The sequence below is a fragment of the Streptomyces sp. NPDC059373 genome (assembly GCF_042751495.1).
GTDB lineage: Bacteria > Actinomycetota > Actinomycetes > Streptomycetales > Streptomycetaceae > Actinacidiphila.
Genome location: NZ_JBHYXC010000004.1, coordinates 197751 through 255421 on the forward strand (window position 1 = coordinate 197751; position 57671 = coordinate 255421).

The window sequence follows — 57671 nt, forward strand, 5'->3', positions numbered from 1 at the left end:
CGCCCAGCTCCTCCGTCAGATCGGCGGCCTGGATCTGGGCCCGCTTGTCGTTCCACAGCAGCGCCGGCCGCACCAGCACCCCGCCCGCGTCCATCGGCAGCATCCCGTGCTGCTGGCCCGACACACCGATGGCCTGGACGCCTTCCAGCATCCCGTCCTTGGCCGCTTCGCCGAGCGACAGCAGCCACACCTGCGGGTCGATCTCCGTCTGTGGTCCCTGCCGGCCGTCCCCCTCGACCGGGTGCGGCGCATAGCCCTGCCGCAGCACCTGCCCGCTGTCGGTGTCACACACGACGACGGTGGTTCCCGCGCCCGAGCTGTCTATACCCGCCACTATCCCCATGCGGGGAATGATGCCGTACGCCGCGTGTGCGGCGAAAAGCGCGACCTGAGCCCCGACCCTCAGCTTGAGCGCGCTACGTGTTACTGGTGCCCCAGTCGTCCTCGACCGGCGCCCCGTTCCCGGTCAGCCGCCGCACCCGCTCCGCCACCTTCGGCGGCAGCCTGTCCCCGACCTTCGCCGTGACCGCCGCAGCCGCCTTCACCGCCACATCCCGGCCGGTCTGCCCCGCGCTCTGCGCCGCGTTCCGCACCGCGGGATTCTGCGCGACCTGCTGCGCGCTCTTGCGCAACTGCTCGTACCGCTCCCGCCCGGCCCGCGCACCGAGCACATAGCCGACCACCACTCCGCCCATGAACGTCAGCCGGTAGCGCATGGCTCCATCCTTCCCTCGGACCCTGGGACCGTAAGGCTCGCCTACCCGCCGTAGCCGCAGGACAACCACGGCCATACCGGTTGGCGGAGCACCCCCCACCTTGCGCTAATGTATGTGTCGCAGCGATCGCACGCCGCCCGGGAGGCCGGGAGTGGGTGCATTCGGTGCACGCCAAGCAATCCCCTGTAGCTCAATTGGCAGAGCAGCCGGCTGTTAACCGGCAGGTTACTGGTTCGAGTCCAGTCGGGGGAGCTCGGTCCCCTGTAGCTCAATTGGCAGAGCATTCGGCTGTTAACCGGAGGGTTGCTGGTTCGAGTCCAGCCGGGGGAGCAGCCGAAGAAGGACCCCCTCGGGGGTCCTTTTTCATGCGGCTTCCGCCCCGGCGGAACCGTTCACCGGGTGATCGATGTCCACCAGATGATGCGTCTGAGACCCCCGAGGGCGACAGATCGTATGAGCAGCTATGCTGCGGCAGACGGTGTGGACGACGCGCCGTACGGGGCGGTAGCTCAGCCGGTTAGAGCAGCGGACTCATAATCCGTCGGTCGTGGGTTCGAGTCCCACCCGCCCCACCTAGCGGGGCTCTGACCTGCGGAAACGTCCCTCGTGAGGTGTCGGACCGTCAACTCCGCCTGAACGGACCGAATCCGCTGCTCGCGAGTTCGGGTCCGGAGCGGTCTGTGGCGGTTGGTGCTCCGCTGACCTGCGCGGATGTGTTGACCCGCTGTTGGCGCGAGCCACCGCCGGTGGCCGGTCTGACGGCCGGAACGGTGAATTCAGGACGCCGGCAGGACGTGGGGGCCGCGAGGGGTCCGACGGCACCGGTCTGCCGGCCCGTCCACCGCGGGGTGCGCGAGGGACGGCGTGCGGGCATCGGCGCTTGGGCCTCGGGGATCATCGCGCGGGTCCCCTGACACCGTCCCGGTGAGGATCGTACGGCCGGACTCCGTCAGCTCGGCGACAGTGCGTCTCTCGCGGCCGCTCTCCGGAATGTGCGAGGTGATGGTCGCCACCGGCTCGCCATGGTTGAGCTTCAGGCCCCCGGGCCCGGCGGGCCCGGCCACGTCCGCGGCGACATGGACGAGCAGGCGCTCCTGCTCGCGGGGGGTCTCATCGGCGTGCACCTTGGCGGTCGCCGTACTTCTCGGCCAGTCCGCGATAGCGCCAGATGGCGGCTGCGGCGAACCAGGAGGTGGCGAAGATCGCGACGACGATGTAGCCGAGCATCTCGAAGTGGTCCGCCAGAGAGGCGTACGCGGCCAGGGGGCCGCCCGCTCCGGTGGCGTCGGCGATGAGGCCGGCGATGTAGACGCTGGCGATGAACGCGGCGACTGCCACGGTCATGCCGGTGGTGGCGATGTTGTAGTAGAGCCTTCGGGCGGGGCTGCGGTAGGCCCAGGAGTAGGCGCGTGTCATCAGCATGCTGTCGGCGGTGTCGAAGGCGCTCATGCCGGCGGCGAAGAGCAGGGGAAGGGAGAGGACGGCCAGGGTGGGAAGGCCGGAGCGGTGGGAGGCGGTGCTCGCGGAGAGGGCGAGCAGGGTGACTTCGCTGGCGGTTTCCAGGCCCAGGCCGAAGAGGATGCCGATCGGGTACATGTGCCAGGACGAGCGGATGAGTCCGCGGGTGCGGTGGCCGAGGATGCGGTTCATCAGGCCTCGGTTGACGAGTTGCCGTTCGAGTTCTTGTTGGTCCAGCCGACCTTCGGTCATGCGTCGCCACAGAGTGACGATGCCGGTCAGCACCATGACGTTGAGTACGGCGACGAGCAGGAGGAACAGCATGGCGACGATCTGGGAGACCAGGCCGCCGATGTGACGGAAGCCGTTGATGCCCGTTCCGGCGCCTGCGGCGAGCGCGACGATGAAGGCGATGACGAGGACCACGGTGGAGTGGCCCATGGCAAAGAAGAAGCCGACGCCGAGCGGTCTGCGTCCGCGTTGCATCATCAGCCGGGTGGTGTCGTCGATGGCTGCGATGTGGTCGGCGTCGAAGGCATGCCGCATTCCGAGGGTGTAGGCGAGAGTCCCGGCTCCAGCGAAGGCTCCGGCGCCGGCCGGGCCGTTGGCGTAGAAGAGGTACAGGCTCCATCCGATGACGTGCAGTGCGGCGATGACGCCGACGATGCCCGTGAGGCGCAGCCGTTCGGCGCTGGTCCATCGGCCGACGGTCATGGTCGTAGTGGTCACACACACATCCTTGGCAGGGCAGCATCGCGCGGTGCTGGCGTCGGCAGCATGAGGGTGGGGGCCGCATCCGCAGGGTTGGGGGAAGCGCCCTGCGGATGCGGCCGGTGGACGGGTGGGTGGGAACGCTCGTTACGCCCCGAGAAGGGCGCGCAGTTCGTCCTCGGCTACCAGGCCGTGGTCGACGAGTACGCGTTCGAGCGCGGCGAGCCAGTGGTCGTAGTACTGCCAGTTGCCCTGCTCAGGTGCCGGGGTGGTCTCCCAGTCGCCGATGGCGGCGATGAGCTGCTGCTGGAAGGCGTCCCAGGGGTAGTGCCCGAACTCCGACAGGGCGACGGCGACGCCGAACGCGCGGCGTTGCCAGTCGGCGTCGAAGGTGGGCGCGTCCATGTCCGTGATGCAGGATTCATGCAGGGGTGTGGTGGTGGCGGTTGCCTCCATAGCGGACCTTTCTGCGTGTGCGTGTGCGCGTGAGCGGGGGTGCGGATCGGGGTCAGGCGGCGGGTGCGGGCACCTCGGCAATGCCGATCATCGATTCGGTTGTGACCAGGGCGGCGAGTTCCTCCTCGCTCATGCCCTCGGTTCCGGCAGGCCTGCTCGGTACGACGAACCAGCGTGAGTGACCGCTGCTGTCCCACACCCGCAGTTCGACGGAGGGGTCCAGGTCCAGGCCGATCTCCTTCAGCACGACGCGGGGCTCGCGAGCTGCGCGGGCGCGGAAGGTCGGGTCCTTGTACCAGTACGGGGGGAGGCCGAGCACGGGCCAGGGGAAGCAGGAACACAGGGTGCAGATGACCAGGTTGTGCACTCCGGGGGCGTTGGCGACGGCCATCAGGTGCTCGCCTTCGGCGCCGTCCATGCCGACGGGGAGGTCGAGTTCGGCGACGGCTGCCGGTGTGTCCATGACGAGCCGCTCGGCGAACTCGGGGTCGGTCCACGCCCGGGCCACGATCTTGGCTCCGTTGAGGGGGGTCATGTCGGTCTCGAAGTATCCGAGTACCTTGTCGACGGTGGCGCCGGTGATGACGCCCTTCTCGATGAGCAGGGCTTCAAGTGCGCGGACGCGGGCGGCACTGCCGGCTTCGCGGTTCTGGGGGTAGCCGAACTGTACGGTCACTGCTGTTCCTCCGTCGCGGGTGCGAGGTAGGCCTGGTAGATCTCGCCGTAGAGGACGGCGCCGGGTTCGGCGAGTTCGCCCCAGATCTCGGTGGGCTCGAAGCGCACGATGTAGACGGGCATGGGCTCCCCGATGCCGTCGGGGCCGGTGGAGCAGAAGTAGGCGTAGTTGCCCTCGAAGACCCGCTCGACCGTGCCGGTGCGGCCGCGCAGGTTGCCCGGAAGCCGCGTGTGGTCGGTCGGAGGCACGTCCTTGACGGTCACCCGGTCACCGACGGCGAAGGCCGGCGACTCGGCCGGCCCCTGGCGCGGAGAGTCTCCCTCGCGCAGGTAGCGGATGACCTGATCGTCGATGCGCTTGTCCCCACCGTCGGGCAGCGCGAGCGCCGGGTCATGGAGGAACTCGGCGGCCTTCGCCTCGAGTTCCTCCTCGGAGACGTAGCCCTGGGAGACGAAGTAGCCACTGATACCGCCGAGCCACTTCTCGTAGTAGCGGAACTGGAAGTAGGCGAAGGGGTTCATCGCCTCGGCGCCCTTGCGCAGGTCCGCCCAGGTCCAGGTGGAGGAGAAGGCGGTGGGCACCTCGTCGATCGGGTACTGGGGCCCCGCGTCACCGAGGTGGGTGCTCAGGCCCATCATCGCGACGTGGATGCCGAAGATCCGCTGCTCCCAGTTCTCGACGAAGACGCGGGGCTCGTAGTCGACCGGGCCGAGGTTCTCCAGGCCGCCCAGGTGGTGCTGAAGTTTCATGACTGCCCTTCCGATATCGGCCCTGCGGCCGGCTCGGCGTCGGTGCCTTTGGCCATCGCGGCCCCCCAGTACTCCGAGGCGATGCCGAACACCGCGCCCAGGACCATGGCCAGCGCGGCGACGAGCGCCGGGTTGTTGATCGATGTGGTCGTGATGTCGTGGCGGGTAGCGCCCACGGTGCCGACGGTGGCGGCGAATCCCCACACGATGGCGGGGATCTTCGACAGCAGACCGACCTTCGATGCCTGCACCATGGCGGCGCTGCCGACGCCCACGGAAATGGCGGCGACGGCGGTGCCACCGCCCAGTGCATGGACGACCAGCAGGGTCAGGGAGGCGATCACGACGCCGGTCAGGTTCGAGGCGATCGACTTCACCATGCCGTCGGTGCCGGCTCCGAGAATGAAGAAGGAGGCCCAGGCGATGAAGATGACCCAGACCGGAACGGTCAGGATGGTTGCGGTCATCAGTGTGGCGACTCCCCCGAGTACACCGATACTGATCGACAAAGCATCTAGCTGGCGCATGGCCATACATGCTCCTCAGTGCCGCCGACGTGAAAATGTCTCGGCGGAATTCGTGCCCGAGTAAAGACAGGCAGCCATTTATCATTGATCCGCTGTGGCGCGGAAGGGGTCGGGCACCTCGATGCAGAAAGTTCGCATCAGGACCCGACGGACGGTGCCGATGTCGGCACGACCACCGATGACCTGGTGACGGATGGTGTCGGCCATGGCGCGGTGGACACCACCAGATTCAGACCAGTTTATTTCGCCGCAGTTAAGGATGGCTGAATAGATTGTGTCCTGAATTAGTGTCGGCCAGCACTGCGACCCGAACGCAAAAAGCCACCCAGACGGCCTGTCGGTGAGGCCGTGGGGCGACTGAAAAGGCAACACAAGAAATTTGCCGAGGTGAACCTCAAGCGTTTAATGGTCCGCCTTTCGGGTCGTCGGCAATAAAGCACTGTGAGTCACGGCCTACCCGCTTGCCTGCGGCGCACGATCACCGACAGCTCAGCGAGGTTCGACACCAGGTTGTTCGGGGTGCTTCTTTACGGCCATGAAATCATCCTGTCGTGTAATGGTCCGACAGGCTCCGGTGGGCTCCTGAGGCTTGCGGGATCCGCGGGCTCGGGGTCCCGGATGTTCCGGGGCGACCTGCTCGGCTTCTACGTTCGCCCCTTGCGGGATGGGGGCCAAGGGCCGCAACGGACACGCGAGCCACGATTTCGGACAAGGAACAAGGAGGTCGGCCGGCATGAGTGGGAGCAGCGCCGCCGCGGAGAGAGCCATCGAACGGACGATGGTCTTCGTGCTCTACGACAAGGTGACGCTGCAGGACGTGGCGGCGCCGCTGGAGATCTTCGCCCGGGCCAACGACTTCGGGGCCCGGTACCGGGTGCTGCTTGCCTCGCCCACGGGGCAGCCCGTCGGGACGACCGCGTTCACCCGGCTGTGTGCGGACACATCGATGGCCGATGTCCCCGACTCCATCGACACCCTCCTGGTGCCGGGCGGTGTGCCGGCCGACTTCACCTTCACCCCGGGTACGCACGACATACCCGAGGAGCTGACCCCGGACACCGTCCCGGAGGCACTTGCTTTGGTCCGTGAACTGGCGCCCCGGGCCTCCCGCATCGCCTCGGTCTGCACGGGGGCGTTCCTGCTGGCCGCTCTCGGGATGCTGGACGGGCGTCATGCGACCACCCACTGGGCACACTGCACGCAACTCGCCCGGGAGTACCCCCGCGTCATGGTGGAGCCGGATGCCCTGTTCGTGCAGGACGGCTCCTTCATTACCGGAGCGGGAATCAGCGCCGGTACCGACATGGCCCTGGCCATCGTCGAGAACGACTACGGCACGGACGTCGCCCGCCGGGTCGCCCGGTGGATGGTCGTCTTCCTGCAACGTCCCGGCGGTCAGGCGCAGTTCAGCGTCTGGTCCGAGGCGGGCATCCCCACCACGCGAGGCCTGCGCCAGGTCCTGGACGCGGTGGTCCTCGACCCGGCCGCAGATCACTCGACCGCGGCGATGGCAACCCGCGCCGCGGTGAGCGAACGCCACCTGGCGCGGATGTTCCGGGACGAGGTGGGCAGGACGCCGGCCCGTTACGTGGAGGGGATCCGACTGGAGGCGGCCAAGCGACTGCTGGTGACCAGCGACGAAAGCCAGGAGTCCATCGCGCGGCGGGTCGGCTTCGGCTCTCCGGAGACAATGCGGCGGATCTTCCGCCGCAACCTCGGAGTCTCGCCGGGCGCCTACCGCAGTCGCTTCGGCACCACCGGCATCGACCATCGGGCTCCGGAGTCCGACCTCGTGGATCATGGTCGGACGGGTCAATCCGGCACCAGAGCCTGGGTCGACGGGCAGGACGCCGCCACGAGCCAAGCCAATGCGTTGTCAGGTCCTTCATGAAAAGGATGAGCGCAGATACGCAAGGGCCGTCGACGCTTGCGGGTTGCTTGGACGTCGGATTCGGGACGCTGGCAGGACGCAAGGAATCGGAAGCGACCGGTGTGCGGTCTCTCAGGCACAGGTCTGCCACCGCAGCCGGCGACGGCGAGGGCGAAACTGCCCGTAGCTCGCTGTTGGAGCACTGAGGCGTAGCACAGCACGGTGTGTACAGGGCGGACGCGCGGATGCGGCCGCTGTCGTCAGTGGCGGATCAGGCCCGTACGCCTGACGGCCGCCAGCAGGGGGTGTGCGTATGACGAAGCCCCCCACCCTGCACACCATCAACGCCACCCGCCTGACCGGCGAGGAGAACCTGTGCGGCACCCTTACCCCGGCCGCCTCGCCGACCTCACCGTCTGGGAGCGGGACCCCGCCCACTGACCCGACGAGACCCTGCGCGATCTCAACCCCACCCACACCTGCGTCGGCGGTCTCCTGGTCACACCCACCGGCACGCGGTAGGAGGGAGGGTTCAATCAGTCCACTTTGTCGTGACTGGCCCTGTCCTGGCCGTGCGGGCACCCGTTGGGATGGACGTGCTTCCACCGACGGGTGGGACGCGCAGAATCAGCTGCAGCCGCTACTGAAAGGTTCTCGATGACGATGCCGCGCGCACGCTCGTTCGTGCAGGTCGATGTGTTTTTCACGAGCCCCTATTCCGGCAATCCGGTCGCGGTCGTTCTGGACGGGACGGACCTGAGCGATGAGGAGATGCAGAGCCTGGCGCGTTGGACGAATCTGTCCGAGACCACGTTCGTGCTGCCCGCCACTGTCCCGGAGGCGGACTACCGGCTGCGGATCTTCACTCCGCAGGGTGAGTTGCCGTTCGCCGGGCACCCCACCCTCGGTTCCGCGCGCGCCTGGCTGGACGGTGGCGGCAGGCCGCAGCACGCCGACCGCATCGTGCAGGAGTGCGCCGCCGGCCTGGTCACCGTGCGCCGTGGCGAGGACACTCTGTCCTTTGCCGCCCCGCCTCGTGTGCGTGAGGGCGCGCTCGACGACGATTATCTGCATCGGATCGTGGCCGCATTCGGCATCACGCGTGACCGAGTCGTGGCCCACCAGTGGGTCGACAACGGTCCCGGCTGGGCCGTGGTCCAACTGCCCACCGCCGAGGAGGTCCTCGCCCTCGAACCCGACCTCTCCCTCATCCCGGACGCGATGGTCGGCGCGATCGGGGCCTACCCCCACGGGTCCCCGCACCGCTTCGAGATGCGCACCTTCGCCCCTGGCGTCGGCGTGCCCGAGGACCCCGCGTGCGGCAGCATGAACGCCGCTGTCGGTCAGTGGCTCACCTCCACCGGCGCCGCGCCCTCCTCCTACCGGGTCTCCCAGGGCACGAGAGTGGGACGGGCCGCAAGCATCGAGATCACCGCCGATACGGACGGCACCGTCTGGGTCAGCGGCGCCGCCACCGTCTGCATCCGCGGCACCATCATTCTCTGACCGCCCCACCGGGGTCCGGACGGGACCGTCATGTGGTGTCAGCGGAGAGCGTCTTCATGGTGACGTAGCTGGTCACCGTCGCCACGCCGGGCAGGGTGGCCAACTGGTTGGCGTGGAAGTCCTCATAGGCGGGCAGGTCGGCCACCTCGACCTGGAGCAGATAGTCGAAGTTGCCGGTGATGTGGTGGCAGGCGACCACCTCGGGCAGCCGGGTGACCCCACGCTCGAACGCGACCACGTCCGCGCGGGTGTGCCGCATCAGCCGGACACCCGCGAACACCCGCAGACTGCGGCCGACCGCGGCGGGATCGATCAGCGCCCGGTAACCGCGGATGACCCCGGCTTCCTCCAGCTGACGCACGCGCCGCAGGCAGGGTGACGGCGACAGCCCGACCCGGGCGGCGAGCTCGCTGTTGCTGATGCGACCGTGCTGTTCGAGCACGGCCAGAATCGACCGATCTACCTCATCCATGGCGGCAGATTATTGCTCCCAGGGCTTGTCTACCACAATCGTGCGCCTGCTCTGAGCGCAATTTGCTGCCAACGTTGCTGAGATCCGGTCACATCGGAGCGCCGGTCGGCCACGCTTCATGGAGTCACACCGACGGTCCACGGAAGGGCAGCCATGCCGGGCAAGAGCACCATCACCGTTCACGCCGATCGCGAAGTCCATCCCAGCCGTGCCGTGGCACCGCCCATCTACCAGACGGCGGCGTTCTGGGCCGAGGACGGGGAGACGTTCGCGCAGGGCGCCGTCGCCCCGCGGGGCAAGGACTTCTACACCCGCTTCGGCAACCCGAACCATGCACAGGTCGCGGCCGTCGTCGCCGAACTGGAGGGCACCGAGGCGGCCATGGTCACCGCGTCCGGGATGGCCGTGCTCACCACGGCCGTGCTGGCCCTGGTGTCCGCCGGTGACCACGTCATCGGGCAGAAGTCCACCTACGGGGGCACGGCGTCGGTGCTGCTGAACCTGCTGCCGCGCCTCGGAGTGTCGACCACCCTGGTGGACCAGACCGACCCGGAGGCGTTCGCGAAGGCACTGACCCCGCAGACCCGCCTGATCCTGGTGGAATCCCCGAGCAATCCGCTGCTGCAGATCACCGACCTGCGCGCCGTCGCGGACCTGGCCCGCGCGCACAACGTGCTGACCATGGCGGACAACACCTTCGCCACTCCACTGAACCAGCGACCGGCGGACTTCGGCATCGATCTGGTCTGGCACAGCGCGACCAAGTACCTCAACGGCCATTCGGACGTCTCCGCCGGAGTGCTCGCCGGGCCGGCGAAGATCCTGGACCGAATCTGGGACGTCGGCCTGCTCACCGGTGCCACGCTCGGCCCGATCGACGCGTGGCTGCTGCTGCGCGGCATGCGCACCCTGCCGTTGCGTGTGCCCCGGCACAACGCCAACGGCCAGGCGCTCGCGGAGGCGCTGAACGACCATCCAGCCGTGAGTCGGGTGCACTATCCCGGCCTGGCGACCCACCCGCAGCACAAGCTGGCGGCTAGCCAGATGAGCGGTTTCGGCGGGGTGCTCGGCATCGAGTTCGCCGGTGGTTTCGAGATGGCCGACGCCTTCCTCGGCCGGCTGCGCTACCCCCGCCGGTCGGCCAGCCTCGGCGGCGTGGAATCGCTGGCGGTGCATCCGGCGTCCATGTGGCGCGGGATGCTCAGCGAGGAACAGATCGCGGAATCGGTTCCGCTGAGCCTGGTCCGGCTGGCCGCGGGCACGGAGGACACGGCCGACCTGGTCGCCGACGCGCTCGCCGCGGCCGACGCGGTGCTCGCCGAAGCGGCGACCGCCTGAGCGACCGTTTGCGCTGCAGCGGCGACGCCGTTGCACGCCTGCCGAGACTTCAGGCGCCCCGCCCTCATCGTGGCCGAGGCCACGACTGCGTCAGGACGGCGTGAGCACCCTCGACAGCGTGCACCGCACCGTGGGCGACGGCCACACGTCGGCGCGCACGGTGCACCACAACGCTCCGACACAACCGGCCCCCAAAGGTCCAGGCGCGGCCGCGAGCAGAGCCGCGGTGGCCGCCACAACATGATCTTGAACAATCCGAAAGCGTCTGTGAAGGAGTTCATCCGATGAAGATCCTGCTCACTGGCGGCACCGTGGTCAGCATGGACCCGGCTGTCGGCGATCTCGACCGCGGCGACGTGCTGATCGAGGACGGCGTGATCGTCGAGGTGGCCGAGCGCGTCGACGCGCCGGACGCCGAGGTGATCGACGCGACCGACCGGATCGTCATGCCCGGCTTCGTCGACAACCACCGCCACACCTGGCAGACCGCGTTCCGAGGCGTCGGCGCGGACTGGACGTTCCCCGAGTGGGCGGTGGCCATGCACGGCACGGTCAAACCCCACTACCAGCCCGAGGACGTCTATGCGGGCACCCTGCTCGGCCGCCTGGAGGCCCTGCACTCCGGCGTGACCACGATGCTGGACTGGTACCACGTCGCGCAGAGCCACGAGCACGAGGACGCCGCCGTCGCCGCGCTGCGGGACGCGCCGGGACGGTCGATCTTCTGCCTCGGCGCCGGATGGGGCACCCCCGACCCCGTCGACGCCGAGATCCGCCGCGTCCGCTCCGACATGGCCGGGGACGGCCTGGTCACCATGGCGCTGGGGCTGCGCGGGCCCGAGGGCACCAGCATGGACACCGTCGCCCGGGAGCTGAAGCTGGCGGCCGAACTCGGCCTGCGCACCAGCCTGCATGTCGACGCCGGCGGGACGCGACGCCCGGTCGCCGATTTGCGCGAGCACGGTCTGCTGCGGGACACCACCACGTTCGTGCACGCCAACGGGATCAGCGACGAAGAGCTGCGGATGCTCGCCGACGCGGGCAGCTCGGTGTCGATCAGCCCGGACGTCGAGCTGAAGATGGGGTTCGGATCGCCGGTGACCGGCCGGGCGTTGGCCGCCGGCCTGCGCCCGACGCTGTCCATCGACGACGTCCCGTCGGTCGGCGGCGACATGTTCTCCACGATGCGTACCGCCTTCGCCGTGCAGCGCGGCCTGGACGGCGGCCTGCGCTCCCGGGACCTACTGGAGTTCGCCACCGTCGATGCCGCCCAGTCGTGCGGGCTCGACGCCCGAACGGGCAGCATCACGCCCGGCAAGGACGCCGACGTCATCCTTCTGCGCGCCGACGACCTGACCGTGTTCCCGGTCACCGACCCGGTCGCCACCATCGTGAGCGCCGGCCATCCCGGCCTGGTGGACACCGTCCTCGTCGCCGGCCGCGTGGTCAAACGCGACGGCGTGCTGGTGGGCGTGGACTTGGCGGCGCTGAGGACCCGACTGGTCGAATCACGCAACCGGATCGCGGCGGCCGCCGGCATTCCGCTCGACGGCACATGGCGCCCACAGCCGAAATCGGAGTGACCGCGCTCGAGGGCTGCACACCGCACGTCGCGTGCATCACCGCAGACGTCGCACGTCGGGTACTCGGACGGGCCGCGCCGTGCCAGGTGACCGCGCCTCACCCCCACGAAAGCCGCACAGCCCGGTTTACGCAGGCGTGCCGGCAGCCAAGCTCGGCGGGTGATGCGCGGCCGGTAGCGCCGGGCATCACCCGCCGGGGAACGACTCAGTGCTTGTTGACCGCCGAGGCCCAGTCGAAGTTCACGCCCATGTCGGAGTACATCTTCGAGTACCCGACGTAGCAGTTGAACTTCTCGACCTTGCCATTGTGCAGGTACCAGAAGTCGGCAGTCGGCGCGTCGACCTTCGCGCCGGTCGGCTTGACGGTGCCCGCCGGTGACTGCAGCGGCCCCTCGAACGTGCCCTGGATGGACAGCTCGATGCTGATCACGTCGCCGTTCACGGTGATGCGCTTGAGGTCACGGTGAACATCGGGGAAGAGGTTGGCCATGTAGGGCAGAACGTCACCAAGCGCCTTTCCCCGATAGGCCTGGCCGGCGACCTCGTCGTTGAAGACGCCGTCCTTGGCGAAGCTGTTGACGAACGTGTTGACGTCCAGGCTCTTGCCCTCCGCCACGTGGTAGTCGCGCAGGACGACTGCGAGATTCTCCCTCTCATGCTTGGTCAGGTGGCGGTTCGTGAGCGGCAGCTTCGACAGGTCGCCAGGAGTCAGGTCCGGGTGGACCGCCGCACTGCTGACGACGGGGCTTGCGGCCTGTGTCGGCGCAGCGGCGATGGAAAGACCACCCAGGACCGCTATCGCGGCCGCGGCGGTGATCGTCTTCCGGCTAAGCACCTTCATGTCGTGTTCCTCCAGGTTCGTTCTCAGGATCTGAGATCCGTCGCAACGGTCTCTCGCACGCACTAAGTAAATCAAATGCTCGCTTGAGTTTATGAAGGGCTGTGCAAGCTGTCAATCGGCTGTTTGAATTGTGTGGTCGCGCAGCCTCGGAGGCATGTGCCCGCGCGGCCGTGTCGCGGCCGAGCGTGGTGCTGATTCGCGCGTACTCGGCGCGCACGTGGGCGGCCTCCGCCTCCTCGCGGGCCTTGGCGCCGGTGCCGCGCTTGGCGTCGAGCTCGCGTTGGGATCGGATCCGATCGAGTTCAGCCTCGATCCGAGAGGCGATTGTTTGACAATGAACTCAAGCAGCTGCTTGAGTTCATGTTGTGATACAGGCGAAAAAGACGGACCTGCGCCGAGAGGCTGGTCAGCGCACTCGGGACGGCCTGCAGACGGCCGCCCTGGAGTTGCTCGCGCAACGAGGCCAGGAGGGCGTGACACTCCGCGAGATCACAGATCGCGCCGGAGCCAACGTCGCCGCCGTGAGTTACCACTTCGGGTCGCTGAAGGCGCTGTGCGACTCGGCGATCGAGCACGCGTTGGAACGGTATCTGGACGCGCAGATCCTGGCACTCGATTCCCTTGGCTCCACTTCGACACTCCAGGAGGTGGCAGCAGCCTTCGCCCGGCCGATGGTGCGCGCACTGGCGGCCGGTGGACAAGACCTGGCCGTGATGCGGACTGTGGCGCGCGTCGGCATCGATCCGCCCCAGGGGTGGGAGCGGCTGGCCGGCAAGTTCGACCAGAGTCGCCGGGAGGCCCTCCGGGTGCTGACACCGAACCTCCCCGGAGTCGACGAGCAGGAACTGATCTTCCGTACGCGATGCGCAGCCGGCCTGCTGAACTGGCTCGCACTGGCACCCATCGGCGCCGAGCTGGCCGCCATGTCCGCCGAGCAGATCGAGCGGCAGCTGGTCCCCGTGGTGGCTGGGGCGTTCCGCGGGGACGCCGCCGTCGGCCGCTGACCAGACCTGGCTGTCGAGTGGCACCTTGAAGAAACGCCGGTGGCCCGGCTCGTGGTTGCCTTCCTCGACGTATGCCGAGGCGCCCTCACGCTGCCGCCGACCTGAGCGGGGACGGACTGTCGTTGAACCATCCGTGGCCCCACACGGAAGAAGGCCCTCGCCTTGTGGCGGGGGCCTTCGACCTCTTGGGAACACCTGGCTTACCAAGCCGTGATGAACCGGCAGGGGCCCGTGGCGGCGGTGCGGGTCAGTGCAGGGCGCCGACCTCGGTCGCCGACAGCGTCCGCGGGTAGACGTGGACGTCGGCGACGGAGCCGGGGAAGGCCAGGTACGGGGTTGTGGCGGAGGCGCTGTTGACGCAGCCGCCGATGGTCAGGGGCAGGGAGGAGTCGTACTGGGGGCTGAGGTTGGTGGCCGTCCCCATCAGGGTGCCGTTCTGGTAGAGGGCCATGTTGCCGGTATTGGAGCTTCCGGCGACCGGTGCGCGGAAGGCGGCGACGAGATGGGTCCAGGTGCCGACCGTCCCGGTGTTGTTGTCTCCCTCCGCGGTGGGGAAGTCGGCGTTGTCGTCGTTGGTGGTCGTCGTCTGGAACATCCAGGCGCTACTGGCCTTGTCGTACGAGAGGTAGAAGGCCTGGTGCTGGGTGGTGCCCTGACAGACGGCGGTGGTGCCGAGTGCTGAGTTGATCTTCACCCAGGCCGAGACCGTGTAGTCGCCGAGCGTGTTCACCGCGCTCTGCTTGCTCTTGAGGAAGCCTGTGCTGCCGTCGAAGGAGACGCTGCCGGGCATCCCGTTCGGTGCGTCCGTGCCGAAGGTGGCGCTGCCGGAGGGGGTGAGCGGGTTGAGGGAGGCGGTGTCGGTGCCGTTGGCGGCGAGTTTCCAGTCGTCCTCGGGCATGCCGTTCTGCCAGCCGCTGGGCACGATCACGCTGGCCGCGCCGGCGTCGCCGGCCGGCATGGCGTAGGGGTAGACCTGGACGTCCGAGACGGAGCCGGGGAAGGCGTTGTACGGCGAGGTCGCGTCGGGGCTGTTGACGCAGCCGCCGACGGTCAGCGGCATGGACGAGTCGTACTGCGGGGTGAGGTTGGTCGCGGTCCCCATCAGGGTGCCGTTCTGGTAGATCGACATCACGCCCGTGTTGGAGTCACCGTCCACGGGAGCCGTGTAGGTGACCAGGAGGTGTGTCCAGGTGCCCAGGGCCCCGGTGTTGGTGTCGCCTTCCGCGGTGGGGAAGTCGGCGTTGTCGTCGTTGGTGGTCGTGGTCTGGAACATCCAGCCCTTGTTGCCCCGGTCGTAGCCGAGGTAGAACGCCTGGTGCTGGCTGGTTCCCTCGCAGATGGCGGTGGCCGGGTTGTCCGCGGAGTCGAGCTTCACCCAGGCGGAGACGGTGTAGTCGGCGAGGGTGTTGACGGCGGTGTGGTCGCTCTCCAGGAATCCGGTGCTGCCGTCGAAGGAGGTGGCGGCGGCAGGGGCGTTGACCGCGTCGGGTCCCGCCGCGTTGAAGGTCGCCCCGCCGACCGCGGTGAACGGGTTGTCCCCGCGTGCGTCGGTGCCGTCGGCGGCCAGCTCCCACTCGTCGTCGGGGGTGTCGCTGCCGGTGGCCTCCGGGACGATCAGGTTCGGCGCGATGCCGACGACCTGTGTGTTGGTGTCGTTGAGGTAGCGGGCGGCGAGGTCGGAGTAGTACGTGTTCGACGGGTTGCCGCTCGAGAGGTCTGCCGCCTTAACGGCCGACGAGGTGGCCGTGCCGTCGGTGGAGACCGCCGCGGCGAAGTCGATGACCTGGGTGGGGAAGTTGTCGAGCAGGTACTGGTTCACCAGCTCACGTGCGGACTCCTGGGTCGCCGTGCCCGGGTGGGCGGCGGTGAACGGCGTGATGGTGGTGAGGTAGACGGTGATGTTGGAGTTCTGCGTGACGGGCTGCCCGTTGACGTAGGCCTGTCCGTCGTCGGTGTAGTACGAGTTCAGCTCGCTGGTGATCGCGGTGAGTCCCTGCTCGACACCGGTGGCGCAGGTGTCGGCGGTGCCGGTGCAGTTGAGCAGGTCGGCGGCACCGGTGGAGACCAGCACGGTACGCACGTTGCCCTGCGCCAGTACGTTGCGGTCCACCGGGTTGAGCGCGTTGGTCGGGTTGTCGCTGTACGTGCCCTGTGGCAGCAGGTTGTTGCTCAGGCTGGTGCTGTTGGTGCCGGCGTTGAGCACGCCGTAGTCGACCGAGGAGTCCCCGTTGGGGTCGCCCACGATGGCGCCGGTGATGGCGTCGCTCAGGTGGTGCTGACCGTCGCCGCTCGCGGTGTCGCCGTTGATGCTCTGGTCGCCGTAGAGGACCAGCGAGCCGGTGGGGGCGGAGACGGGCGTGGTGACGTCGATGCCGGCCAGGTACGGCAGACCGGTGTACGTGGTCTGCGTGAACTTGCCGGCCGCGGTGTCCCCGGTGCGGTTGGCCGCGTCGCTGACCCAGACCGGGGTCTGGGCCGTGGCGTGGCCCGGCTGCGCGGACACCGAGCCGTGCACCTGCAGGCTGACCAGGACCGTCGCCTGCTGGTCGACATGCAGGGTCACCGGGTCGCTGGTGACGTCGCCGCCCGCCGGGATCGTGACCGTGGCGGCGCCGCCGAAGGCCAGCGGTACCGGTGCCGCGGCCGCCGTGGCGCCGCCCGCCGTGCCGTCCTGAAGGGCGACGGAGGCCGCGTCGAAGGTCACCGGGCTGCTGCCCATGGCGTTGGACAGGTGGACGCGGACGCCGTTGCCGTCGTCGGTGCCGATGCTGACGTGGGCCGGGATGCGCAGCGTCTGTCCGTTGACGGTGGCGGCGCTGCCGCCGGACTGCGTCACCTTGGCGGTGTCCTGGACGGAGGACCAGGTGCCGACCCAGTGCTGGGTGCCGTTGCCGGTGACGGTCAGCGGCCGCACGCCCATGCCCAGGATGTGCAAGGTTGGCTGGCCGGCCTGGACGCCGTTGGTGAACAGCGGCAGGGAGATGCTGCTGATGACCGAGCCGGGGCAGGTCAGCGGGACGCTGACGGCGTAGATCTTCGGGCCGGGGCTGGGACTGGTCTGGGTGTTGTTGCTGTGGTTCTGGTGGACGAGGGTCAGCGTGGCCGAGGAGGCGGGGCCGCTCAGCCAGTCGGGCACCGTGTCCAGCGTGTACGACTGGTCGGCGGGGGCGCCGTTCGGGTCCAGGCAGTTGTTCTTGGCGTAGGTGATGGTGCCGGTGGCTCCCTTGGCGGCACCGCCGGTGGCGAAGGCCAGGAAGACCACGGCGTCACCGGTGTTGACCGAGCCGCTGTCCGGCACGGTGACTGCCTGGCCGGAGGCCAGCATGTTGTCGTAGGTGCCGGTGCCGAACTTCGGCAGCGCGATGCTCGTACCGTCGACGGTCACCGTCTTGCCGCTCTGCCAGCCCGAAGTGCCGGTCAGGTCGGCGGAGTTGATGCTGTTGCCGGAGCCGTCGGCGTCGGCCGTGCTGGTCGTGGTGGTGAAGGTGCTGGTCGCGGTGTTGTTCAGGCAGCTGCCGGTGCTGTTGATCGCGCAGGTCAGCGCGGGCGCGAGGCGCAGCACGTCGAGGCCGGCCTGGTAGCCGCTGGAGCTGGGGTTCTTGCCGGTCAGGGTGAGGGTGAGGGTGTGCACGCCCTGCTTGAGGGTGAGCAGTTGACCGTTCGAGTCCTTGGGGATGCCGAGGTTGACGAACCGGGTGGTGGTGTAGGAGTTGTAGGCGTCGAAGCCGCTGAGCAGGGTGGCCTGGGTGGGCTTGCCCGCGTCCAGGACCAAGTTGTAGATGCCGTAGTCCTTGGCCTTGGTCAGGTTGGCTCCGAAGCTCCAGGGGCCGTCCTTGGGGATGTCGAAGCTGAAAGTGGCGCTGTCACCGCTGACCACCTTCGATGTGGTGCTCTTGTTGGCCAGCATGGCCTGGTAGCCGTCGGCGAACTCGTAGCCGCTGCCCGCGGCCTGGCTGATCAGCTGGCCGCCCTTGGACGTGGTGGTCGCCTTGGGCACGGCGGTGGACGTGCCGTCGGTGTTGGTCGCCGTCCAGCCGGCGATCATCTTGTCGCCGTAGGCGTACGTCGGGGTGCTGGTACCGGCGTAGAAGGCGTAGCTCGTCTGGGAGATGGATGTCGAGCCCGCCTGGTCCACAGCCTTGGCGTACAGCGTGTGCGGTCCCGCCTTGGCGGGGGCGAAAGCGGGGGAGGCGCTGCCGTTGAGGACCGCGGTGCCGGTGCCGGGGCCGTTGTCCGAGGTGGCGTAGTAGACGTGGCCCGGCACGATCGTCGTGCTGGTGGTCCAGTGGGTGACGCTGCTGCTGTAGACCGTGTTGCCGAGCGTGGCGTCCAGGGCGAACAGATAGCCGGTGATGTTGTTGGTGTGGTTGTTGCTGAGTGTGAAGGTGCCCTTGTCGCCGAAGGCGGCACCGATCTGCTTGGCCGGGAACTGACTTGAGGTCACCGTGGGCGCGGGAGGCGCGCTGGTGTCCACCGTGAACGTCTGCGTCTTGGTCCAGATGCCCGAGCCGGGGCCCACCCAGTAGCCGGCCGCGTTCTGTGCGGTGGCCTTCCAGGTGTAGGTGCCGTCCGGCAGGCTCGACGTGGTCCAGTCACTGCCGTTGGTGTTGTAGCGGGCACGCTTCTTCGAGTCCGTACTGGGCCCGAAGCCCTGGTGGATCAGGGTGCCGGAGGAGTTGTAGACGTTGTACTCGATGCGCACCAGTTCACTGCCGCCCGCCAGGTCGGGGTCGACCGCGCGCGCGGACAGCGTCGGCGTGTGGGTGGTGGTCATCGTCTTGCCCATGCTCACACTGGACGGCTTGATGGCCGGGGTGCCGGTGCCGTTCTTCAGCTTGGGCCGGTAGCTGTAGGTCACCGACATGGTGGCGCCGCCGCCGTAGGCGAGTTGCTTCCACTGCGTCGCATCGTTCATGTCCGGCGACTGGACCATCAGCGTCATGCTCTTCCAGCCGCCGGCCGCCGCGCTCTGTGCCCGGGAGGTCACGTCGAACTCCAGCGACGGCGGGCTGACCCAGGAGTTGGCACCGTCGGTGACCGGGCAGGTACCGGCCTCGTGGCTCTTGGGGTTGGTGCCCAGCGAGCCGGAGCGCCCGCCGGGCTCATGGCCCCAGTACAGCGACGACGAACTCCACCCGGCGGGGCGGTCGGTGCCGTAGACGGCGGCCGGGGTGTCCGAGCAGGAGGCGGCGGAGAGCTGCTTCACGTACAGCGAGGCATGCGTGACCACCGCGCCTTTGATGCCGCTCGTGTTCATCTGGTAGTAGGTGCGGGCCCGTTCACCGTTGCCGGGGGAGGAGTTGTCCCACCCCTCACGGGCGTTGGTCGCCCCAGAGGTGGACGTCGAGTTGTAGACGTTCCACCCGTTGTCGGAGATCCGCGCCCAGTCCAGCTGGGAGGGCCTGCCGCTCCACTCGGGGTCGACGTAGACCGGGTAGGTGGTGCTCTTGGCGGTGAGCAACTTCTGGTCCAGGCCCAGTAGTTGCTTGCCGTCTCGCAGACTCACCCGGACCTGCGCGCGGTGGCGGCCGACCTTGGCGGCTGCCTTCTGCTCGGCACGGGCCAAGGAGACGGTCGCCGTGCCGGCCGAGGACACGCCGGAGGCCTTCGTGCCGGCGCTGTCCCACATCAGCGCGGTGTCACTGTGGAACACCGTCTCGCCGGTGAGCTTGTCGGTGGCCCGGGCCCCACCGTCGCGCGTGGGAGTCACCTCGACATGGGACGAGGTGGTGTTCAGCGCGAGGCTGCGCAGGCGCGGATCAGCCGCTGCCTTACGGGACTTGACCACGAGGATCGAGGAGTAGCCGGAGGCGTCCGCGGTCAGCTGCAGGTCCACCTGCGGCAGTACGTCGGGGTAGGTGGCGGTGTCCCCGGAGATCACCGGCTCGGGCAGCTTGCCCGGCCAGGAGAAGCCCAGCCTGTCACTGCCGCTGCGCATCGTGACCAGCGCGCCCGAACCGCCGTCGGAGAACGCCACGTCGGTGACCGCGGCCCTGGGTGCCCAGGTTCCGTTCGCCTGCTGCACCAGCTTTGTGTCGATCGGCACCCACTTCCCGTGCTGTAGTGCGCGCTGCGGCATCGAGGAGTCGGTGCGGGTGAACGTGCCGTTCGGGTTGGCCACCACCAGCGTTCCGGTGTCGGTGAGTTGGTCGATCGTCACCGGCTTGCCGGTGGCCTTCGCCCGCGCGGACGCCGCCTCCGTGGGGTTGAGACGCCGGGCGGCGGACGGAGAGCCGCCGCTCTTCGACGTGGCCCGGTGCGAGGCGGCGTGCGCGGCGTGCGCGGGTGCCGCTGCGGCCAGCGAAGCCGCGGTCAGGGCCGTGACGACGGCGGTGGCGATCGGTCTCGACAGCCGGCGTCTGGACATGCGAAAGGGGCTGTGATGGACGGACATGAAGGTTGGGGTCCTCCGCTTTCAGGCGGTTCCCCCGTGGGCCCCGCGCCGGAGTGCATTCTGTGGGGCCGATGTGAGCCGGGTCCATCGTCAATTGATCACTTGGTGACCCAACGAGGTCCGTTTTTGACGTATGACGGTCAAATTGAGTTCAAGACTAGGGGATTCCTTTGCATTCCATGTGCATGATCTTTGCAAGTTGTGTCGATCTCAGGCCCTAGCGTGAAGCTTCCGTGAGGGGCTTGATCAACTGTGCCTCTCCTTTGGTGTGCGCTCAACTGCCTTGGACCGAAGGCCACTTGGGCGCGCACAGCAACACCCGGGGGCGGCTTCCGCGTGCCCTGGGACGGGAACGGGGGAGGGTTCACGATGACGCGAACGGCCGGGCTGGGGAGACGGATGCGACGGGGCGCCAGATGGCTCCGTGGCCTCAGCCTCCCGACAACAGGTGTCCTCGTGGTGAGCATGCTCATCCCCGGCGCGGACGCGATGGCTGCGCCGGGTTCGCACCGGCACGTCCCCGCCCCCGCGGTGGTCAAGGACAAGCGGGTTCCCTTCACCCAGGCGAAGCCGAAGGCGGCTGCGGCGTCGAAGGGGTTCACACGGTTCGATCCCGCGAAGCACGCGTCGTTGCCGGGTGCGGGGAGCTCGACGGTGTCGCTGACCGCTCCGCCCACCGGTGGGCGTTCCGCGCACGCGGCGGCGGGCTCGGCGTCCTCGCGGCGGACGGTGTCGCGAGTGCGGGCTGGGTCGTCGCCGGTGCTGCTGTCGGCGGTGCGTTCGGGTACCACGGCGCGCCAGGTCCAGGTGACCACGGTCGACCAGAAGACCGCACAGGCCGCCGGTGTGCACGGCGTGCTGTTCACCCTGCGGAGCGTGGGCGGCGCCGGCGCCGGCTCCGGCAGCGTCGGGGTCGACGTGGACGACTCGACCTTCCGCAACGCCTTCGGCGGCGACTACGCCTCACGGTTGCACCTGGTGCGGCTGCCTGCCTGCGTACTGACGACCCCTCAACTGCCACGGTGCCAGTCGCAGACCCCGCTGCGCACCACGGCCGGCGCGCCGTTGTCGGCCCAGGTCTCGCTGCCGGCGACGACAACGTCCAAGACCCTGTCCGCGCACACCGCCGCGGCCTCCGGTGGCATGGTGGCGCTGGCCGCGACCTCGGGCACGAGCGGCTCGTCCGGCGACTACACGGCGACCAGTCTCTCGTCCGGTGGCACGTGGTCCGTCTCGGGCAACACCGGGGCCTACACCTACAAGTATCCGATCTCGGTGCCCGGTGCCATCGGCGGATCGGCGCCCAAGCTGTCCCTGGACTACAACTCGGCCACCCAGGACGCGCGCACCGAGAGCACCAACAACCAGTCCTCGTGGCTGGGCGACGGATGGTCCACCTCGGACAACTACATCGAGCGGACCTACAAGTCCTGCAAGGACGACTCGTCGACGGATGCGCCCAAGAACGACGGCGACGAGTGCTGGGCCGGCCAGGTCCTGACGCTCTCGCTGAACGGGGAGTCCACGGCGATCGTCTACGACGCCGACACCAAGACCTTCCGCCCCGCCCAGGACGACTCCACGACGAAGATCGAGGACCTGACCGGCACCACCAACGGCACCGCCAACGGCGAGTACTTCAAGGTGACCGAGAACGGTGTCCGGTACTACTTCGGCTGGAACCGCCTGCCGGGCTGGAGTTCGGGCAAGGAGGAGACGCAGTCGGCGTGGACCATGCCGGTCTACAAGGCGCACGACGGGGTGTCGGACTGCCCGGCGGGCACCGACTTCGCGTCCAGCTCCTGCACTCTGGGCTACCGGTTCAACCTGGACTACGTCGTGGACCGCCACGGCAACGCGATGGCGTACTACTACGCGCCGGAGACGGGTTACTACGGCCCGAACATGAAGAACACCGCGGTGGCCTACACCCGCGGTGGGACGCTGAAGCGCATCGACTACGGCATGACCTCGTCCACGGTCTACTCGGGTACCGCGCCGGAGCAGATCCTGTTCGACGCGACGGCGGAGCGTTGCATCTCGGGCTCGCCCGCGGGCAACACGTGCTCGGACTCCCAGTTCACCAAGTCCAACCCGGAGTACTGGCCGGATGTGCCGATCGACCTGAACTGCGCCAAGGACGCGACGGACTGCACCAATCACGGTCCCAGTTTCTGGTCGCGCAAGCGTCTGACCTCGATCACCACGCAGGTGCAGGTCGGCGGGGCGACCAAGCAGGTGGACCGCTACGACTTCACCCAGTCCTTCCCCGACGGCGGGGACCACGCCCCGACCTTGTGGCTGGACAGCATCAAGCACACCGGCCTGGACCTGCTCGGCGGGGCCTTCGCCACCGCCTCCACCCCGTCGGTCAGCTTCGATCCGCCGTTGCAGCTGCCGAACCGGGTCGGGACGATCCCGCAGATGCCGTTGATGTACCACGACCGGATCCAGACGGTCACCACGGAGACCGGTGCGGAAACCACGGTGGTCTACGACACCCCGGACTGCTCCAGCGCCCCGGCAAGTGATCCGTCCGACCCGGCGGACGCGGCGGCGAAGGGATTCGCCTCGACGAACAAGCTGCGGTGCTTCCCGGTGTACTGGACGCCGGACGGACAGCCCGCGCCGATGCTGGACTGGTTCTATCTGCACCCGGTCAAATCGGTGACCACCATCGACCCGCACAACAACTACCAGGACGGCACCGAGCCGGAGTTGCTGACGGAGTACTCCTACAAGGGGAACCCGGGCTGGCACTACGACGACAACGAGACGGTCAAGAGCAAGAACCGCACCTGGGGCCAGTTCCGCGGATTCCCGGAAGTGGACATCACCACCGGTGACCCGAACGTCTTCCACTACACCGACGGGGCCAAGGTCTACGACCAGAAGACCCTCACCAAGACCTACTACTTCCTGGGCATGAACGGCGACACCATGCCGTCGGGGACACGCAGCGTGCCCGCGCTCACCAGCCAGGACGGCAGTGTCAGTGTCGCCGACGACAACCCGCTGGCCGGGCAGGTCTTCGAGACCGACACCTACACCGGTGTGAACGGCGGCATCGACAAGACCGTCGTCAATGTTCCCAAAATCATCGGCCCCACCGCCTCGCGGTCCCGGACCGGACTCCCGGACCTGACGGCGAACATGGTCCGCCCCGCCAGAACGCTGACCCGTCAGGCCGTCTCGTACGGTTGGCGAAAGACCGAGACCGACACCTTCTACAACACGACCCTGGGCCAGACCACCACCGGCATGGCCGTCCAGAGCGACGACCGCGGTGAGGTGGGTGCCACCGGCAACACCGCCAAGTGCACCTTCACCCGCTACCTCGACGGCACCCCGGCAACCCTGGTGGTCACTGCCGAGAGCATCGTCACCGACCAGGACTGCAACAGTTCCGGGGCCACCCCCTCCGGAAACCTGATCTCCGACACCCGCACGTCGTACGACGGGCACGCCTTCGCCTATAACGGCGACGGTCAGACCAACCCGGACCTGCCCAGCGCGGGCGACGCCACTCTCGTCCAGAAGGCGTCGGCGTCCAGCGGGGCAACCGCCACCAAGTTCGTCGACCAGACCCAGAGCACGTACGACTCCTACGGCCGAGTGGTACTGGCCACCCGGACGCCCCATGCCACTGCCCCGGACGGCAGCAGCCTGGCCCAGACAGTGGCGACCTCGTACACGCCGGCCAGCGGCGCGCTGCCGACCAGCACCACCACCGCCACGCAGATCACCCTGGGCGCGGCCTGCACACCGGCCACCACCTCGTCCAAGGACTGCCAGGTGGCGACCTCCGGGCTGGATGCCGCCCGTGGTGTGCCCCTCACCAAGACCGATGTCGCCGGTCTGGTCACGTCGCTGTCCTACGACGCGCTCGGTCGGCTGACCGGTGTCTGGCTGCCCAACGAGAACAAGGGGGCCGGCGCCCCCGCCAGCATGACCTACAGCTACGCGCTGTCCGCCACCGCTCCTTCGGTGGTGTCCACGGGCACCTTGCTGGACAACGGCAGCTACAGCATCAACGAGACGCTGTACGACGCCATGCTGCGCACCCTGCAGACCCAGGTGACGGCGGAGAACGGCAGCACCACGGTCTCGGACACCCAGTACGACTCGCACGGCTGGACCGTGGTCACCAACAACAGCTATGCGATCTCCGGGAACCCGGGCTCCAGTCTGGTGTCGGTCTCCCAGGTGAGCATCCCCGCCACCACCGTCACCGACCACGACGCGATGGGACGTACCACCCGGAGCACCGACGAGCACGACGGGGTTCAGACCTGGAACACCCGCACCGCCTACACGGGGGACAAGACCACCGTCATCCCGCCCACCGGTGCGGTCGCCACCACCACGGTGACCGACGCTCGCGGTCAGAACACCGAGCTCGACCAGTTCACCGCGGCACCGACCGTGAGCGGCAACGCGACCGACGGCTTCACCGTCACCGGTGGGACGTCCCACGCCACTCGTTACGGCTACAACGCGGCCGGCCAGCAGAACAAGGTGACCGGCCCCGACAACGCGGTGTGGGCCTTCGGCTACGACCTGCTGGGCCGCAAGACCTCGCAGGCGGACCCGGACGCCGGCACCAGCCACTACGGATTCGACGACGCCGGGAACCTCGTCTCCACCACCGACTCGCGAGGCAACGAGCTGGACTTCACCTTCGACCTGCTCGGCCGCAAGCTGGCCGAGACGGACAAGGCGAAGAACTTCAAGGTCGCCTCCTGGCTGTACGACACCTTGCGGATCGGTCAGCTGACCTCGTCCACCAGCTATGTGCAGGGCGTGACGGGCGGATACACGGTCGCGACGACCGGCTACACCACACTGGGCAAATCGACGGGCACGAAGATCACGCTGCCCGCGAGTGAGGCCCCGCTGCCGACCAGTTACCAGACCACCTACGCCTACAGCGCCAAAGCGCAGCTGCTGACCTCGCAGGTCGACCCGCGCACCCAGGGCCTGATCGGCGAGACCATCACCTACGGGCACGACGTGCTCGGCAACCCGACCACGACCGCGAGCAGCGCCCAGACCTACGTCGGCGGCACCGTCTACACCAACTACGGCGAGCCCTCGCAGCTCACTCTGGGGGCGTCCAGCAACCCCGCCTGGATCACCTACTCCTACGATGACCAGACCCGCAGACCCACCGAGCGGCTCATCTCGCGTACGCAGGCGCCGGGGCCGCAGGTGGACGACACCACGTACTCCTACGACGCCGCCGGCAACCCGCTGTCCGCCGCCGACCAGCAGTCCGAGACCGGCAACACGGCCACGGACACCCAGTGCTACCAGTACGACGCACTGGCCCGGCTGTCCCAGGCCTGGACCGCGAAGGCCGCCTGCCCGGCGCAGGGCACCGACCCCACCGCCGCGACCGTCGCCGGCACGGCCGGGTCGTACTGGCAGTCCTACAGCTACGACGCCATCGGTGACCGCACCCAGGTGGTCGATCACTCCACCACCGGTGGGGCGGACGTCACCACCGGCTACGTCGATGGCTGCACCACCGGTTGCAATGCCACCGGTGCCCAGCCGCACACCCTCACCAAGACCACCGGCGGAAGCAACCCGGCCGACTTCGTCTACGACGCCGCAGGCAACCTGCTCACTCGCACTCCCACCAGCGGCGGCGCGGGCCAGAACCTGACCTGGGACGACGAAGGCCATCTGGCCCAGGTCGACACCACCGGAAGCAGCCCCACCACCACCAAATACGTCTACGACGCCGACGGCAACCAGCTGATACGCCGCGACCCCGGGAAGACCACGCTGTTCGCGGGCGACACCGAGATCGTCGTCAACACCGGGGTCACTCCGAACGTCCTGCTCGGCGCCGTACGCACCTACTCGCACGGTGGCGCCGGCAGCGCGGTGGCGGTCCGCTCCAGCCTGCCCGGCGGCGGCACCGACTACCTCTTCGACGACGCGCACGGCACCGGCACCATGGCCATGGACACCACCACACAGAAGGTGTCCCGTCAGCAGTACACGCCTTACGGGCAGCAGCGGGCCAACGCCAACGACACCGCGTGGCCCGACCCCACCCACTCGTACCTCGGCAAGTCCCAGGAAGCCGCCACCGGTTACACCGACGTCGGCGTCCGCAAGTACGACCCGGCGCTGGGACGTTTCATCAGCGTCGACCCCAAGTTCGAGGCCACCAACCCACAAGAGCTCGGCGGCTACGCCTACTCCGGTGACAACCCTGTCACCAACGCCGACCCGAGCGGCCAGATGTACCCGGCGGGTGACGGCCCCGGGCCCTCCTACCGCCCGCCGACAGATGCGACGGACTGGCTCTTCCGCGGCTCCACCGTGGGTTTCGGCGGTTCGGAGCGCATCCAGTCCACCGGGTTCACGCCCACCTCTTCGGACCCTGGTGTCTCCACTCACTTCGCCACCCAGGCCGCGAACGACTTTCACGGGCAGGGCGTGCTCCACATCCTGAACCGGCAGGACCTCACCGATCTGGAGGTGATGGACAACTACTACCAATCGCTCCCGCATGAGAGCGAGGTGTGGGTCGAGGGGCCCGCCACCGATCTCGCCAAGCGGGCCCGGGTGACGATTCCGGTTGAGCAGGCGCGGAGCATGCTGTCCAAGATGGGTGTCGACGTCGATCCGGCCACCAGGCTCGGCGACCTGAACGGCAGCCTCAAAACGACCCCCAAATTGACCCCCGATCAGATCGAGGAGTTCGCCAAGAGCGCCGGGGCTACCGGCGGTTCGGGCAGCGGTGCCGCCTCGACCGCGAGCAAGCTGGCGGACTCGGCGGGCGGCGACGCGGGCTTCATCACGGTCGGCGGCGCGCTGAAAGGCAGCCTCTTCGTCGGCGCGGTGGCGCTCTCCGCCTACGACGTCGCCAAGGCGCCGCCGGCCCAGAGGCTCCACACCGCCACGCGGGACGCCGCGGGCCTCGCGGGCGGCCTCGCGGGCGCCGCCTACGGCGCGGAGGTGGGTGCGTCGATCGGCTCGGCCATTCCCGGAGCGGGTACCGTCGTCGGCGGTGTCGTCGGGGGTGTCGTCGGAGGCATCATCGGCAGCGGTGTGGCGTCCGACGTGGCCGACAAGGTCATGAATTGGTTTTGACCCTGGATGGAGGCATCCTCAGCATGAGTAGTACAGAGCCTGTGGGACTACTGCAGGTGGCGATCGTGTACGAGCGGCCCTCGGCGAACAGGGTGAGCTGTCACGCCCGCTGCGTCAGTGTGGGGCGGAGCATCTTCCCCGGCGATTCGGTGCTCCCGGTGGACAGCCCACCGGATGACGGGGCTCCCCCGGCCCGGGTGCTCCGGATACACCGACAGCCCGTCGGGGAGTTCACCGAACTGACCCCCGGCTGGAGCGCCGTCGTCGAACTCGAGGGCATGGACCTGTCCTGGGTGCAGCCCGAGGCGAACCTCCGAGTGGTCCCGCCGACGACCGGCACGGAGCAGGGACAGGCGGGCTGAGCACCGCCTTCGGCGGCAGCCGACCGGAATCTGTGCCGCGGTGATCGGCTCGAGGCGCTGAGGATCTCCCTTCCGAGATCCTCAGCGCCTCGGCCCGCAGGGACTGGACGCGCTGGGGGGCGCCGCAGAGCACGGGCAGTCATGCGGTGCTCGATGCCCTGGGCCGCGTGGTCCAGCAGCTGTCAGGTCAGATCACCATCACCACGAATGACTCCCGGGGGCGGCTCCGCCCTGGCGTGGTCAGCCACCGGTCGGTGACCTGTACCCAGACGTCCTGGCCCGCGAAAACGGCCGCAGAGGCTCTGCCCATCCCGGGCGGAGCCTCTGCACCCAGTCCGACCAACAAAAACGTCAGGGATAAACGTGGATCAGCAAGGCCCGCCAAGATCCCCCAAGGGACCTTGGCGGTTTATGCCAAGGTGCTCGGCGGCAGGCTGAAAATCATCGCTGACTTCCGTGACGAAACGTCCTTGGGTAAGGAACCGCCGTCCTCGGCCCTGGCCTCTCTGCTGTCATGGTGCGGGCTCCGTTCAAGCACCGGCTTTCAGTGCTCCTCGCCAGGGCGAAGCCCTCCATCCGCCGGAAGGCGAATCCGCTGCGGGCGAGCTCGCGATCGGCTTTCGGCCGGTACGGTCCCGTCGATCGTCCATGCGCTGGAACGGCGGTTGCAAACCGGCAGCCTCGTCCGGATCCTCGTGATCAAGCCCGCCTCACCGGCCGAGGAGCTGGCCGAGAACAGGCTGGGCATTCAGGCCGACCACGGCGGCCGCACCGCGCCGACTCAGCGGACGCTCACCCACCTTGAACGGCTCCACACAAGAATCGGCGGCCGTCTTGAGGTGCGAGTCACGTCGGAGGAACTGAGTTTCGGGTGGACGCTCATCGCACCGGGAACATCCCGTGCAACGCTCTACCTCGAGTACTACGCCTGCAAGATCCAGCGGCTGGGGAACACCTCGGCGGCGCTGTCATTTCAGCCGGCGCGGGTGTCACTCCTGGGAGAATTCGTGGGTGGCGCGGCGGTAGGGCTGGGAGACCGCTGCCAGCCGGCGCGCAGGCCACAGGTCGTCCCGCTCGTTGAGGCTCAGCTCGGGACCGCGACGCAGGAGCCAGATCGTCTCGAACTGGAAGTGCAGTACAGCGTCGCCGGGGACCGTGTCCAGCAGGCCGGACACCAGCCGGATCATGTCGTCCTGCTGGTAGTAGTGCTCGCTGGAACTGGCGAGCTGGAACCGGACCCAGACGGTGGGAGTGAACCCGAGATCGGTGATCACGGGGTGCCACGGCTGCGGCTTCTCTTCACCCACGCGAATCCACATGCCCCTCCAGGTCACCGCGCCCTCGCCGGTCACGAGCTCGGGGGTGACCGATGCGTCGAACAGGCCGGCGGACTGGGCGAGGTCGCGCAGGTGCCGGGCGACCTGTGCCACGGGCGTCGCTGTCCCCATGTCGAGGTTGTAGGAAATAGACATGCAGATCGTCCTTCGGAGGTGCTAGGGGTAGAGGTGCAGCAGGTTGCCGTCCTTGTCGATGGCGATGACCTCCTTGAGCCCCGGGTTCGGCCAGTCGTGCAACTGGGCGTTCATCTTGGCCACGTCGACGGAGCTGTCGCTCAGATTCAGCACGATGCGGTCGGCTTGATCCTTGTCGATCTTCCCCTGGATCTCGGAGGCGATGTTACGGGCGTTGCCTCCGCTGGGTGAGTAGCAGTCGAATATCTCCCCGTTGATCCTGTAGTCGGGGTTCCTGCTGCCGGGTACGTCAGGCGCATGCTCGACGTCGTATCCGTTCTGGGCCAGCTTGTCCGCCGCCTCGTTCTGACGCGTTATCGCCCGCACGGTCTCGGGGTCGGCCTTCCTGGGGATGGTCTCCGGATTGCCCTGTGCCGTGGCGGTCGGGTCGGGGTCACGCTCGGGAAGCGTATGGCCTGGACCGTTGGGGGCCTCGTCACCCCCGCCTCCGCCTCCACCCCCGTCGGAGTTCATGTTCACCCGATCCGGGCCGGCCGCGTCCTGGATGATGTTGTTCAGCCCCAGACCGGCCATGGCGAGGCCGCCGGTGATCGCAGTGGCCGATACGGCGGCGGCCGGCACGCCCACCAGGGCGCCGATCCCAGTGGCGTCCAGAACCACGCCGCCCACTTCCCCGCCGGCGCCAACCGTTGCCAGGCCCAGGCCCCCGGCCACCTCCAGAACCGAACCTGGGTCCTGCACCATGGCATTGCCCACCGAGGCGAGGTCGGTCAGTACCGTTTCTCCGACCTCCTTGGCGACGTGTCCCGCGCCGGAGAAGAAAGAGCCGAGGTCGTCACCGAGATCGGACCAGAATCCCGGCTTCGCAGGCGCGAGGTCGCGCGCCTCTCCCACTGCGGCGGCGGCCGCCTTGCCGGCGCTGTCCAGTTGACCCCGGGCGCTGTCCAACGTGTCCTGTGCGGCCTCGTGCTGTGCCTTCCCAGAGTTCCACTGGTTGATGGCGTCGCCTGCCTGGCCCTGCGCCCAACTCAACGTGGTCATGTAGGAGTCCAGGGCCCTGGCTGCCTGATGGAACGCGTCGCCGGCCCGCAGCCACTTGCTCGGCTGGCCGTGAAAGACCTTGCGGAAGGCCTCGGCGGCATCGCCGCTCCAGCCGTCGCTGGTGTCGATGCGCTGGAGCCCCTCACCGGCGAGGTGGAGGAGGTCGCCGTAGGCCTGAAGTGCCGCCTGGGTGTGGCTGATCGACGCGACGTCGCCGGGTATGAGCGCTGTCGCATCGTTGGTCTGGCCGAGCGCCGTCACCGTCACTTCACCCCCGGATCGGTGCCGGTTCCGTGCAGCATGCCGTGGAACTGCTTGTGGGTGTGCTCCTCGACGGCGCTGTAGGCGTTCACGTTCGCCGTCAGCCGGGTGGCGATCTCCTGGCCGTCCTTGGAGAGGTTGTCGACGCCGCGTTGCCAGCGGCTGAGGAAGTCGGACAACGTGCTCGCCAACTCCCCGTGGCCGATCGCCGACCTGTCGTGGGGTATGTCGCTCACCTTCTGCACGCTGATCTCGTCGAGCGTGCCGTTCACCCCGGAGGCGGCCTTCTCCAACGCGTCTAGATCGACGCTGTACTGCTCACCCATCATTGACCTCCCCGTTCAGGTCGCCGCTGGTCAGCCGTCAACCGAAGGGAGTCTGCCAAATGAGGGGATCCGATTTAATCGCTTTATGCCGTTATGCTGGTCTGTGCGCCAGGTCGTTGGCATGGCCATGAATCACAAATGGACAGCCCTTTACTCAGGTTGAACGGGCCGCGGTCAGTGCGCCGTTGAGTGCTTGCGGAACATAACCACCCTGCAGCGCCAGGGGAGACGCCGGAGTAAGTGGAGTAAGCCACACTCCGGCGAGACGTCCGAATCCACGCGGGCGACCGCCGATTTCTGCTTCCGGGACAGCGGTAGCTCCACCCGGCACCTCGATCACGAACGGTGCAGTCGGGGTGGAGTGGCTTGCCGGAAGTGGTGTACCGATGTTCCGGTGGGCACGGAGTGCCGTCGTCGTGGTAGCTGATCAATGTGCCCTTCGAAGCCAGTGTGAGACTGACTGAGCTGCTCTCGAAGGTCCATCGCCGACAGCAGCGAATGCGTCCCCGAAACCGATGTACGGATTCGACCCGACGCGGAAGACTCCAGCTCCCGGCTGGTGCCCGCGCGAAAGAACGGTCGCTGGCTGATCTTCGAGATGTCGACGTCACGAGGGACAGGCGAGTCAGGACCCGCGTGACGTCGTGCATTCCCTACGCCGAGAGGTCCCGGGCCGGGTAGAACTGTCAGAAATGGGGAAACCCGCACGTGCTGCCTGAAGGGGGGCGGGCAAGTGTCCTGGCGATTCAACCCAGCGCCCGGGTGGCCCTCGTCGCCGCCGGACTTCTCGCCGCCACCGGAGTGGCGTCCCGATCCGGCTTGGCCGCCGGCCCCGGAGAACTGGCTGTTCTGGATATGGGTGGATGACCCGTCGAGTTCGCCGCCTGGTACCGAGCCTGCTGTCGCTCCCTCACCGGAGATGCCTCTGGCGACCTCTGTCGTGGTCTCAAGCCCGGGGGCCGAGAGCCTGTCGTCCGGCACCGGACAGCTCTGCGGTGATGACGGCATCCTCACGCTCGCAGAGGATTCCCTGGAGCTGAGTTTTTCTGTAGGGCGGTTCGGCGATGCGTTCAAGGGTGCGCTTCGCGTCCGCCGCTATCCCATTACGACGGTGGCGGACGTGCGCTACGAACCGCCGTCGTCATGGCACCGAGGATCGCTACGACTGCTCCTCGTACCCGGCGCGGACCCCCTCCGCCCGCTCCTGAAGGACCCCGAGCCGGGACCGGGCAGCGACCCGGACACCCTGGTCATCTCAAGTGCCCAGGCGGCACAAGCTGACGCCTTCGCTCAGTTGTTGCGCGCCCGCCTGACGGAACCGAGACCGACTGCCGTCGCTGATTCTCCGTGTGTCGAGAGTGGAGTCCTGCCTCTGGAGGTGTCGGGATCTGACGGACGTGTCTCCTTCGACGGTCAGGCTGTTGCCTTGAAGTTCGGACGCCTGGCAGCGTCAGAAAAGAAACGGCCAGGACGGCGAGACCTGCCGGTGGACGCGATTGCCGACGTGCAGGTGCACCATCCAGGCCTCACAGGATGGCTGCACTTCGTTCCCGCGGGCACACCCGAAGCCGCTCCGAGCGATCCGAAAACCGACATCAACACCCTGGTACTCAACGCCGATCGGTCCCAGTCGTACGCCGTCCTCGGCGCTGCAGTCCTCACTGCGATCCGCAGCACCGGAACCCGCCCTTACGCAGAGCCGATCACCCCGGCGCCGCCCCTGCTCCCCGCAACGGCCCCGCCCAACCAACACCCTGCGACTGGGGTCGTTCCCACAACCGAGCAGCCCCCCAGAACCAGCGGTGTTCCGGCACGGACTGAGCCCAATCCCGGACTCACAGCCTCCGCGCCCGGTGCGAATACCGCCAGCACGGACACGCCACACGCGCCCTCGTGGAAAGAGCGACGTGCTGCCCGGCGAGCCGACAAGGACTACGAAAAGGCCCTGGCCGTATGGGAACGCGAACAGGCGTTGCTCGACCAGGCCACCACGGCCGCCCTTGGAGCGGCCGGAGCTTCCACAACGATCGCAAGTGGTCTCATCATCCTCAAGAAGAACGAGGCAGCCCTCTGGGCCGGCCAGGCATCGCTGGTCGAGCCACGGCGACAACCCGGGTACTACTCCGGAGGCACCGCTGGAGTCCGCCTGCGTATCGCGAAAGGCGTGTCATATCGGATCGGGGCATCCAGCCGCAGCTACACACCCGGTCCAGAGATGCAGACGCCGGTCGACCAAGGCTCGATCATCGTGACCACCCAGCGCGTTGTCTTCAAAGGCAGCAAGGCCAGCCGAGAATGGGTGTTCGATAAACTCCTCGGCGTAGACAACGCCGCAGACGGCACCAGCGTGCTCCTGCATGTCTCCAACAGGCAGAAAGTGTCCGGACTGCTGCTTGGTAAGTCGAGCGAAGCATTTCAGGTGTTCCTGGCGCTCGGACTGGCCATCCTGGAGCGCGGGCCATCGAAGGTTGCTGACGAGTGCGCCGCGTCGGCCGCCGCACATAGGAAGGAACGCCCCATCGTCCGACCGTGAACTTCTGAGCAGCTGGGCGGTGGCCTCGACGCTGGAGCGGCAAGCCGGGAGGGCAAGACTTACTCGCATCAGTAAGGCACTCCGCTGCGCGCGGGTTCGAATCCCGTCCTTGAGCTGGCGCGATCATCCTCTGTGACTGGAGCACGATCCTGCCGGGCCTCATTGAGGCCGAGTTGAGGCCGCAAGGACAGGAACAGACTGACAAGGGTTGAGGAGCACTCGCATGGATAACCCCATCTGACCTGAGAAAACGTCATGGATGAGCGTTGATGGGCAAGGACCGCCAAGATCCTCATCGGACACGACCTTGATGTCGACGCCGGCTGCCAGCGCGAGGGTCGCTGCCCCGCGGCGTAGGTCGTGAAGGCGGATCGGGGGCAGTCCGGACATCTGGGGAGAGAAGGGCGACATGCTCGCGGGCTCCGTCATCCGCCGGGCAGCGCAGCGCCCGCGAGAAGGTGCTCACCCGGTCATGGTTGGTGAGCCCGACCTTGCGTCCCACGATCCTGGCTCCTGCCGCCACCTGCTGCGCGGCCCAGGCGGAGTGGACGGCGTACGCGACGTCCAGATTGCCCGCGGGCAGCAGGTCGCGCAACGGGGCGCAAGGGCGCCGCGTCGTGCGGGCCTCGCTGAGCCGGTTCGGCGCCTCAGTGGCGCCGGTGCCGAGTGTGGAAGCGGGGACGGGCGTATCAGTTCACCTCGAAGGTCGTGCCGATGCCCATGCCGGTGATCCACTGGGGGACCGGCTCGTAGCTCGTCCACACGAACGGCCTGTCCACGGCGGCCTGCCCGATGAGCCAGGTGCGTATCTCGTGCCCGCCGCTCCCGGCCTGCTCTTCGAGGCCTTCGTCCCCCAGAGCGGTGATCGGCGTGAGGTCCGCGGCGGCCAGCCGCTTGAGGAACCAGCGGTCCCAGGTGGAGTTGACGTGCGCGTGCGGATCGCCGCCCATGGCCCGGACCCGGGGTTCGCGCGCCGCGGCGAAGGCCTGGAGATTCGCGCGCCCGTGGATGACCGCCTCCCGCCGCTCGCCGGCCACCGCGGGGTCGCGCGGATCGTTGGGCGGAAGCCAGTGTGAGAGCCCGCCGCTGGCGACGACGAGGACGCGCCCGGGGAAGTCGGCGCCGCGGAGGGCCTCGCCGAGGGCTCTGCCGAGCTGCACGCAGCGCGGCATGCTCGGCAGCGGCGGGGCGGCCGTGTTGACGATCAGCGGTACGAGCGGGACCGTACGACCGCCGCAGACCATCTCATAGCCCTGGGTCACTCCGTGGTCGACGGTGAGCGAGTAGGACAGCGACAGGTCGAATCCGGCCCCCGCGAGGGTGTCGCGCACGGACCAGGCCAGCTGTGCGGCGACCGGCAGTGGCCCGGACCGGCTGCCGAAGTCGCCGAACCCCACGGCCTGTTCGATGCCGAGGACGAACGGCGGCATCTGGTCGTAGAAGTTCGCGTGGAAGTGGTCGGGGCCGATGACGACGACGGCGTCGGGAGCCAGCCGGGCCACGGCCTCGGCCACCCGGGCGGCGTCGGCGAGGAAACTGCCGCCGGGCTCCGAGGGCCCGCGCGGCGGCGTCATGGTGGCGAACGGCGAGTGCGAGATGCCGACCAGGCCGATGATCTCGCTCATGCGGGATCCTTGCCGAGGATGAGGAAATCGCGGTGGGCGCGCAGGAACTCGCCCGGCTTCTCCCACTGCGGCCAGTGGCCCGCGTCCGTGATCACGTGCAGGCGGGCGTCGGGCAGCCAGCGCAGCAGGAGTTCGGCCTCGTCGAGCCCGCCGGTGGGATCGTGGTCGGTCCACAGCAGCAGCGTCGGCGCGGTGACCCGGCCGACCCAGGACGGGCGCCAGGAGAAGTCCTTGCGCACCTCGGGGTCCTGCAGGACGAGAGTGTTGGTGATCGCCTGCAGGAAGCCGGGACGGCCGTAGACCGCGCGGCGGAGGTTCACCAGCTCGTCGGTCACCATCTCCTTGTGGTGGAACAGGAACTCCACCCGGCGGCGTACCGTCTCGTCGCTCGGATCCCGGACGGCGGCCAGGGTGCTTTCGCGCATCCTGACCATCACCTCCGGCTTGTCGGCGATGTTGCCGGGAGTGTTGAGAACGAGCCGCTCGACGCGGTCCGGGTGGTGCGCGGCCGTCCAGGCGACCACCCAGCCGCCGAGCGACTCGCCGGACAGGTGCGCCGAGCCGATGCCCAGGGCGTCCATCAGCCCGAGCAGGTGGTCGGACAGGACGTCGATGGTGTAGGGCTTGTCCGGCAGGTCGGACCAGCCGTGGCCGACCATGTCGTAGGCCGTGACGCGGAAGTCCGCGGCCAGTCCCGCGATGTCGCGGGCGTAGGCCTCGAGGTGCCCGCCGGTGCCGTGCAGCAGGATCAGGTCGGGGCCCGACCCGGCCCGCAGCACCCGGGTGCGCACGCCGTTCACGTCGACGTGCCGGAGTTCGTGGTCGATGTCGGCCAACTCGCCCCAGAGGCTGATGTGTTCGGGCAGCGTGCTCATCGCGAATCCTCTCCGAAGCGGGCACGGGCCTCGGCGACGGTGGCCAGGCCCGCGCTCTGCCGCCGTCCGACGCCCAGCATGCCGAGCAGCCGGGAGTTCTCGATGGTCAGGAACTCGACCGGCTCGGCGGCCGAGTCGTTGTAGTGGCGGTGCCAGGTCCACGGCGGGGTGTAGATGAAGTCGCCGGCCGACCAGGACTCGGTCTCCTCCTCGACCTCGCTGTGCCCCTCGCCGCTGATGACGAAGTGCACCGTCTCGTGGTGGTGCCGCTGCATGTCCGAACTCAGCCCCGGCGGGATGGTCTGCCGGAAGATCTCGAAGGTGGCGGTCGGCAGCTTCCCGGCGATCGAGAGCTTGGTGGGGTTGTGCACCTGGTCGGCCGGCAGCGTCTCCAGCTGCGCCGCGTGCACGACGACCGGGCGGGCGGCGCCGGGCCGCACGGTATCGGAGATCGCGCCGAGGAAGTCGGCCAGCGCGAATCCGTCTCCTGACTGGGCCATCAGATCGTTTCCGTCCTTCCGCCGTCGACCGTGAGTACGGTCCCGTTGATGTAGCTGGCGGCTGCCGAGGCCAGGAAGGTCACGGCCGCCCCGATCTCCTCGGGCCGCCCGGCCCGGCCGGCCGGGATGCCCGCCGCGTCCGCCGCGTCGAGGTCCTCGTACGCGACTGCGGTGATCCGGGCGCGGGCGTCCAGGATCTCGCGGCGGCGCTCGGTCGCCGTGGCGCCGGGCGCCACGCAGTTGACCGTGACCCCTTCGGCCGCGAACTCCCGGGAGAGCAGCTTGGCGGCCGCGGTGACCGCCGACCGCAGGACCACGGAGGTCGCGAGGTCGGGCTGGGGCTGGCGCACCGCCGAGGAGGTCACGAGGACGACCCGGCCGAAGCCCTGCGCGGCCATGCGCGGCAGGGCGAGCCGCGCCAGGCGCAGCGGGCCGAGCAGCAGCAGCTCGAAGGCCTGCTGCCAGCGTTCGTCCTCGACCTCGAGGATGCGGCCGGGCGGGGGTCCGCCGGCGTTGAGCACGAGGACGTCGAGCGCGCCGTACCGGCTCTCCACCTCGTTGAGGGCCGCCGCGGCGGACTTCGGCTCCGACACGTCGTTGACCAGCGCGTGGACGGTGCCGCCGGTGTCCCTGCCGAGCCGCAGCGCCGCGGACCCCAGCTGCTCGGCACGCCGCCCGGTGATGACGACGCGGTGGCCCGACCGCAGGAGCTGTTCGGCGACGGCGTACCCGATTCCGGCGCTGCCCCCGCCGACGAGGGCGTTGCGAGCGTTGATGGCAGCCTCCTGGTTTTCGAGCACCGCTGGTTCCGTACGCCGGGGTTCGCGGGCGCTGGGTTCGCGGGCGCTGAGGTTTCCGGACTGGGGCACCGGTCGCGACGGGTCTATCGTGGCCCGCATGAACCCGGGAACCAACGTTGAGTCCCGCTGAGCGGGACAGCGACGCTCCGGCCGCGGGCGGCCTCGATCGCGCCGCGGCGATCCTCGGCGCCTTCGACGCGACGCACCGCGACCTGACCCTCGCCGCCCTCGTCGCCCGCAGCGGTCTGCCGCGCTCCACCGCCCACCGCACCGCCGACCGGATGATCCGGCTCGGCTGGCTCGACAAGCCGAAGGACCGGTACCGGATCGGCAACCGTCTGTTCGAGATCGCGAGCCTGGCCCCGATCCGGCTCCAGCTACGCGAGGCGGTGCTGCCCTTCCTGCAGGACCTGCACAGCGCGACCAAGGTCACCGTGCAGCTCGGGGTGCTCGACGGCGCGCAGATCCTGGTCGTCGAGAAGATCACCGGCCATCGGCCGATGCCGATGCTCTCTCAGGTCGGCGGGATCATCCCGGCGCACTGCTCGGCGCTGGGCCGCGCGATCCTCGCCTACAGCGACACCGCGACCATCGACGCGGTGCTGGCCGCCGGCCTCGAGCGCAGGACGCCGCGTACGCTGACCGATCCGGTGGCCGTCCTGCGCGAGCTGACCGCGATCCCGCCGCGCGGCTGGGCGGTCGAACGCGAGGAGGGCAACATCGGGGTCAGCTGCGTGGCCGCCCCGGTCTTCGGCCCGCTCGGCGAGGTCGTGGCCGCGCTGTCCGTCACCGGCCCCTCCGGCCTGATCCGGGCGCAGGTGATCGGCCCCGCCGTGCGCCTGGCCGCCGCGGCGGCGTCCCGGGCCTACTGCTCGCGCCGGTGACCTTCGCCGACTGTCCTCGCTGACTGTCATTGACCGCCGCGGACGCGGAGTCCCGCTGAGTGGGACTTCTGATTGCCGATCGGGCCCGGCGGCCCGCACGCTGTGAGCGCCGACACACCGACGGCTCGCCGGTGCGGCGACCTCAAGGAGACGATGATGACTCTAGGCGGCGGCTACATGCTGCCCTCGCGCGAGGGACAGACGATCGCGGCGATCGGGCTCGGCATCACGATGAAGACGGACGGCACGTCGACCCGTGACGCGTACTCGCTGTTCGAGTACACGATCCCCCCGCAGACCGACGGGCCGCCCCCGCACCTGCACACCCGCGAGGACGAGTCCTTCATCTGCCTGGCCGGGCGCCTCGACGTCCACCTCGGCGGCGAGGACTTCGTCCTCGAACACGGCGACTACCTGTACCTGCCGCGGGACGTGGTGCACGCCTTCCGCAACCCGTACCAGCAGGAGTCGCGGGTGATCTCCGTGGTCTCGCCCGCCGGGCTCGAGCGCTACTACCAGGCGCTGGCGGACATGCCGCCCGGCCCCAAGGACATCTCACTGCTGAAGAAGATCATGGCCGACTTCGGCATCGAGATGCAGCTGCCGCCCGAGGTCGCTCAGCCATGAGGATCGCGATCATAGGAGCCGGCGTGGCCGGTCTCGCCACCGCGAAGGTGCTGACCCAGGCCGGCCACGAGGTGCGGGTGTTCGACAAGTCCCCGGACGTCGGCGGTGTGTGGAGCCGGACCCGGCGCTACCCGGGCGTGACGACGCAGAGCCCGAAGGCGCAGTACTCGCTCTCGGACTTCCCCATGCCCAAGAGCTACCCGGAATGGCCCAGCGGCGCCCAGGTCCAGGCCTATTTCGCCGCGTACGCCGCCGAGTTCGGCCTCGAATCCGCCCTGCGCCTGAGCACCGAGGTGACGGCAGCACGCCCGGTCGGCGACGGCCGCTGGACGCTCGAGACGCGCGGCGCCGGGGGAGCGGAGTCCGTCGAGGGATTCGACCGGCTCGTCATCGCGAACGGAGTGTTCTGCGAACCCTTGGTCCCGGCGTATCCGGGCCTTGAGGAGTTCACTGCGGCGGGCGGGGCGCTGCACGCGGCCACCGAGTTCCATCACGCCGAAGAGGCCCGCGGCAAGCACGTCCTCGTCGTCGGGTACGGCAAATCGGCCTGCGACGTGGCGGCGGCGATCAGCGGCGTCGCCGCCGGCACCGATGTGATCGCCCGTCAGCTGCTGTGGAAGGTACCGCGCAAGATCGGCGGTTTCGTCAACTTCAAGCTGCTGCTGCTCACCCGGCTGGGCGAAGGCCTCTTCCGCTACCTGCGACAGCGCGGTTTCGAGAAGTTCCTGCACGGCCCGGGCAACGGCCTGCGCCGCCGGATGATCAACTCCATCGGCTCGGTCTCGGTACGGCAGTTCGGCCTCGCGAAGCTCGACCTGGTTCCGGCCGGCCACATGGAGGACATCGTCCGTGGAGCCATCGGGCTGGCGAGCGAGGGCTTCTTCGAGGGCGTCGCGGACGGGAGCATCACCGTCCACCGCGACCGGACCATCACGCGGCTTCTCGCCGGGCACGACGGTCCCGCGGCCGAGCTGAGCGACGGCAGCACGCACCGCGCCGACCTGGTGCTCTGCGCCACCGGCTTCACCCAGGGCGTGCCGTTCCTGCCCGAGGAGACCCGGCAACGACTGCTCGACGAGCGCGGGAACTTCATGCTCTACCGGCAGATCCTGCCCCTCGACGTTCCCGGGCTCTACTTCAACGGCTACAACTCCTCGTTCTTCAGCCCGCTCAACGCCGAGATGGCGGCCCTCTGGATCGCCGCCGACCTCGCGGAGGCGGTGGCGCTGCCCGACCCCGAGGCCATGCGTCGGGCTGTCGTCGAGCAACTGGCGTTCATGGACGAGGCGACGGACACGCATCACTGCCGCGGCACCAAGATCATCCCGTTCTCGATGCACAACGTCGACGAGGTGCTCGGCGACCTCGATCTGAACATCGGCGCCACGGTCCGAGCCTCGCACTGGCTGGGCGCGGTCAATCCCGCGGCCTATCGGCGGATGACCCCGTCGCTGCTGCGGCGGCTGACACCGAGCGGGCCGCGACCTGAGCCCGGCTCCACCGGCTTGATGCCGGTGGATAGTTTCTCCGGAAACGAAGAAGTGCCTTCCGAGCTGCGATGACGGGTGGCGAGGCAGGTGGGGGGAAGGAAGCCGGGGCGGACCGCACTGCCCGGAGAGCATGGTGGGCGGGCGGTCCGCCGTCGTTCGGATCAGCTGGGCACCCGGATCGAGAGTAGTGCGGCCCGGTCCATTGGTATAGACCTGGTGTGCTTTCCGGTCCGGCGACCAGGTGCCGGGTGGTCATCTGTAGGTGAAGGTGATCGGTGTGCGGACGTTCCGCTGGGACAGCCTGACGGTCAGGGTGCGGGTACCGCTGTCCCAGTGGTAGGCGTGGGAGGACAGGCGGGTGCCGTTCGCCGTGACGGTGGTGGGCGCCGTGGCGTTGACGAACGAGACCGTCCATTCGCGGCCCGTCACCTGGCCACGGAAGGAGCCGGCGGCGGGGCCGATCCGCACGGTGTGCTGCCGGCCGGTCTCCGTGTACCGGATCCTGGTGGTGGCGCTCTGGTGGGTGTCGGTGGTGGTGCCGTTGTCCTCGTAGAGGTCGTACGAGCCCGAGGCGCCTTCGGCGATGTCGAGGGTGACCTTGGCCAGGGGGTTCCGGTCGTTGTCGGTGACATTGTCGGTCCGGGTGGGCACGATGGCGCCGGCCCTGGTGAACACCGGCATCGTGTCGAGGCCGGTGGTGACGTCCTGGGTGGTGCCGCCGGCGTAGGTCTTGCCGGTGAAGTAGTCGGTCCACTGGCCCGGCGGGAACCACACCGAGGTCGTGGCCGTGGTGCCGGGCGTGGTCACCGGGGCGACCAGGAGGTCGGACCCGTAGAAGTACTCGCTGCCGGCCGTGGCGTACGCCTGCTGCTCGTCGGCGTACTCCACATAGGTCGGGCGGACGACCGGGACGCCGGTGGTGTTGGCCTCCTCCGCGAGGTTGTAGGTGTAGGGCACCAGGTTCTCGCGCAGGTTGAGGAACTTGTCCGCCGAGTTCCTCGCGGCCGTCCCGTACTGCCAGGGCAGCCGGTCGCTGTGGTTGCTGTGCAGGCGGTCGACGGGCTGGAAGGTGCCGAGTTGGACCCAGCGGGCGTACAGGTCGTCGGGCAGTTTGTAGGTCTGTTTCGTCTGCCCGCCGGAGGTGTACGTCTCGGAGCCCGACAGGCCCGTGGTGTCGTTGTGCCCGCCTATGTCATGGCTGATGGCGGACATGCCGGTGGCGGCCGACTCGCCTGGTGTGTAGCCGACTTCGGCCTTGAGGGTTCCCCATGTGGAGGAGGTGTCGCCGGTGAAGTGGACGGTGGTGCGCTTGTCGGCCCACGGCCCGGTCGGCATGGTGGCCGAGTTGCCGTAGCCGGACTGCAGGGAGCCGTAGGCGCGGGAGATGACGAATCCGCGTCCGACGGTCTTGTCCGCGTCGGTGGCGTACTGCTGGTTGATCCAGGCGTCGGGGGTCACGCCGGCCAGTGAGGACTGCGAGGCGTCGCAGCACCAGTCCAGCCACCAGAAGTCGTTGCCCTGCTGCTCCATGGTCCGGTGCAGGTCCATGTACGCCTTGAGCTGGTCGGGGTCGCCCCAGTCGAAGGTGTAGCAGTCGCTGCCCGCGGACGAGGCGCAACCGCCCTTGGTCAGCTTGTTCTTGGCCGTGGCCTGGGCCTGGGCGAACTGGGGGTCGGAGCCGAGGATGCTCGGGTGGATGTTGAGCGTGTTGTGCAGACCCTGCGAGGCGGACCAGTCGAAGAAGGCTTTCGGATCAGGGAACTTGGCGGGATCGATCTCCCACCCGCTCCAGGTGTTGGGCGACTTGAAGTCGGTGTCGGTGACCAGGACGTCCAGCGGGACGCCTTCGGAGCGGAACGCGGGCAGGATGGTGTTCTCGTAGTCGGCCGCGGTGCGGTCGATGTACTCCGAGTACCAGACGCCGTAGGCCCATTGGGGCAGCAGTTCGGCCGGCCCGGTCAGGGTGGCCAGGTCGGAAAGACCCTGCTTGTAGTCGTGGCCGTAGCCGAAGACGTAGCCGTCCTGGTAGGCGTTGCCGTTGTGGCCGGGGCGCGGGGTGACCGTCTTGGTGCCGGTGTCGTACACCGCCGACGGTGTGTCGTCGAGCAGGTACCAGCCGTCCTGGTGCAGCAGGCCGGGGATGGTGGCCGGGGCGCCGTTGTCGCCGTTCACCCCGTCGAGGCTGCGGCGGTAGCCACCGAGCGCGAGATGCGGCGCCGGTGCGGCCGCCCCGGCGGCGGTCACCGCGAGGGTGTCCGCGTTGATGTGACAACTGGCGCTGTCCGGGCAGCCGATGGTGAGGTCGTTGCTGCCCGCCTTCAGCGTGACCGGCACCGACGCCGTCTGCCAGGTGTTCCAGTCGTCCGTCGCGGGAAAGGACAGGGACTGTGTGGTGCCGCCGGTGGAGACCGTCGCGGTCCGTGTCTGGTGGAGACCGTCGCCGCCCGTGCCGTTGGCGTAGCGCACCTGGAGGGCGTACGTGCCGTTGGAAGGCACCTCGACCACATGGGTCGACAGGCTTGCTCCCTGGTTCAGCTCCGCGACGAACCCCTTGCCGGAGTACCCGGTGTGGTCGGTCGCCAGGACCGCCGAGCCCGCGGTGCGACCGGCCTCGGCCTCGCAGCTCACGCCGTACCGGCAGTCCACGACCGCCCTCGCCGACGAAGGCGGATACGCCCCGCCGGGGTTCACCAGCGCGACGCTGTCGATGTTGACGTCGCCGGAGTCCGACGCCGTCCGGGTGAGGGTGACGGTGTGACGGCCCGCGCCGAGTTGCACCGCGGCCGGGGCGACGCTCCAGGAGTTCCAGTCCGCGGTGACGGGCAGGCTGAGCGTCTGGTTCGCGCCACCGTCCACCGACAGGGTCAGGGTGCGCGTCTTGTACTGGCCGTCGCCCCCGACCGCGTTGGCGTACCGGGTGTCGAGCTGGTAGGTCCCGGAGGTGGCGACGTTCACCTCGGCGGACAGGGAGCTGCCCGTCCCCTCGAAACCGCCCGCGAAGCCCGAGCCGGTGTAGCCGGTGTGGTCCGAGGCGACGCTCACCCCGCTGGTCGTCAGGTCCTCGGCCTCGCACAGGGCGCCGACCGTGCACGTCAGCTGCTGCCACGGGGTGGCGGTCACCGGCTGATCGCCGGCCTTCAGCTGCACCGTGAGGTTCTGCGCGTTGAACGGCCCCGAGCCCACCTGGTACCGCAGGGTGAGCGCGCTCGTGGTGATGGTGAGCCAGCCGTCCGACGTGGTCGAGGTGAAGGACGTCGGCGAGAACGCGTCACGGCCGATCGCGTTGAACGTGGGGCTGTCGAGGAACGCACCGTCGCCCGCGTATTCCGTACGGATCAACGTCGGGGACAGGACCTGGAATCGTGCGTCCGCGGCCGTCACCGTCGGAATGCGCCGGACGCCTGCCGCGTGGGCCGAAGCCCCGCCGGTTCCGGTCATGGTCATCGCTGCCGCGGTGCTCATGACGACGATGACAGCGACTCGTCGTCTCAAGGTACGTATCGCGCGCTGTACCGTTCTCGATCTCAACGGACGCTCCTTTCAGACGAGCCGCCAGAGATGGTCGGAGGTGCCGTTGTCGTTCCACTGGGTCACCTGGGCGCCGTCGGCCTGGGACGCGCCGTCGACGGCCATGAGCTTGCCGCTGTGCACATTGACGATCTTCATCCAGCCGTCGCCGTTGTCGACGAGGCGCCACAGGTGGTCCTGGGTGCCGTTGTCGTTGTACTGCTGGACGTGGGCGCCGTCGTCGGTGGACTGGTTGTGGACGGCGAGTAGCTTGCCGCTGTTGCGGTTGTAGATCCGGACGGTGCCGTCGCCGTTGTCCACCACGGTCCACAGATGGTCGGCGGTGCCGTTGTCCGCGTACTGGGTGATCTCGGCGCTGTCGGCCAGGGACATGCCGCTGACGGCGAGCAGCTTGCCGGAGTTCCTGTTCTGGATGCGCGACCAGGTGACGGCGGAGGCTGCCGGGGTGTTCAGGAGGGCGAGGGTGCCGCCGATGACGGGCCGGTCGGCGAAGCCCTGCTGGGCGGCGGTGGCGACGACGTACCAGTCGGTGAAGGGGACCCGCGACGGGGTGGTGTTGGCGAAGCCGTAGACGCCGTTGATCAGCATGGAACGGGCGTCGGCGTGGTCGGCCAGCCAGGCCGCGGTCCACAACTCCCAGTCGGTCTTGGTGTAGTTGTTGCGCGGGTCCAGCAGTACGCCGTATGTGCCCGCCTTGGCCAGGTACCAGGCGGCCTCCTGCGCGGCGACCCCGGTGGGCACCAGGTTCAGGCCGAGCAGGCGGTCGGGGAAGCCGTTGTACTTCAGGCTCCAGGTGCCGTCCTGGTCGTAGGCGAGCTTGAGGTGCGTACCGGAGGAGTCCTGGGCGAGGGTGACCCACCGGCTGGCGTAGCCGCGGGCGACCGCCAAGTAGTGCGACGCATCAGAGGTGTTGGACGCGGCCTTGGCCACCACGCTCATCGCGCCGATGCCGACGATGCCCTTGAGTGCGAGGTTGGCGCTGTGTGCGATCCAGCCGGTGAAGTCGTCGGTCTGGTTCTGGTTCTCCGGGTCGAGGGCGTTGGCGACCAGGTACTCGGCCCACTGGCGGAGGATCGCGTAGTGGGTGGTGGCGAAGGAGGCCGCGTCGGCCGCCGGGAGGCGCTGGATCACGGCAGCCGCCATGATCAGCATGTTGGCGGACTCCTCGACCGGCATGGCCTCCTCGTTGCCGTCGAGGTGCCCGGAGGCGTTCGGGTAGACACCGAGGTCGTGCTGGGCGTACGCCATGGGCCAGCCGGCCTTCTCCGCGTAGGAGAAGTGCGGTTCGAGCATCAGCCGCAGATACGCGGGCGAGAGGTGGAGGTAGGCGGGGGACGCCGGGTACATGACGTCGACGGTGGAGAAGTCACCGTTGGAGGAGATCTCCTTGAGCATCACCCACGGGGAGCCGTTCCGGTCGACGAGTTCCGTTCCGGCGGCGGCCTGGCGCACCGCCAGGGCGCAGACGGCCGCGTAGTGTTCGCCGGTGTCCCCGCCGCCCGCCGCGCTCGCGGCGTCGTCGTGGATCTGCTGGTCCAGGGCGACGGCGGCGGTCAGGGCGGTGGAGCGGTCGCTGTTGAACCAGTCGAGCATGTCGGTCCACGAGCCCCAGTAGTGCGTCCACCACGGGTTGAGGCTGGTCCCCAGGTAGCTCACCGCGGGGGTGCGCACATGGCCGACAGCGGCCTGGAACACCGCCGACGGGCTGCCCGAAGTGACGGTGCCCAGGTTCTGGTTGAGGCCCAGAACCGGCCAGCGGTCGTTGATGGCGCGGGGCTGGGCGGTGTCGGAGGTGCCGGCCAGCACGCCGTTCGTGGCGGACGCGGCCCGTACGACGGTGTCCTGGCCGATCTGCCAGGTCAGCCCGCTCGCGGTGCGGGCGGCCAGGACCAGCGAACCCCATGACGCCTGGTCGCCGTGCTCGGCCAGCACCCCGGGGGTGGCCGGTTGGCAGGTCAGGGCGGTCATGCTGCCGGTCTGCTGGTGGGCCCAGGTGACCTGGGTGGAGTTGTCGCCGTGCACCCACTCCGCGGAGGCGTCGAGGTGCAGGTCGACGGTGTGGCCGGCCCCGTCGGCGCTGGAGGCCTGGACGCTGATGTAGCTCAGCGGCACGGACTGGCGCTGGAGGTTGCCGAGGTCCACGGGGGAGAAGAAGGTGACCGTCAGGGTGACGCCGCCGCCGGTGAGCGTGAAGATCGAGCGGGTGGCGGTGAGCTGCAGTGCGGTCTGCGTCATCACGGTGAGCGTCGGGCCGCCGGGCAGCGCGGGGTTGCCCAGGAACACGTACGGGGTGCCGTCGATCCGGGCGATGCCGCACAGCGCCGTGATGTGCCCGTTCCAGAAGGTGGGCCAGGTGCCGGGAAGGGTGTCCCCGGCCAGCCAGGTGGACAGGTACGGGGACCGTACGGCGAGCGGGGTGGCGGGCGGACGCAGCGGGCTGAACGTCGAAGCCGCCACCCGAGGCGCGGTCGAGGCCGCCACGGCGGGCTGGGCGGTGAGCGGTCCGCAGATGGTGACGGCGCCCACGACGGCCACGGCGCTCCACCGCAGCAGGTCACGCCGGGAAGGCGGTGGTAAGGCCGGGCCGGGGCGGGGCATGGAGCGGTCTCGGTCGTTGGGGGGAGGCATGGGTGACTCCTGTGGGGGGAGGGTCATTCGGGCCGGTGGCCGGTGAGGCTGACAACGATGTCGCAACCGCGCCAGTCGGGTTCCGACAGCGTGGTCAGCGCGCGAAGGGCTGAGCAGGAGTTGACTCAAACGCGAGTGGGGCAGACGGTCCGACCTGGGGGTCCAGGATTCGACCGAGCGGGCCTTTTCGATGGTCATCTTTATAACGATGAAAACGCGGCGTCAATCGAATGACAGCACGCCTCGCGACCACTGTCCAGACCCCGCGCAAGACTCTTTGACGGTGCGTCGCCTGCCACGTTTCCGCGATTTAATAATTCCCGCGCGAGGTCTGGACAGCTCCGGAAGGGGTCTGCTTTCATCCTCCTCGTCGCCGAATTTCTAACGTTGTACAACCGCTCGTGGCCATCTGCCGCGGGCGTTCTCGGCGATCCCGCAATGCCGGACACGCTGCTGTCGGCAACCCCCGCCAGCCCTCGCCAGCCCCCGCCCAGGGAAGGTGTCCCGTCCCATGAGTCCTGGCAATTTACGATCAAGGTTCCTCGGCCGTGCGGCCGTGCTGCTGTCTCTCGTACTCGGCGCGGCCGGGCTCACAGCGCCGGAAGAGGTGAGCGCCGCGCCGACCACGGCCGCGCCCTCCGTAGCCGGCGCCCCGGCCCCGGCCGCAGGCCAGGGTCTGCGGGGCGACTACTACCGAAGCTCCAACGGCACAGCCCTGGACTTCGCCACGTACACCGGCACCTCGATCGACTCGTCCCTCTATGTCGACGACCTGCTCCCAGCCCTGCGGGCCTCCGCCGGCAGCACTGACAACGTTGCCGTGCGATGGTCCGGGCAGCTGGACGTGCCCGCGGACGGCACGTACACGTTCTTCATAGGGTGACAACGGCTTCCGTATGTCGCTGGACGGATCGAGCGTCATCGACCACTGGACGACCGACTGGGACGTCCAGACCACATCGCAGCCCCTGACGCTCACGGCCGGCCCGCACCAGCTGGCCTTCGACTACAACCAGGGTGTCGGCGGCGCCTATCTGCACACCGAGTGGTCGGGGCCGGGCTTCGACAGACAGCCCATCCCCGACGCAGCGCTGCCGCCTGCCCGCCGGATTCGCGCAGGGGCCTACGACCGGGCGCTGAGCGCGGCCGGCGGGCTCCCCACCGCCGGCCGCCCCGGCCGAACCCACGCCAGAAGCCGCACGCCAGAACCCGCACGACAGCATCACGAAGGAGCTGACCGAACCATGACCACCACTCCGCGCAGAGCCCTCGTCCTGGCAGCCGCCGCGATGATCGCCGCTCTCGCCGCCACCGGCTGCGCCAAGCAGGAGTCCTCCGGCACCGCCTCGTCGGACGCCGGCCAGGGGGCCCAGGTTGTGCAGTCCCCCGGAACCGCGGGTTCCTCCGGGGCGGGCTGCACGCTCCAGGCCTACGGCGCGGCCAAGCTCGACCTGAAGAACGCCGTCGTCGGCTTCTCCCAGTCGGAGAAAGAGGCCAACCCGTTCCGTATCGCCGAGACCCAGTCCATCAAGGACGAGGCGGCCAGGATCGGGGTCAGGAAGCTGCTGACCACCAACGCGCAGTCACAGCTGTCCAAGCAGATCAGCGACATCCAGGACATGCTGGCCCAGGGCGCTCAGTTGCTCATCGTCGCGCCCCTGAACTCCGACGGGCTCGAACCGGCGCTGAAGGCCGCGGCCGCCAAGCACGTGCCGGTGATCACCATCGACCGCAAGATCAACGCCACCGCCTGCAAGGACTATGTGGCCTTCCTGGGCTCGGACTTCGTCGAGCAGGGCAAGCGCGCCGCCGACGCGATGATCGAGGTGACCGGCGGCAAGGGCAAGGCCGCGATTCTGCTGGGCGCCTCCGGCAACAATGTCACCACCGACCGGACCAAGGGCTTCGTGGACGAGCTCAAGGCGAAGGCCCCAGGACTGGAGATCGTCGCCCAGCAGACCGGCGAGTTCGCCCGCGACAAGGGCCAGCAGGTCATGGAGCAGCTCATCCAGTCCAAGCCGGACATCACCGCTGTCTACGCCGAGAACGACGAGATGGGCCTCGGCGCGATCACGGCTCTCAAGAGTGCGGGCAAGAAGCCCGGCAAGGACATCAAGGTCGTCTCCATCGACGGCACCCGCAATGCCGTCCAGGCCCTGGCCAACGGCGAGTACAACGGCGTCATCGAGTCCAACCCGCGCTTCGGCCCGCTCGCCTTCGCCACCGCGCGGAAGTTCTTCGGCGGCGAGTCCATCCCGGAGAACGTCATCATCTCCGACCGCGCCTACGACGCCGCGAACGCCAAGTCGTCGCTCGCCGGGGCGTACTGAGTGGAGCGTCCTGACCCCATGGCACCCCCCGAAGAGGCCACCGCTGTGCTGGAGGCGCACGGCGTCGGCAAACGCTTCCCCGGCGTGGTGGCTCTCGACGACGTCTCCCTGACGCTGCGCCGTGGTGAGATCCACGCGCTGGTCGGCGAGAACGGCGCGGGCAAGTCCACGCTGATCAAGGTACTCACCGGAGTGCACCGCCCCGATTCCGGTGAGCTCCGCCTGGACGGCCGCAGCGTCTCGTTCGCCCGCCCCTACGAGGCGCAGCAGGCCGGAATCTCGACGATCTACCAGGAGGTCAACCTCGTACCGCTGATGAGCGTGGCGCGGAACATCTTTCTCGGCCGCGAGCCCAAGAACGGTTTCGGGCTGATCGACTTCACCCGTATGCATCAGGAGGCGGCAGCTCTGCTGGCGGACTTCGGGGTCACCGCCGATGTGCGGCGGCCGCTGGGCTCGCTCGGCGTAGGCACCCAGCAGATGGTGGCGCTCGCCCGCGCGGTGTCGGTGCGGGCGCAGGTCGTCGTCATGGACGAGCCCACCTCGTCCCTGGAACCACGTGAGGTGGAGACCCTGTTCCGGGTCATCGACGACCTGCACCGGCGGCAGATCGCCGTCCTCTATGTCAGCCACCGGCTGGACGAGCTCTACCGGATCTGCGACCGCGTCACCGTGTTGCGCGACGGACGCCTGGTCCACACCGGCGACCTGGCGGGCCTCGACCGGATGCGGCTGGTCTCGCTCATGCTCGGCCGGGAGATCGCCGAGGTACGGCGCCATGGCGTCACCGGATTCGGCGAGGCCCACGACGAGCACGGAGCCGTCGCCCAGGCCCGCGAACCGGTGCTGACCGCCTCCGGTCTGACCCGCCGTCATGTCCTGGACCACATACGGCTCGATCTGCTGCCGGGCGAAGTGCTGGGCCTCGGCGGGCTGCTCGGATCCGGACGCAGTGAGACCGCGAAGGCGCTGGCCGGTGCGCTGCCCCTGGACTCGGGCACGGTCAGTGTGGCCGGCCGGACCCTGCGGCGGCTGTCCTCCGCCGCCGCGATCCGGTCCGGCATCAGCCTGCTGCCGGAGGACCGCAAGGCGGAGGGCATCGTGCCGGGCCTGTCGGTGCGCGAGAACATCGTGCTCGCCGCCATGCCCAGGCTGTCCCGGGCCGGTCTGGTCTCCCGTCGGCGGCAGGACCGCATCGTCGAGACGTTCATGAAACGGCTGCGGATCAAGGCATCCGGTCCGGAGCAGAAGGTCGGCGAACTCTCCGGCGGCAACCAGCAGAAGGTGCTCCTGGCGCGCTGGCTGTGTCTGGCACCCAAGGTACTGCTGCTGGACGAGCCCACCCGTGGCATCGACGTCGGTGCCAAGGCCGAGGTGCAGGCACTCATCGACGAACTCGCCCAGGAGGGACTCGCCGTGCTGCTGATCTCCTCCGACATCGAGGAACTCGTCGAGGGCTCCGACCGGATCGTGGTGCTGCACAGCGGCGCTATAGCGGGCGAACTCACCGGCAGCCAGGTCACCGAGGGCGAACTGCTCGACGTACTCGCCGCCCACTCCCCTGTACCCGCCGCTGATGACGAGGAGGATGCCCGATGACGCAGGCCACGCTGGAGCGCGCACGGGCCCGTGGACGGTTCGACATCTCCGTCTGGCCGCAGAAGTACGGTGTCTACGCCGCCGTGGCGGCCCTGCTCCTCTACAACGCGGCGTTCACCGATCACTTCCTCACCGCCGCCAACCTGCGCACCCAGCTGGTGCAGGTGGCCCCGGTGGTCATCGTCGCCCTGGGCATGGCCCTGGTCATCGGCACCGAGGGGGTCGACCTGTCCGTCGGCTCGACCATGGCCCTCGCGACGGCACTGCTCCCGCTCTACCTGGGATACGGCCTGTTCCCCGCGTTGCTGGTGGCGTTGCTGGCCGGTGTCGTCGTCGGTCTGGTCAACGGCACCCTGGTGGCGGGCATCGGCCTGCAACCCATCGTGGCCACCCTCGCGCTCTTCGTCGGCGGCCGAGGACTCGCCCTGGTGATCGCCGACGGGCAGCTCAAGCAGATCGAGAACCCCGACCTTCTGGCGCTGGGGACTAACAGCGTGCTCGGCGTTCCGGTGGTGATACTGATCGCCGGTGTCCTGGCGCTGGTGGTGGCCGGGATCGTGCACCGCACCACCTTCGGCCGGCAACTGGTCGCCGTCGGCGGCAACCGCGCCGCCTCGGCGCTCGCGGGGCTGCCGGTGCGGCGGGTCCTGATCGGCGTGTACGTCCTGTGCGGTGTGCTCGCCGCGCTGGCCGGGGTGCTGGCCACCGCGCGCCTCACCGCGAGTGATCCGTCGGCGCTCGGCAACCTGATGGAGCTGTCCGCCATCACCGCAGTTGTCGTCGGCGGCACCCCGCTCACCGGCGGATCGGTCCGGGTGCTCGGCACCGTGGCCGGCGCCCTGTTGATGCAGCTGCTGAGGGCCACGCTGATCAAGCACGACCTGCCCGACTCGACCACACAGATGGCGCAGGCCGTCATCATCCTCATCGCCGTCTACGTCGCCCGGGAGCGCCGATCCCGATGAAGCCGCTGTCCAGCCCCCGACCGGCCGCCGTCGCGGATTCACGGCCGTCCGCCCCCGTACCGAAGCGAATCCCTCTCCCCGACCGGCAGCGTCTCGCCCTCCTGATCCAGCGGCAGGGCGTCCTCGCCGTCCTGGTGGCGGTCGCCCTGACCTCGTCCTTCCTCTTCCCGGCGTTCGCGACCCTCGACAACGTCCGTGGCATCACCGTCCAGGCCTCCTTCCTCGCCATCGTCGCCCTGGGCATGACCCTGGTGATCATCACCGGTGGGATCGATCTGTCGGTCGGGTCGGTGTTCGCCCTCGGCGGCGTCCTCGCCGCCTGGGCGTCGCAGTGGGGAATGCTCCCCGCGCTGCTGCTGCCGCTCGCCGTGTGCGGGGCCATCGGAGCGGTCAACGGGCTGCTGATCGCACGCGCCGGCATGCCGCCGTTCATCGTCACGCTCGCCGCGCTGCTCGCCGCCCGGGGTCTCCTGCTCAACATCACCCACGAAGGAGCGAAGACCAATCTCGTGGAACGCGGCTCGGCCTTCGCCGAGTTGGGGCAGGGCACCGTGGGCGGCTTCGGCTATCCGGTGCTGATCGCTCTCTGCCTCTTCGGCGTGGGCGGCCTGGTCCTGCAGCGCACCTCGTTCGGCCAATCGCTCTTCGCGGTGGGGGGCAGCAGCGATGCCGCCACCCTGATGGGACTTCCGGTGGCCCGCACCCGCGTGCTGGTGTACGTCCTCAGCGCCCTGCTGGCCGGCTTCGCGGGAGCGCTCAACGCGGCCCGGCTGTCCTCCGGGGTCACGATCGTCGGCGTCGGTATGGAACTCGACGCCATCGCCGCCGTCGTCATCGGCGGCACGCTCCTGGTGGGCGGCGCCGGCTCGGTCAGCGGCACCCTGTGGGGCGTGCTGCTGCTCGGGGTGATCCAGAACCTCATCAACCAGATCGGCTCCCTCAACTCCTCCTACCAGTCCGTGGTCAGCGGCGGTTTCCTGGTCGTGGTGGTCGTGGCGCAGCGCTATCTCGGACGTGCTCGAACGACCACATGAAGGACGCCGGGTCCCGGGACATACACTGCCATACACCGCCGTGCACTACGGCTGGGCACTTAGAAGGAGCGTCGTGGGCGTCAGCCTGAAGGACGTCGCACTGCGAGCGGGCGTCTCGGTGAAGACCGTCTCGAACGTGGTCAACAACTATCCGCATGTCACAACGGTCATGCGAGCACGGGTCCAGCAGGCGATCGACGAACTCGGCTACCGCCCCAACCTGACCGCACGCCATCTGCGCAAGGGCCGTACCGGAATTCTCGCGCTGGCCGTTCCGGAACTGAGCAATCCGTACTTCGCCGATCTGGCCGGGGCCGTCATCGACGCCGCCGCCCGCCACGACTACACCGTTCTCCTCGACCACACCGCCGGGGAACGGGCGAAGGAGATCCTGGTCTGCCAGGGCTTCCGCTCCCATGTCATCGACGGCCTCATCCTCAGCCCGATAGAGCTGGAGACCGAGGACCTGCTCGGCCGCGCCGACACCGCGCCGCTGGTGCTGCTCGGGGAGCGCGAGTACGACGCCCCCTACGACCACATCGCGATCGACAATGTCGCGGCCGCCCGCACCGCCGTACGCCACCTACTCGATCTCGGGCACCGGCACATCGCCTTCCTCGGCGCGCGGTTCGAGAGCGAGCGACAGCCCGCCCACCTGCGGCTGCGGGGCTGGCGCGAGGAGATCCGGGCCGCCGGGCTGGTCCCCGACGAGTCCCTGGTCATCGCCACCGACGGCTACGGCCGGACGGACGGCGCCGACGCGATGGCCACCTTGCTGGACCGCGGCGAACGACCGGACGCGGTCTTCGCCTACAACGACCTGATCGCCCTCGGCGCGATACGCACCCTGACCGAGCGGGGTCTGCGGGTGCCCCAGGATGTCGCCGTCGTCGGGTTCGACGACATCGAGGACGGCCGCTTCAGCGGGGTCTCCCTCACCACCATCTCGCCCGACAAGCAGGCCATCGCCCGACTCGCCGTCGACGCCCTGGTCCAGCGGCTGACCCCTTCCCCCTCCGCCCCGCCCACCCCCGAACCCCGCCGGACCAGGCCCGGATTCCGCCTGCTCGTCCGCGAATCCACCGCCCGCCGCACGCCCTGACCCCGATCGCCCGTTGTGGGCAACCGATCCGCAGGGCGAGCGAAGCGAGACGGAGACACCTCTGGGGGCACCCCCGGCCGGAGCGTGGGGGAGGTAGCTGGGGGAGGGTGGGTACAACCCGGCCACCGGCCCGCGCGGCCGCCACAAGATCCGCCGGACGAATGGTCTGGTTGTTGCCGGCAGCAGACAGGATTCGCGCCATGGGATGGACCAGCAGGACGCCTCAAGGGTGATCGCGGACGGTCCTTCTGATCAGGCAGAACAGGACTCGGAGGCGCACTGCGGCAACCCGCCTGTCGCTCCGTCAGGCGGCGTCGAGGCGGGTCAACTCGTCGGCGGACAGCTTGAGATCGGCCGCCGCGACCGAGTCGCGGATGGTCTCGGGGCGCGAGGAACCCGGGATGGGGATCACGACGGGCGCCTTGGCGAGTGCCCAGGCCAGGGAGACCTGCTGGGGGCTCACGCCGTGGGCCTTGGCGACCTCCGCGAAGACGGCGAAGCGTGAACCCAGTTCACCGGCCTGGGTGATCCCGCCGAGCGGGCTCCACGGCAGGAAGGCGATGCCCAGTTCGGCGCAGAGCTCGAGCTCCGGCTCGCTGGAGCGGAAGGCCGGGGAGAACTGATTCTGGACGCTCACCAGCCGGCCGCCGAGGATCTCGTTGGACAGCCGGATCTGGTCCGGGTTGGCGTTCGAGATGCCGGCGTAGCGGATCTTGCCCGCGTCCAGCAGATCGCGGATCGCCCCGACCGAGTCGGCGTAGGGGACCTTCGGGTCCGGCCGGTGGAACTGGTAGAGCCCGATGGCCTCGACGCCGAGCCGCTTGAGCGATGCGTCGCAGGCCTTCTTCAGGTACTCCGGCGAACCGTTCAGGGTCCAGGAGCCGTCGCCAGGACGAAGGTGACCGCCCTTGGTCGCGATCAGTACGTCGGAGGTGTCGCCGCCGTAGCTGGCCACCGCGCCGGCGATCAGGGATTCGTTGTGCCCGACGTCGTTCGCGGTGAGGTGGTAGGCGTCGGCGGTGTCGAACAGCGTCACGCCCGCCTCCAGCGCGGCGTGGACCGTCGCGACCGAGCGCTGCTCGTCGGGGCGCCCCTCGATCGACATCGGCATTCCGCCGAGACCGATGGTGCTGACCTGGGTGTCACCGATGCGGCGAGTCTGCATGGGAGGTCCTCCTTGGAGATCTGCTGGTACTTCCCCAGCGTGCGCCCGTGTGATTAAGCTGTCCAACAGGAGAAACCGATCCCTTTGAGCAGCCCTGGTGATGAATCATGGAACTCCGACAACTCAAGTACTTCGTCGCCGTCGCGGAGGAGTGCCACTTCACCCGGGCGGCCAAGCGTCTGCACATCGCCCAGTCCGGGCTGTCGGCCTCGATCAGCTCGCTCGAGCATGAACTGGGCGCGCCGCTGTTCCTGCGCAGCACCCGGCAGGTCGAGCTGACCCCTGCGGGGCGGGTCCTGCTGGTCGAGGCCCGGCGGGCGCTGTCGGCGACCGACGCCGCCAAGGACGCGGTCGCGGCGGTGCAGGGGCTGCTCCGCGGCAGCCTGGCCATCGGGTCGCTGCAGTGCCTGCACGTGGTGCACCTGCCGGCCGTGCTCGGCCGTTTCCTGGCCGAGTACCCCGGTCTGGAGATCCGGTTGCGGCAGGGCGGGTCCGCCGAACTGATCGAGCAGGTGCGTGCGGGCCGGCTGGACGTGGCGTTCGTGTCGCGCCCGGCCCGGTGCCCGGACGACGTCGTGGTGGGGCCGCTCGCCAGTGAACCGCTGGTACTGGCCTGTGCGCCCGGCCATCCGTTGGCGTCGCGGGAGGAGGTCGGGCTGGCGGAGTTGCGGGGGGAGCAGTTCGTGGACTTCCTGCCGGACTGGGGCACCCGGGACCTGGTGGACGGCGCGCTCGCCGCCGCAGGCGTGGACCGCCACGTCTCGCTGGAGGTGACCGACGTGCACTCGCTGCTCGACATGGTGACGTTCGGGCTCGGCGTGGCACTCGTACCGCAGTCGTTCGCGGCCAAGACCGACCAGGTGCGTTTCGTGGGGCTGAGCGGGACCGTACCGGCCTGGGAGACGATCACCGTGACGGGTGACCCGACCAGCGCGGCGGCGGCCGCGCTGCTGCGTGAGGTCCAGGAGACGAAGAGCGGCCGCCGCGCCGCCGCCCTGGTCGGCTGACGGGGGGACGCAGGGCCCCACGCGGCGTCACGCGACGGAGTGGGTCACCGTACCGTTGTAGGTGCCGGCCACGGCCGCGGCCGGCACCGAGACCACCAGTGTGGGATTCCAGGTCAAGGTCTCGAGGACCCCCAGAAGACCTGTGGCGTGGAATGCGGTGCGGGGGACGTCCAGGGCCTGTGCCTGCGCCGCTGTCGCCTGCCCCGGGGTGTACGTCGGGTTGCCGAGGCCGGTCTTCGAGGTGAAGGGGCCCGACCAGTACGACACGAGGCTCTTCGCAATAGTCTCGGCGGTCGTATGCCCGCCCGTCGTGAAGTTCGTCGCGGATACCGTAGCCGTCCAGGAACCGCCGAGGGTGGTATCGACCGTCACCGACCCGAGGTGCGCGCTGATCGTTCCACCCGGCGTTGTACTGCCGAGTGTCACCGACGCCGGCGCTGTGATGTCCAGGCCGAGCGCGGACCGGGCCGGCGCCGACCTGGTTTCCGGCTCTGCCCGCACCGCTTCCGCCGCTCCCGCCTCTTCCAGCGCCCGGGTGTCGCGGCCGGCGGCGATCACCTGGCCGGCTCCCAGCAGCTTGGCGGCCTGTACCGCGAGGCGGCCCACGACTCCGGTGGCGCCCAGGACGAGCACCCGCTCGCCGGGCTGTAGCGCGGCCCGCCAGGCCAGCGGCAGCCACGCGGCCCAGCCCGCGTTGCCCAGCGCCGCGGCGACGGCGTCCTCCAGGTCGTGCGGGACCTCGATCAGCTGGGCCGGGTCGACCAGGGTCCGTTCGGCCAGCACCCCGTACGGAGCCGCAGGCCAGTTGAAGTACACCCGACGGCCGTCGGGGTCTACGCGATCGAGGAGACGCCGATCGCCCTGGCCGCGACGGCGCAGCGCTTCCTGACCGCGTGAGACGCGGCGATCCACTTGCTCAATGGTATGGACATGTTCAAATAGCGTGCCCTAACCTGAACTTGGTCTAGACCTTAATGCGCTGAGCTCGCGCCCCCGCACGCCCCAGGAACTCCCCCACGTTCTCCAGGAGCCAGCATGCGCAAGAAGATCAGCGCGGCCGTGATCGGCCTGGGAGTCGCCCTCGTCTCCGTCCTCGCCACCGGCAGCGCCCAGAGTCACGGCTACACCAACAGCCCCATCAGCCGGCAGGCCCTCTGCGCCAACGGTACGGTCACCAACTGCGGCGACATCCAGTACGAACCGCAGAGCGTCGAGGGCCCCAAGGGCTTCCCCTCGGCGGGACCCGCCGACGGCACGATCTGCGCCGGCGGCAACAGCCGGTTCGCCCAACTCGACGACCCGCGCAGCGGACAGTGGCCGGCCACCAAGGTGACCGGCGGTCAGAGCTACACCTTCACCTGGCGGTTCACCGCGTCCCACGCCACCACCGACTTCCGCTACTACATCACCAAGTCCGGCTACGACCCGACCAAGCCGCTCACCCGCGCGAGCCTGGACACGACGCCCTTCCTGATCGTCCCCTACAACGGCGCCCGCCCGGGTACCACCGCCTCACACCAGGGCACCATCCCCACCGGCAGGACCGGCAAGCACCTCATCGTCGCCGTGTGGACCATCGCCGACACCGCCAACGCCTTCTATGCCTGCTCGGACGTGCAGTTCTAGTTCGTACGCACCTCCAGCGGGCTCCCCGCGCCGTCCGCCTCGTGCGGACGGCGCGTTCGCCGCGTCAGTAGCCCTGGCCGACGGCGGCCCTGCGGGACGCATGACATTCGTCATCGCCACTCATGACAGTCCGCACTGCCCCCGGCCGCCGCCCGGCCCGACGCTTGAGCCATGGAAATCGGGGAGAGCGTGATCGAGGCGGCCGGAGTGCGCCGCCGGTACGGGGGCGGCTTCGAAGCCGTACGGGGAGTGTCCTTCGAGGTGGCGCGTGGCGAGGTGTTCGCGCTGCTGGGGAGCAACGGGGCGGGGAAGACGTCCACGGTCGAACTGCTGGAAGGGCTGGCCCGGCCGAGCGAGGGCGCGGTCCACGTCCTGGGCCACGATCCCTACGGCGAACGGGCCCGGGTGCGGCCGAGGGTGGGGGTGATGCTCCAGGAGGGCGGCTTCCCGTCGGACCTCACCGTGGCCGAGACGGCG

43 protein-coding genes, 3 tRNA genes and 1 pseudogene (2 of these 47 cut by a window edge) are annotated in these 57671 nt (G+C 69.0%); 23 read left to right on the top strand and 24 right to left on the bottom strand.

Annotated elements, in window-relative coordinates; all coding sequences use genetic code 11:
- Both ACFXJ5_RS11060 and ACFXJ5_RS11065 read right to left on the bottom strand, forming a co-directional pair.
- A protein-coding gene (locus ACFXJ5_RS11060; RefSeq protein WP_384629935.1) for an FGGY family carbohydrate kinase crosses the window boundary here: on the bottom strand, positions 1–343 show its start. It extends 1154 nt beyond the left edge of the window; only the first 343 of its 1497 coding nucleotides appear in the window; its start codon is at positions 341–343; the stop codon falls past the left edge of the window.
- 73 nt (positions 344–416) lie between these two features.
- Positions 417–716, bottom strand: a complete 300-nt coding sequence (locus ACFXJ5_RS11065) for a YtxH domain-containing protein (protein ID WP_384629937.1) — start codon at positions 714–716, stop codon at positions 417–419.
- 179 nt (positions 717–895) lie between these two features.
- On the opposite strand from ACFXJ5_RS11065, the gene ACFXJ5_RS11070 reads away from it, so the two are divergent.
- The 3 genes from ACFXJ5_RS11070 (at position 896) to ACFXJ5_RS11080 (ending at position 1288) form a co-directional block, all read left to right on the top strand.
- Positions 896–968: transfer RNA gene (locus ACFXJ5_RS11070), tRNA-Asn, on the top strand.
- Positions 969–973: 5 nt separating this feature from the next.
- Positions 974–1046, top strand: a tRNA-Asn gene (locus ACFXJ5_RS11075).
- Positions 1047–1214: 168 nt separating this feature from the next.
- A tRNA-Ile gene (locus ACFXJ5_RS11080) sits at positions 1215–1288 on the top strand.
- Positions 1289–1492: 204 nt separating this feature from the next.
- On the opposite strand, the gene ACFXJ5_RS11085 is transcribed toward ACFXJ5_RS11080, so the two are convergent.
- From ACFXJ5_RS11085 to ACFXJ5_RS11115, 7 genes are all read right to left on the bottom strand, one after another.
- On the bottom strand, positions 1493–1840 hold the full coding sequence (locus ACFXJ5_RS11085; protein WP_384629939.1) for an urease subunit gamma: 348 nt from the start codon (positions 1838–1840) through the stop codon (positions 1493–1495).
- Positions 1827–2903 (bottom strand): HoxN/HupN/NixA family nickel/cobalt transporter, encoded by a 1077-nt coding sequence (locus tag ACFXJ5_RS11090; protein ID WP_384629941.1) that lies wholly within the window; start codon positions 2901–2903, stop codon positions 1827–1829. The genes ACFXJ5_RS11085 and ACFXJ5_RS11090 overlap by 14 nt, the downstream gene beginning before the upstream one ends.
- 129 nt (positions 2904–3032) lie before the next feature.
- Positions 3033–3341, bottom strand: a complete 309-nt coding sequence (locus ACFXJ5_RS11095; RefSeq protein WP_384629943.1) for a nitrile hydratase accessory protein — start codon at positions 3339–3341, stop codon at positions 3033–3035.
- Positions 3342–3393: 52 nt separating this feature from the next.
- A complete protein-coding gene (gene nthA / locus ACFXJ5_RS11100) occupies positions 3394–4017 on the bottom strand; it encodes a nitrile hydratase subunit alpha (RefSeq protein WP_384629945.1) in 624 nt (207 codons plus the stop codon).
- Complete coding sequence (nthB, locus tag ACFXJ5_RS11105; RefSeq protein WP_384629947.1) at positions 4014–4766, bottom strand: nitrile hydratase subunit beta; 753 nt, start codon at positions 4764–4766, stop codon at positions 4014–4016. Before nthB ends, nthA begins: the two co-directional genes overlap by 4 nt.
- On the bottom strand, positions 4763–5299 hold the full coding sequence (locus ACFXJ5_RS11110; protein WP_384629949.1) for a DUF1097 domain-containing protein: 537 nt from the start codon (positions 5297–5299) through the stop codon (positions 4763–4765). Before ACFXJ5_RS11110 ends, nthB begins: the two co-directional genes overlap by 4 nt.
- Before the next feature lie 75 nt (positions 5300–5374).
- Positions 5375–5500: a hypothetical protein gene (locus ACFXJ5_RS11115; RefSeq protein WP_384629951.1), complete on the bottom strand. Its 126-nt coding sequence runs from the start codon at positions 5498–5500 to the stop codon at positions 5375–5377.
- Between the two features lie 526 nt (positions 5501–6026).
- On the opposite strand from ACFXJ5_RS11115, the gene ACFXJ5_RS11120 reads away from it, so the two are divergent.
- Positions 6027–7184, top strand: a complete 1158-nt coding sequence (locus ACFXJ5_RS11120) for a GlxA family transcriptional regulator (RefSeq protein WP_384629953.1) — start codon at positions 6027–6029, stop codon at positions 7182–7184.
- A 642-nt stretch (positions 7185–7826) separates the two neighbouring features.
- On the top strand, positions 7827–8669 hold the full coding sequence (locus ACFXJ5_RS11125; RefSeq protein ID WP_384629955.1) for a PhzF family phenazine biosynthesis protein: 843 nt from the start codon (positions 7827–7829) through the stop codon (positions 8667–8669).
- 28 nt (positions 8670–8697) lie between these two features.
- Here the strand turns inward: ACFXJ5_RS11125 and ACFXJ5_RS11130 are convergent, their stop codons facing one another.
- On the bottom strand, positions 8698–9141 hold the full coding sequence (locus tag ACFXJ5_RS11130; protein WP_384629956.1) for an Lrp/AsnC family transcriptional regulator: 444 nt from the start codon (positions 9139–9141) through the stop codon (positions 8698–8700).
- A gap of 153 nt (positions 9142–9294) precedes the next feature.
- Between ACFXJ5_RS11130 and ACFXJ5_RS11135 the strand changes: the two genes are divergently transcribed.
- Both ACFXJ5_RS11135 and ACFXJ5_RS11140 read left to right on the top strand, forming a co-directional pair.
- A complete protein-coding gene (locus ACFXJ5_RS11135; protein WP_384629958.1) occupies positions 9295–10479 on the top strand; it encodes a trans-sulfuration enzyme family protein in 1185 nt (394 codons plus the stop codon).
- Positions 10480–10763: 284 nt separating this feature from the next.
- Positions 10764–12062, top strand: a complete 1299-nt coding sequence (locus ACFXJ5_RS11140) for an amidohydrolase family protein (protein WP_384629960.1) — start codon at positions 10764–10766, stop codon at positions 12060–12062.
- A gap of 205 nt (positions 12063–12267) precedes the next feature.
- Here the strand turns inward: ACFXJ5_RS11140 and ACFXJ5_RS11145 are convergent, their stop codons facing one another.
- Entirely contained in the window at positions 12268–12903 is a 636-nt protein-coding gene (locus tag ACFXJ5_RS11145) for a nuclear transport factor 2 family protein (RefSeq protein WP_384629962.1), read from the bottom strand.
- A gap of 365 nt (positions 12904–13268) precedes the next feature.
- Between ACFXJ5_RS11145 and ACFXJ5_RS11150 the strand changes: the two genes are divergently transcribed.
- Positions 13269–13907: a TetR/AcrR family transcriptional regulator gene (locus ACFXJ5_RS11150; RefSeq protein WP_384629964.1), complete on the top strand. Its 639-nt coding sequence runs from the start codon at positions 13269–13271 to the stop codon at positions 13905–13907.
- 247 nt (positions 13908–14154) lie between these two features.
- Here the strand turns inward: ACFXJ5_RS11150 and ACFXJ5_RS11155 are convergent, their stop codons facing one another.
- Positions 14155–20274, bottom strand: a complete 6120-nt coding sequence (locus ACFXJ5_RS11155; protein ID WP_384629966.1) for a LamG-like jellyroll fold domain-containing protein — start codon at positions 20272–20274, stop codon at positions 14155–14157.
- Between the two features lie 492 nt (positions 20275–20766).
- Between ACFXJ5_RS11155 and ACFXJ5_RS11160 the strand changes: the two genes are divergently transcribed.
- Positions 20767–27414 carry an RHS repeat domain-containing protein gene (locus ACFXJ5_RS11160; RefSeq protein WP_384630075.1) on the top strand — a complete coding sequence of 2216 codons (6648 nt, stop codon included), beginning with the start codon at positions 20767–20769 and terminating at the stop codon, positions 27412–27414.
- Between the two features lie 23 nt (positions 27415–27437).
- Entirely contained in the window at positions 27438–27776 is a 339-nt protein-coding gene (locus ACFXJ5_RS11165) for a hypothetical protein (RefSeq protein ID WP_384629967.1), read from the top strand.
- Positions 27777–28765: 989 nt separating this feature from the next.
- On the opposite strand, the gene ACFXJ5_RS11170 is transcribed toward ACFXJ5_RS11165, so the two are convergent.
- The 3 genes from ACFXJ5_RS11170 to ACFXJ5_RS11180 are packed head-to-tail and all read right to left on the bottom strand — an operon-like array spanning position 28766 to position 30876.
- Complete coding sequence (locus ACFXJ5_RS11170) at positions 28766–29248, bottom strand: SitI3 family protein (RefSeq protein ID WP_384629969.1); 483 nt, start codon at positions 29246–29248, stop codon at positions 28766–28768.
- A gap of 21 nt (positions 29249–29269) precedes the next feature.
- Entirely contained in the window at positions 29270–30556 is a 1287-nt protein-coding gene (locus ACFXJ5_RS11175; RefSeq protein WP_384629971.1) for a putative T7SS-secreted protein, read from the bottom strand.
- A complete protein-coding gene (locus tag ACFXJ5_RS11180; protein WP_384629973.1) occupies positions 30553–30876 on the bottom strand; it encodes a hypothetical protein in 324 nt (107 codons plus the stop codon). Before ACFXJ5_RS11180 ends, ACFXJ5_RS11175 begins: the two co-directional genes overlap by 4 nt.
- A gap of 919 nt (positions 30877–31795) precedes the next feature.
- On the opposite strand from ACFXJ5_RS11180, the gene ACFXJ5_RS11185 reads away from it, so the two are divergent.
- A complete protein-coding gene (locus tag ACFXJ5_RS11185) occupies positions 31796–33409 on the top strand; it encodes a DUF4429 domain-containing protein (RefSeq protein ID WP_384629975.1) in 1614 nt (537 codons plus the stop codon).
- Between the two features lie 294 nt (positions 33410–33703).
- Here ACFXJ5_RS11185 and ACFXJ5_RS11190 read toward each other — a convergent pair.
- From ACFXJ5_RS11190 to ACFXJ5_RS11210, 5 genes and pseudogenes are all read right to left on the bottom strand, one after another.
- Positions 33704–33796: pseudogene (locus tag ACFXJ5_RS11190) on the bottom strand (tyrosine-type recombinase/integrase); the annotation flags it as partial.
- A gap of 302 nt (positions 33797–34098) precedes the next feature.
- On the bottom strand, positions 34099–35034 hold the full coding sequence (locus tag ACFXJ5_RS11195) for a DODA-type extradiol aromatic ring-opening family dioxygenase (RefSeq protein ID WP_384629977.1): 936 nt from the start codon (positions 35032–35034) through the stop codon (positions 34099–34101).
- On the bottom strand, positions 35031–35909 hold the full coding sequence (locus tag ACFXJ5_RS11200) for an alpha/beta fold hydrolase (protein ID WP_384629979.1): 879 nt from the start codon (positions 35907–35909) through the stop codon (positions 35031–35033). The genes ACFXJ5_RS11195 and ACFXJ5_RS11200 overlap by 4 nt, the downstream gene beginning before the upstream one ends.
- Positions 35906–36409, bottom strand: a complete 504-nt coding sequence (locus ACFXJ5_RS11205; RefSeq protein ID WP_384629980.1) for a cupin domain-containing protein — start codon at positions 36407–36409, stop codon at positions 35906–35908. Before ACFXJ5_RS11205 ends, ACFXJ5_RS11200 begins: the two co-directional genes overlap by 4 nt.
- Positions 36409–37209 (bottom strand): SDR family oxidoreductase, encoded by an 801-nt coding sequence (locus ACFXJ5_RS11210; RefSeq protein WP_384629982.1) that lies wholly within the window; start codon positions 37207–37209, stop codon positions 36409–36411. The genes ACFXJ5_RS11205 and ACFXJ5_RS11210 overlap by 1 nt, the downstream gene beginning before the upstream one ends.
- Before the next feature lie 116 nt (positions 37210–37325).
- Here ACFXJ5_RS11210 and ACFXJ5_RS11215 point away from each other — a divergent pair, with 116 nt between their 5' ends.
- The 3 genes from ACFXJ5_RS11215 (at position 37326) to ACFXJ5_RS11225 (ending at position 40282) form a co-directional block, all read left to right on the top strand.
- On the top strand, positions 37326–38093 hold the full coding sequence (locus ACFXJ5_RS11215) for an IclR family transcriptional regulator (protein WP_384629983.1): 768 nt from the start codon (positions 37326–37328) through the stop codon (positions 38091–38093).
- 153 nt (positions 38094–38246) lie between these two features.
- A complete protein-coding gene (locus ACFXJ5_RS11220) occupies positions 38247–38720 on the top strand; it encodes a cupin domain-containing protein (RefSeq protein ID WP_384629985.1) in 474 nt (157 codons plus the stop codon).
- Positions 38717–40282: a flavin-containing monooxygenase gene (locus ACFXJ5_RS11225; protein ID WP_384629987.1), complete on the top strand. Its 1566-nt coding sequence runs from the start codon at positions 38717–38719 to the stop codon at positions 40280–40282. Before ACFXJ5_RS11220 ends, ACFXJ5_RS11225 begins: the two co-directional genes overlap by 4 nt.
- Before the next feature lie 180 nt (positions 40283–40462).
- Here the strand turns inward: ACFXJ5_RS11225 and ACFXJ5_RS11230 are convergent, their stop codons facing one another.
- Both ACFXJ5_RS11230 and ACFXJ5_RS11235 read right to left on the bottom strand, forming a co-directional pair.
- Positions 40463–43672, bottom strand: coding sequence for a TIM-barrel domain-containing protein (locus ACFXJ5_RS11230; protein WP_384629989.1), 3210 nt, complete (start codon positions 43670–43672; stop codon positions 40463–40465).
- 78 nt (positions 43673–43750) lie between these two features.
- Complete coding sequence (locus tag ACFXJ5_RS11235; protein ID WP_384629991.1) at positions 43751–46366, bottom strand: glutaminase domain-containing protein; 2616 nt, start codon at positions 46364–46366, stop codon at positions 43751–43753.
- 556 nt (positions 46367–46922) lie between these two features.
- Here ACFXJ5_RS11235 and ACFXJ5_RS11240 point away from each other — a divergent pair.
- The 6 genes from ACFXJ5_RS11240 to ACFXJ5_RS11265 all read left to right on the top strand — a co-directional run bounded on the left by ACFXJ5_RS11240 (position 46923) and on the right by ACFXJ5_RS11265 (position 53396).
- Positions 46923–47249, top strand: coding sequence for a hypothetical protein (locus tag ACFXJ5_RS11240; RefSeq protein ID WP_384629993.1), 327 nt, complete (start codon positions 46923–46925; stop codon positions 47247–47249).
- A 361-nt stretch (positions 47250–47610) separates the two neighbouring features.
- Entirely contained in the window at positions 47611–48696 is a 1086-nt protein-coding gene (locus ACFXJ5_RS11245; protein ID WP_384630076.1) for an ABC transporter substrate-binding protein, read from the top strand.
- A gap of 18 nt (positions 48697–48714) precedes the next feature.
- Entirely contained in the window at positions 48715–50295 is a 1581-nt protein-coding gene (locus ACFXJ5_RS11250; protein ID WP_384629995.1) for a sugar ABC transporter ATP-binding protein, read from the top strand.
- Complete coding sequence (locus ACFXJ5_RS11255; RefSeq protein ID WP_384629997.1) at positions 50292–51260, top strand: ABC transporter permease; 969 nt, start codon at positions 50292–50294, stop codon at positions 51258–51260. Before ACFXJ5_RS11250 ends, ACFXJ5_RS11255 begins: the two co-directional genes overlap by 4 nt.
- Positions 51257–52294, top strand: coding sequence for an ABC transporter permease (locus tag ACFXJ5_RS11260; RefSeq protein ID WP_384629999.1), 1038 nt, complete (start codon positions 51257–51259; stop codon positions 52292–52294). Before ACFXJ5_RS11255 ends, ACFXJ5_RS11260 begins: the two co-directional genes overlap by 4 nt.
- 73 nt (positions 52295–52367) lie before the next feature.
- A complete protein-coding gene (locus tag ACFXJ5_RS11265; protein WP_384630001.1) occupies positions 52368–53396 on the top strand; it encodes a LacI family DNA-binding transcriptional regulator in 1029 nt (342 codons plus the stop codon).
- A 304-nt stretch (positions 53397–53700) separates the two neighbouring features.
- Here the strand turns inward: ACFXJ5_RS11265 and ACFXJ5_RS11270 are convergent, their stop codons facing one another.
- Positions 53701–54561: an aldo/keto reductase gene (locus ACFXJ5_RS11270; RefSeq protein ID WP_384630003.1), complete on the bottom strand. Its 861-nt coding sequence runs from the start codon at positions 54559–54561 to the stop codon at positions 53701–53703.
- Positions 54562–54668: 107 nt separating this feature from the next.
- Between ACFXJ5_RS11270 and ACFXJ5_RS11275 the strand changes: the two genes are divergently transcribed.
- A complete protein-coding gene (locus tag ACFXJ5_RS11275; RefSeq protein WP_384630005.1) occupies positions 54669–55568 on the top strand; it encodes a LysR family transcriptional regulator in 900 nt (299 codons plus the stop codon).
- A gap of 27 nt (positions 55569–55595) precedes the next feature.
- Here the strand turns inward: ACFXJ5_RS11275 and ACFXJ5_RS11280 are convergent, their stop codons facing one another.
- Positions 55596–56480, bottom strand: a complete 885-nt coding sequence (locus ACFXJ5_RS11280) for a hypothetical protein (RefSeq protein WP_384630007.1) — start codon at positions 56478–56480, stop codon at positions 55596–55598.
- Positions 56481–56603: 123 nt separating this feature from the next.
- On the opposite strand from ACFXJ5_RS11280, the gene ACFXJ5_RS11285 reads away from it, so the two are divergent.
- Entirely contained in the window at positions 56604–57194 is a 591-nt protein-coding gene (locus ACFXJ5_RS11285; RefSeq protein ID WP_384630009.1) for a lytic polysaccharide monooxygenase, read from the top strand.
- A gap of 171 nt (positions 57195–57365) precedes the next feature.
- On the top strand, positions 57366–57671 hold the start of the coding sequence (locus ACFXJ5_RS11290) for an ABC transporter ATP-binding protein (protein ID WP_384630011.1). 630 nt of this gene lie beyond the right edge of the window; the window shows 306 of its 936 coding nt (coding positions 1–306); its start codon is at positions 57366–57368; its stop codon lies off the right edge, out of view.

Bases quoted from the DNA above. Each gene is read 5' to 3' on its own strand.
- ACFXJ5_RS11065 (WP_384629937.1), bottom strand. From the start codon at position 716: ATGCGCTACCGGCTGACGTTCATGGGCGGAGTGGTGGTCGGCTATGTG.
- ACFXJ5_RS11095 (WP_384629943.1), bottom strand. From the start codon at position 3,341: ATGGAGGCAACCGCCACCACCACACCCCTGCATGAATCCTGCATCACG.
- nthB (WP_384629947.1), bottom strand. From the start codon at position 4,766: ATGAAACTTCAGCACCACCTGGGCGGCCTGGAGAACCTCGGCCCGGTC.
- ACFXJ5_RS11110 (WP_384629949.1), bottom strand. From the start codon at position 5,299: ATGGCCATGCGCCAGCTAGATGCTTTGTCGATCAGTATCGGTGTACTC.
- ACFXJ5_RS11115 (WP_384629951.1), bottom strand. From the start codon at position 5,500: ATGGCCGACACCATCCGTCACCAGGTCATCGGTGGTCGTGCCGACATC.
- ACFXJ5_RS11120 (WP_384629953.1), top strand. From the start codon at position 6,027: ATGAGTGGGAGCAGCGCCGCCGCGGAGAGAGCCATCGAACGGACGATG.
- ACFXJ5_RS11125 (WP_384629955.1), top strand. From the start codon at position 7,827: ATGCCGCGCGCACGCTCGTTCGTGCAGGTCGATGTGTTTTTCACGAGC.
- ACFXJ5_RS11130 (WP_384629956.1), bottom strand. From the start codon at position 9,141: ATGGATGAGGTAGATCGGTCGATTCTGGCCGTGCTCGAACAGCACGGT.
- ACFXJ5_RS11135 (WP_384629958.1), top strand. From the start codon at position 9,295: ATGCCGGGCAAGAGCACCATCACCGTTCACGCCGATCGCGAAGTCCAT.
- ACFXJ5_RS11140 (WP_384629960.1), top strand. From the start codon at position 10,764: ATGAAGATCCTGCTCACTGGCGGCACCGTGGTCAGCATGGACCCGGCT.
- ACFXJ5_RS11145 (WP_384629962.1), bottom strand. From the start codon at position 12,903: ATGAAGGTGCTTAGCCGGAAGACGATCACCGCCGCGGCCGCGATAGCG.
- ACFXJ5_RS11155 (WP_384629966.1), bottom strand. From the start codon at position 20,274: ATGTCCAGACGCCGGCTGTCGAGACCGATCGCCACCGCCGTCGTCACG.
- ACFXJ5_RS11160 (WP_384630075.1), top strand. From the start codon at position 20,767: ATGCTCATCCCCGGCGCGGACGCGATGGCTGCGCCGGGTTCGCACCGG.
- ACFXJ5_RS11165 (WP_384629967.1), top strand. From the start codon at position 27,438: ATGAGTAGTACAGAGCCTGTGGGACTACTGCAGGTGGCGATCGTGTAC.
- ACFXJ5_RS11170 (WP_384629969.1), bottom strand. From the start codon at position 29,248: ATGTCTATTTCCTACAACCTCGACATGGGGACAGCGACGCCCGTGGCA.
- ACFXJ5_RS11180 (WP_384629973.1), bottom strand. From the start codon at position 30,876: ATGGGTGAGCAGTACAGCGTCGATCTAGACGCGTTGGAGAAGGCCGCC.
- ACFXJ5_RS11185 (WP_384629975.1), top strand. From the start codon at position 31,796: ATGCCTCTGGCGACCTCTGTCGTGGTCTCAAGCCCGGGGGCCGAGAGC.
- ACFXJ5_RS11195 (WP_384629977.1), bottom strand. From the start codon at position 35,034: ATGAGCGAGATCATCGGCCTGGTCGGCATCTCGCACTCGCCGTTCGCC.
- ACFXJ5_RS11200 (WP_384629979.1), bottom strand. From the start codon at position 35,909: ATGAGCACGCTGCCCGAACACATCAGCCTCTGGGGCGAGTTGGCCGAC.
- ACFXJ5_RS11205 (WP_384629980.1), bottom strand. From the start codon at position 36,409: ATGGCCCAGTCAGGAGACGGATTCGCGCTGGCCGACTTCCTCGGCGCG.
- ACFXJ5_RS11220 (WP_384629985.1), top strand. From the start codon at position 38,247: ATGATGACTCTAGGCGGCGGCTACATGCTGCCCTCGCGCGAGGGACAG.
- ACFXJ5_RS11225 (WP_384629987.1), top strand. From the start codon at position 38,717: ATGAGGATCGCGATCATAGGAGCCGGCGTGGCCGGTCTCGCCACCGCG.
- ACFXJ5_RS11230 (WP_384629989.1), bottom strand. From the start codon at position 43,672: ATGAGCACCGCGGCAGCGATGACCATGACCGGAACCGGCGGGGCTTCG.
- ACFXJ5_RS11235 (WP_384629991.1), bottom strand. From the start codon at position 46,366: ATGCCTCCCCCCAACGACCGAGACCGCTCCATGCCCCGCCCCGGCCCG.
- ACFXJ5_RS11245 (WP_384630076.1), top strand. From the start codon at position 47,611: ATGACCACCACTCCGCGCAGAGCCCTCGTCCTGGCAGCCGCCGCGATG.
- ACFXJ5_RS11250 (WP_384629995.1), top strand. From the start codon at position 48,715: ATGGCACCCCCCGAAGAGGCCACCGCTGTGCTGGAGGCGCACGGCGTC.
- ACFXJ5_RS11255 (WP_384629997.1), top strand. From the start codon at position 50,292: ATGACGCAGGCCACGCTGGAGCGCGCACGGGCCCGTGGACGGTTCGAC.
- ACFXJ5_RS11260 (WP_384629999.1), top strand. From the start codon at position 51,257: ATGAAGCCGCTGTCCAGCCCCCGACCGGCCGCCGTCGCGGATTCACGG.
- ACFXJ5_RS11270 (WP_384630003.1), bottom strand. From the start codon at position 54,561: ATGCAGACTCGCCGCATCGGTGACACCCAGGTCAGCACCATCGGTCTC.
- ACFXJ5_RS11275 (WP_384630005.1), top strand. From the start codon at position 54,669: ATGGAACTCCGACAACTCAAGTACTTCGTCGCCGTCGCGGAGGAGTGC.
- ACFXJ5_RS11285 (WP_384630009.1), top strand. From the start codon at position 56,604: ATGCGCAAGAAGATCAGCGCGGCCGTGATCGGCCTGGGAGTCGCCCTC.